This is a genomic window from Microbacterium sp. Ag1 (assembly GCF_001005635.1).
GTDB lineage: Bacteria > Actinomycetota > Actinomycetes > Actinomycetales > Microbacteriaceae > Microbacterium > Microbacterium oxydans.
Genome location: NZ_LBCR01000031.1, coordinates 56,364 through 111,345 on the forward strand (window position 1 = coordinate 56,364; position 54,982 = coordinate 111,345).

Consider the following 54,982-nt stretch of genomic DNA (forward strand, 5'->3'; position numbering starts at 1 on the left):
CGCCTCCCCACGATCTCCTCGCCGAGCAGAGCGCCCTGGGCGGAATGCTCCTGTCGAAGGACGCGGTCGCGGATGTCATCGAGACCCTCAAGGGCGCCGACTTCTACATCCCGAAGCACGAGCTGATCTTCGAAGCGATCCTGTCGCTGTATTCGCACGGCGAGCCCACCGACGTCGTCGCCGTCACCGATGAGCTCATCAAGACCGGCGAGCTCGGTCGCGCCGGCGGCGCCGACTACCTGCACACGCTGACGTCGATCGTCCCCACGGCCGCGAACGCCGGCTACTACGCCGGTATCGTCTCGGAGCGCGCCATCCTGCGCCGCCTCGTCGACGCCGGCACCCGCATCGTGCAGCTCGGCTACGCCGGTGAGGGCGATGCGACCGACATCGTCAACAACGCGCAGGCCGAGATCTACTCGATCACCGGATCCGAGACAGCTGAAGACTACGTGCCGCTGCAGATCGCCGTCGATGCCGCGCTCGAAGAGATCGAGGCTGCCAGCGGTCGCGACGGGTCGATGACCGGGGTGCCGACCGGCTTCAAGGAGCTCGACGAGCTCACCAACGGCCTGCACGGTGGTCAGATGATCGTCGTCGCCGCTCGACCCGCCATGGGTAAGTCCACGCTCGCGCTCGACTTCGCGCGGGCGGCGTCCATCGGTCACAACCTCCCCTCCGTCTTCTTCTCGCTCGAGATGGGCAAGAGCGAGATCGCCATGCGTCTGCTCAGCGCCGAAGGTGCCATCCCCTTGCAGAACATGCGAAAGGGAAACCTCGACCCGCGCGACTGGACCACGGTCGCCGCGACGCGAGGGCGCATCAACGACGCTCCGCTCTACATCGACGACAGCCCCAACATGACGCTCGTCGAGATCCGCGCGAAGTGCCGTCGCCTGAAGCAGCGCGAGGGTCTGCGCATGGTCATCATCGACTATCTGCAGCTCATGACCTCGGGCAAGCGCGTCGAGTCGCGTCAGCAGGAGGTCTCGGAGTTCTCGCGAAGCCTCAAGCTCATCGCCAAGGAGCTGCAGGTTCCGGTCATCGCCCTGTCGCAACTGAACCGTGGTCCGGAGCAGCGCACCGACAAGAAGCCCGCCATCAGCGACCTGCGAGAGTCCGGCTCGATCGAGCAGGACGCCGACATGGTCATCCTGCTGCACCGCGACTCGGTCTACGACAAGGACGTGCGTCCCGGTGAGGCCGACCTGATCGTCGCCAAGCACCGTAACGGTCCGACCGCGACGATCACGGTCGCGTTCCAGGGGCACTACTCGCGCTTCGCCGACATGGCTCCCGGCGGCGACTTCAACTGACCCGGGGATTCCGGCGCTGATCGCGTTCCACCTCTGAAGGTTGCCGACCGAAACGCATACGCTCACGCAACATCGGATGCGGTGGGGTGGACATATGAACCCCTCTGCTCGCCCTCGTGCATCCTCCGGTCCCCGGCTGCTCGTCGCGGGTCTCGCGGCGCTGGCGGTCGTCGCCGTCACACTGACACCGCGCCGATTCGCGGGTCCTGCCCGCGCGCTCTTCATGGACTTCGTCCACGTCTTCGCCGCGCCGCTGGTCGAACCGATGAGCTATCTCCAGCTGGAGAGCACTCTCAATGCTCTGCTCTTCGTGCCGCTCGGAGCCGCAGTGGCGCTCGCGCTCAGCAGGCGCCTCTGGATACTCGCGCCCGTGTTGGTGTTCGGTGCATCGTTCGCGATCGAACACGTACAGGCCTCGATACCCGGTCGCGTTCCCGACGTGCAGGACATCGTCTGGAACACGGTGGGCGGCGTCGTGGGAGCAGTCGTGGTGGGGATCGTCCGAACAGTTCTCCGGCCGATCCGCCGATCTCGCGCTGGCGACGGAAAGTAGTCGTTGATGCTGCTCCGGTAGCGGTCGGCCCGGTCCTGGCCCGCACGAACACCGAGTCGGCGCCGAGCCCGCGTTCGAGCGGAATCGGCAGGATCGAGTCGATCGTCGGCGGTTCTCGGCCTGGTCGGACATACGCCGGTCGCTCAGGATGGACTCTCCGAGATCGACGGGAGAGCATCACGGTGACTGTCTATTGGGTGAACACGTTCACGAGCATTCGAGATCACGAAACGCTTGCGCGGTACGTCGAGCGCGCAGGTCCCGCGATGCGGGCCGGGGGCGGAAGGTTCCTCGCGCGGGGTGCGCCTCTCGCAGTGCTGGAAGGCGAGTCGGCGTTGCGCACGACGATCATCGAGTTCCCGGATCTCGAGGCTGCGGTGGCGGCGTACCATTCCGAGGCCTATCAGGAGGCGCTGCGCATCCTCGGTGATGCCGCGACGAGGGAGATCCGGGTGATCGCGGCGGTGCCGGCGGCGGACTGAGCCCGGCGACAGTGCGCCTCCGCACCCGAGAGGATGCGGAGGCGCACTGCGGAGCGCCGGGCTCAGCCCACCGGTTCCGTCGTGAAGGTCACCGCGAAATCCGGAATCTCCTTCGGGAGGAAGGATGCGGAGCCGACCTCGACGGGAGTGGTGTCTTCGATGGACACGTTCCCGGGACCGGGGGGAACCCGGAGCAGGAACTTCTCGATCCGGAGGATGGAGCCGGTCGGGGGATTGACCGTCAGGCGGAAGCGGGCGTCGTCGGTCTCGTACACCAGGATCTTGTCGGCGGAGGCGTCGTTCTCAACTGCCATCCCGTCTGCCAGGGCGAGTGCCTCCAGGAACGTCGCGCGATACTCCGGGGAGGCGGAGAGGATGGGCACTGAATGTCCGAGTTCGTTGAGCATATGCTCCGCGGCGGGGATGTCGAGCCGTTCCTCGATGCTCGCGTACAGTCCGTTCGACTCCGGTTCGCCGTCCATGGGCATCCTCGCCACTTCTGCTTTGGCAGCGATCAGTTGATCCTCCATGCCGGTCGTCCATGCGGCGAGGAAGGCCGCGGGGTCCGACGGGAAGTCGGTGGTCGACACCGGGAGTTCCCCGATGGGAGGGGCGTCGACGTCGACATCGCGCACCGTGAGGGGCTCCGCGCCGATGGGGAAGGATGACCCGTAGTACGAAGTCCAGGCGCGGTGGACGGCCGTGGCGTCGCCGTAAGTCTCGGTGGCGTGCAACTCGGTGTGCGACGTCTGCGACGAGCTTCCGTCCGCCGCATGGAGATACGTCACAGCCGATTCGGTGACGACGGCACCCGTGGCATCCGTCCTGAAGCTGCCGAACGGAGGGGACTGCTCATTCCGACCACCGACGAGGCGCAGGTGTCTGGTCGCCATGGTCACCTGGACCGGCTGCGCGGCAGCCGATCGGATGGAGGCCGCGGTCTCGTTGAGATAGGTCGATGCCGAGGCAGCCGGCGGTTGGCCGACGACTCCCGGCGGGATGAGTACGGAGGCGGCGACGGCGACCGCGGCGACCGCCGTGCCCGCGAGGGAGATCCCGATGATCCGTCCGAGTGGGCGGCGACGTCGCGACTGCGCGATCGCCTGGTGGAGGGCGCGGCGAGGTGCCTGCGGCGATGTGGGGTAGGTGGGCTTCATCTCCCGCACCGTGTCAAGGATGTCCATGGATGGTCTCTTTCTCGGCAAGTCGGATGTGGGTGGTCGCCGCGCGCGGCCGGTGGGGTGGAGCCGCCGGCGGCGGAGGAGCGGCGAGCTTCGCCCTGATGCGGCTGAGGCGTGAACGCACGGTACCGACCGGGATCGCGAGCGCCGCGGCGATCTGCTCGTATGTGAGATCGCCCCAGGCGTGCAGGAAGAGCACCTCGCGGTCACGGGCCGTCAGCGCGGCGATGCGGGGGTAGAGGCGCTCGATCTCGCCTGCTGCATCGAGCTGCGAGGAGGAGCGGTCGTGATCGTCGGCAGCCACCTGGTCGTGCTGACCGACGGACGCCTGCAGCGCGCGCCAGTGTTGCGCCTGGGCCCTTCGGTGCTGTCCGAGGACATTCGTCGCGATGCCCATCAGCCAGGGCAGCGCGGAACTCCGCGTCAAGTCGTAGCGCCTCCGCTTGCGGAACGCGATCAGGAACGTCTCGCTCACGATGTCATCGCTCGCAGCCGGTCCGACGCGGCGGGCGACGTAGGCCGAGACGGCGCCGATATGTCGCTCGAAGATCTCGGAGAACCGTTCCGCGGTCTCGAGCGATTCGCGGATGATGTCGTTGTCGTTGCTCACACTAGGTATTCGTTCGGCACGGAGATCCGGTTCCATCGGGCGGCCTGCGTCGGCGACGAAAGTGCATCAGGTGTCGCTCTCCGCCCGCTCTCCTCCCGGTGATCGCGGCAGGACCCGGGTGGTCGCTCCCGAAGCGGCGACCACGACCGCGAGTGCCGCGAGACCCCAGGGAAGCGTCCCCGCCACCGCGACGGCTCCGACCAGCAGCGGCCCACCGGCATCGCCGAGCTCGCGGCCGAGTTCGGCCGTGCCCATCGTGCGCCCCATCCGTTCGGGTGGTGTCGTCTCGGCGAGATGCGCGAAGGCGAAAGGCGTCGAGACGCCGATCCCGATGCCGAGCAGGGCGGCGGCGACGTAGAGACACGGGAGCACGGAGACGAACGCGGCGACCAGGATGCCGGCCGTGATCACCGCGAGGCCGAGTGTCATCGCGGTCCGATCGCTCAGGCGGCCGCTGTCGCGGAGCCTGCCCGCCCAGGGCTGGGTGAGTGCCGAGCTCAGCGCCAGAACCGAGGCGATCGCGATGCTCGCGAAGAGGGGAGCACCTTCACTGCTGGCGAGAGCGGGGAGGAAGCCGATCGCCGCACCGAGCGCGCCGGTGGACGCGGCGAGCACGAGCGTCGGGATGAGGAAGCCCCGCTCCGTCGTCTGACGGACCAGGTCGGCGACCGTGTACCGGGGTCGAGGTAGCGGCTCGAGTCGGGGCAGGGAGATCGCCACCCAGATCGCGGTGAGGACGGCGAGCGCGCTCAGGCACGTGAAGAGGAGGGGGAAGCCGCCCAGGAAGATCAGTGCGGCGCCGAGGAGAGGACCCAGTGTGTAGCCGAGGCCCTTCCAGGATCCGTATCTGCCGAAGTATCGCCCCTTCGCGCCCGGGGCCGCGAGCCGTGCGACCGTCGCCGAGGAAGCGGGCGAGAACGCCGAGGCTGCGGCGCCCTGCCCGAGCCGTGCGATCGCGAGGGCTGCCGTGCTCGACGACCACACCCCGACGAGCGATGCGACGCCGAAGGCCAGAAGCCCGAACACGATCACCGGCTTGGCGCCGATCCGGTCGGACAGCGAGCCGAAGACGGGTTTGAGGAACACCTCGGCGAGGTCGTAGATCGCCAGAAGCGCTCCCAGACGCAGGAGGTCGAGACCGATGTCCCCGCCGGTTGCCCCGATGCCTGCGGCGATGCTGTGGGCGCCGAACGCCGTCACGAAGCCGGCTGCATACAGCGGTGCGACCTGGCGGGTCGCCGGTGCGGCGGCGGTCGGCAGGCTCACGTGTGGACGGCCTGGTAGACGAGGTCGGCGAACCGGGCGAGATCCTGAACGCACGCGGCCAACTCGCGGTCGGCGTCCTTGGACGAGGCGGAGTCGAACACGTCGCGGGCGCGGATCGTGCGGTGCCAGCGCTGCAGTCGGTCGAGGCTCTGCTCCTCCTCTTCGAGCTCGGCCAGCGTGAACTTCTTCTTCTCGATCTCACGCGCGATCTCGGCGCGGTACTTCGCGCAGTCGGCGACGAACTCCGCCCAGTCGTCTGCTCTCGCGGCGTCGAAGAGCTTCCGAAGTGCGGCGGTGTCACCGCCGTCGGCCTGGGTGCGAAGCACGAGGATGTCGCCGTTGCCGCGCTGTGCGAGCGCCCGCGCCCGGTCGACCCCCTCGACGCACGCAGGCACATCTGGCGTGACCCAGGTGCCCTGCCCTGCGGGTACCGCACCGAACTGACGCAGCTCGCGCCAGACCGCGACGCGATGCCGCGAGGGTGATGCGGGTACCTGCACCAGGAGCACGAGCCAGCCATCCGATTTCGTCACACTCGAAACTGTAACAGGTGTTACATCCATCTGTGGGCGAGACCTCGATAGCGTGGAGTCCGATCATCGCGAGAGCGGGGAGGGCCATGGCTCAGCAGGAGACGGAGGATGCGCGCGTGCGCGACGGGTATGCGGCGCGTGCGGTCGAGTACACGGAGTTGTTCGGCGACATCGCGCAGATGGATGACGTCGACCGGGAGCGCATCGGTCGCTGGGCGGACGGCGTCGACGGACGCATCCTCGACGTGGGGTGTGGTCCTGGACACTGGACGGCGTTCCTCGTCGAGCGCGGTGCCGATGCCGAGGGCATCGACCTGGTGCCGGACTTCATCGCCGGCGCCTCGGCGCGATTCCCCCACATCTCGTATCGGACGGCGTCTCTGGCCGATACCGACATCCCGCCCGGTTCCTTGGGCGGCGTGCTGGCTTGGTACTCGCTGATCCACGCGACTCCGGATGGGCTTCCGAATCTGCTCGAGGCCGCTCGCCGCGGGACCCGTGAGGGCGGACATCTGCTGGTCGGCTTCTTCGACGGGGCGGACGGGCAGCCTTTCCCGCACGCCGTCACGACGGCGCACTACTGGTCGGTGCAGGGTATGTCGAACCAGCTCGAGCGCGCCGGCTTCTCGGTGCTCGACAGCGAGACCAGGGTGCAGGAGAGAAGGCGCCCGCACGCATCGATCAGCGCGGTCGCGATCTGATCGATGCGCACGGTGCCTGAGCGGATCAGGCGAGACCGCGGAAGAACCTGCGGATGTCGTCGGCCAGCAGCTCCGGCTCCTCCATCGCCGGGAAGTGCCCGCCCGCGGCGAACTCGCTCCAGTGGTCGATCGCACCGGCGGGATCCATCGTGCGCCGGATCAGGGGATGCGCGTCGAAGACGGCCCAGCCGGCGCGCACCCCGGAGGGCATGACGAAGTCCAGCTGGGCGTGCTCCGACTCGTAGAAGAACTGCGCGACTGAAGCACCGCTGCGGGTGAACCAGTAGAGACTCACGTTCGTCAGGAGCTGGTCGCGGTCGACGTCCGGCGCCCCGTACCCGCCGTCGATCCTGCGCTTGAACTTCTCCACGATCCACGCGAGCTGGCCGACGGGCGAGTCGGTGAGGGCCGGTCCGACCGTGTCGGGTCGATGGTTGTGCATGCCGACGTAGCCGCGTTCCGCAGCGCTCGCAGCATGTGCGGCCTCGAGCTGGGCGAGCTCTTCCTCGGACAGACCATCGGGGGCGGGGAACATGGTGCCGACCAGTCCGAGCCACACGCGGTCGCTGGCGAAGTGCGTGCCGATGACGTGCTCCGGGTGCAGCGCGGCCAGTCTGCCGATGATGCCGGTGCCGACGTCCGTGCCGTGCGCCGCGAACTGGTCGTAGCCGAAGCGCGTCATGATCTCGGTGTAGGCGTCGGCGGTTCGAGCCAGATCCCACCCGGTGCCGGAGAGCGGGTTCGAGAACCCCAGTCCGGGCAGGGACGGGATGACCACGTGGAAGTCGTCCGTCAGCAGCGGGATCAGTCGCTGGTACTCGATGAACGACGCCGGCCAGCTGTCGCTGAGAAGCAGAGGCGTGGCTGCCGGGTTCGCCGAGCGCACATGGAGCACATGGAACGTCTGACCGTCGACGACGGTCGTGAACTGCTCATGCGCGTTGAGGGCCCTCTCCTGCGCCCGCCAGTCGAATCCATCGCGCCAGTGATCCGCGAGCTCCTGCAGGTAGGGAAGCGGGATCCCCCGGCTGAAGTCGGTGCGATCGTCACGTCCGGGAGCGGGGAGCGGCCAGCGCGTGCGGGTCAGACGATCGTGCAGGTCATCGATGGCATCCTGCGGGATGTCGATGCGGAAAGGGCTGAGGGAGGTGTTCTGTGTCATGCTGCTGACGCTCTCAGGCAATGCGGAAGACCAGCTTCCGCATTTGCTGAGAGGATCAGACATGCTCGAGACCTCGGCCCGTCTGCTGGAACTGCTGTCATTGCTTCAGCTCAGACGCGACTGGACGAGTTCCGCACTCGCCGACCGACTGGGTGTGAGCACGAGGACCGTGCGCGCCGACATCGGCAAGCTCCGCTCGCTCGGTTATCCGGTGGATGCGCGCCCCGGCGTCGCGGGCGGATACCGCCTGGCCGCCGGAACCGCGATGCCTCCGTTGCTGCTCGACGACGACGAGGCGGTCGCGGTCGCCGTCGGGCTGGGGGTGGCCGCCACCTGGCGGCTCGGCGTCGAAGAGACCTCGCTCACCGCCCTCGCGAAACTCGAGCAGGTCATGCCCTCGCGACTGCGCCGTCGCGTCGACACGATCCGTGAGGCGACGAGTGTGGTTCCTGGGGCCGAACCCCCGCTCGACCTCGCGGCGCTCAGCACGGTCGCCGCGGCCGTCCGTGCCCATGAACGGCTTCGCTTCGGCTACACGAAACCCGGCGGAGACGAAGAGAAGCGGCACACCGAACCGCAGCGCCTGGTGAGCTGGGGGTCGGTCTGGTACCTGCTCGCGTGGGATCTCGATCGAGACGACTGGCGCATCTTCCGCGTCGATCGCATGGTTCCACGGGCGTCGACCGGTGTGCGCTTCCGGCCCCGCGCGATCCCGGAGGGCGACGTCGTCGATTACGTCGTCCGCAGGGTGACGAAGGCGTCCACCTCATGAAGCTGAGGCGGTACCCCCGGGCAGGCGGAACGTCGTCCTCGGGATGTCGTCCACGAAACGGTGCGCCAATGCGAAGGCCTGTTCTTCGGTGAGCCGGTGCTCGGAGACGAGTGCCGCCAGGTAGCCGGCGTCGAGTCGTCGTGACATGTCGTGCCGGGCGGGGATCGAGCAGAAAGCCCTGGTGTCGTCGACGAACCCGCTCGTCTTCGTGAACCCGGCACTGTCCGTCACCGACCGCCGGTAGCGGGCGATCGCGTCGGGGGTGTCGAGGAACCACCACGGCGCACCGGCGTAGACGGACGGATAGAAGCCCGCGAGTGGTCCGATCTCACGGCTGAACGCTGTCTCGTCGACCGTGAACAGCACCATCCGGAACGTCTCGTTCGTGCCGAAGTCGTTGAGGATCGGGGTGAGCGGCCGCGTGAAGGCGGCGACGTCCGGAAGGTCGTGTCCGCTGTCCGAGCCGAACCGTGCGAGTGTGTCGCGGTGGTGGTTGCGGATGACGCCGGGATGTAGCTGCATCACCAGCCCGTCGTCGGACGACATCTCCGCCAGTCGGTAGAGCATGTTGCGGCGGTACGCCGTCGCGTCTTCCGCCGTGACTTCGCTCCGGAGCCCCGCGGCATGGATGCGCTCCGCATCGGCACTCGTGAGCGGCTGCGATCCGGCATCGAGCACCCCGGTGTCGGTCGCTGTGCCGCCCGCTGCCCGGAACGCGGCGCGGCGGCGGCGCAGAGCCTCGAGCAGCCCGGCGTAGCTCCCGGCATCCGCACCCGCCGCCTCCGACAGATCCGCGATCGCGCTCGCCCACCCTGCGGACGACGGATCCATGTAGCGGTCGGCGCGGAACGTCGGGAGCACATGCCCGTGGAAGGAAGGATCGTCGCGCAATCGCGCGTGAGCTGCGAGATCGTCTGCGGGATCGTCGGTCGTCGCGAGCACTTCGATGCGGAAGCGATCGAACAACGCCCGCGGATGGAACGCGGCGGTGTGCAGCTGCGCGTCGATGTGTGCGTAGAGCTCGTCGGCGTTGCCCGCACTCGGCTGCTCCGTCACCCCGAACACCTCGGCCAGCGAGGTCTCGAACCAGTAGCGCACCGGGGTTCCGAGGAACACATCCCAGTTCGCGCAGAACGCCCGCCACACCTCTTGCGGATCAGCGGGCGCGGCTCCCCGGCCCAGCGCGTCGAGGGGCACGCCGACTGCGTGGAGCAGACGCAGCACGTAGTGGTCGGGCGTGATCAGCAGTGTCGCAGGGTCTGGGAAGGGCTTGTCGTCGGCGAGCAATGCAGCATCGACATGGCCGTGCGGGGAGAGGATCGGCGCGGCAGCGACGGTGTCGTACAGCCTCCTGGCGAGCTCTCGCACGCCGGGGTCGGCGGGGAGGAGTCGGTCGACGTGCGGGCTGAGTTCTCTGCTCATGATTCTCCTCCAGGGGTACGGCGCGGTGCGGAGCCGGTCGACTCCCGCACGGTCAGATGGGTCGGCAGCGCGGCGATGTGGCGGCGGGTGAGTGCGCTCGCGCCGATGCGCTCGCTCTGCAATCGATCGAGCAGCATCGATACCGACAGCCGTGCGGCCTGTTCGACCGGAGCGGTGAGGGTGGTCAGCGGCGGGTTGCAGAAGTCGGCGCCGAAGATGTCGTCGCAGCCGACGATGCTCATGTCCTCCGGAACACGCACGCCTCGTTCCTTGAGCCGGATGAGCATGCCGATCGCGAGGAGGTCGTTGAACGCCACGCACGCGGTTGCTCCGGTGTTGAGTGCCGCATCCGCCGCGGCGGCGCCCGCTTTGGTGCGCGGCTGGTACGGCCCCACCTTCGTGTACTCGATGCCGAGCCGCTCGCACGCGGCCGCCACGGCCCGCCAGCGCAGGTTGCTCGCCCAGCTCGTCGGAGGGCCCGCCACGTAGCAGATGCGTCGATGGCCCAGCGAGGCGAGGTGCTCGACGGCCTGGTCGAAGCCGAGCGGTGTGTCGATGAACACCGACGGCACTCCCGGCACCGCCCGGTTCAACGCGACGAGCGGGAGCTCGGCACTGAGCTCAGCCAGCCGCTCATCGGACAGGCGGGAGGCGGTCAGGATCGCACCGTCGTACGAGCTGCGCAGCTCTTCGAGCGTGCTCTCCTCCATCTCGGGCGACTCCTCGGTATGCACGAGGATCTGCGAGTATCCGGCGACGCGAAGAGCCTGCTGCGTGCCCCGGATGATGCCGAAGTAGAACGGGTTCGTGACGTCCGACACGAGGACGGCGACCATGCGGGTCGATGGTGTCGCCGAGGCGTTCGACGCGGTGACGGGGGTGTAACCGAGGTCCTTCGCGATGCGGATGATGCGCTCGCGGGTGTCGGGGTTCCCGCGACCGGGGACGGCGAGTGCGCGCGAGGCCGTGGAGATCGCGACGCCGGCGGCATCGGCCACGTCTGCGAGGGTCGGCCGGTGCGGAGGCGGTGTGAGGGACGACATGGGGCAACAGAATCACAGGATGGCAATTACTGGCAATGGATTGCTAACAATTGCCACGCTTGCCTACCTTGGCGGAGACGCAGTCACGTCCACTCACTGTCTCGAAGGAGAGTTCAATGAAGTCTCGACCCCTGATCGCCCTCGGGGCGATGACCGCAGCAGCGATCGCGTTGACCGCATGCTCGGGATCCGGCGCTGGTACGGATGACGGCGGCACCGGTGGCGCTGTCGATGGGACAGGCCAGACGCTCACCGTGATGATGGCCGCGAACGGCCTCTACCCCGAGCAGCAGAAGGAATGGTTCGGGAAGGTCTCCGATGCGTTCGAGGAGAAGACCGGAGCCACCGTCGAGTTCGAGACCTTCGCCAGCGCCAACGACGAGCTCACGAAGATCCAGACCTCCGTGCTCTCCGGACAGGGCCCCGACGTCTACGGTCTCGGCACCACCTTCACCCCGACCGCCTACGCGACGGGCGCCTTCGTGAAGCTCACGGATGCCGACTGGGACAAGGTCGGCGGCCGCGACCGCTTCGTGCCGTCGACCTTGGGAATCTCCGGCCCGAGCGAGAAGGATGAGATCGCTATCCCGTTCGTGAGCCGACCGTTCGTGATGGCCTACAACACCGAGCTGCTGGCGGCTGCCGGCATCGAGGAGCCGCCCACGACCTGGGACGAGCTGACGGCTGCGGCCGCGAAGATCGAATCCGGGGATGTGCACGGCCTCGCGATCGGCTACGCCGACAGCTTCGACCCCTGGAAGTTCGTCTGGGGTATGAGTGTGCAGGCGGGCAACCCGCTGATCGACGTCGACGCCAAGAAGGCGGAGATCGACGACCCGGCCGTGGCCGCCGCCTACGACACCTACTTCGGCTGGTACCAGGACGGACTCGTCGACCCGGCATCGGTCGGGTGGAAGAACGCGCAGGCCGTCGCCGCCTTCGCCGAAGGGAAGGCCGGCTTCCTGCCGATGACCTCCGCCAACTCCAAGCCCACGTTCGCTGGCTCACCTGTCGCCGACTCCTACGCCTACGCGCTCCTGCCGACCATCCCGCCGGGGGAGACCGAACTCCCGAAGGGCGGAGAGGAAGCGGCGAGCATCCTCTCCGGTGACAACCTCGTCGTCGCGCAGTATTCGCCGAACCAGGACCTCGCATTCGCGTTCATCGAGATGCTGACCAGCACCGAGTCGCAGCTCGACTACTTCGACACGTTCGGCGAACTGCCGACGGGCGTGGAGGCGGCGGCACAGGTCGAGAAGGACAACCCCGATCTGAGCGCCAACGTGCAGGCCGCCTCGCAGTCGGTGGCCACCCCGTTCACGGGCGCCTGGGGGGACACGCAGCTCGCCCTGACCAACGTGGTCGTCCAATCGCTGCCCGCCCTGCAGGGGGGATCGCTCAGCCAGAGCGCGATCGCCGCATCGATCGCCGAGGCTCAGGCGAGCGCGCAGTCGGCGCTCGACAAGTCCAAGTAGCGACGCGAGGACACGCACATGGCGATCGCCACCGACACGCGTCGGAAACGGACCGACGACACCCCGCCGAGCGAGCGGCCCCGCCCGCTGTGGATGCTGCTGCCCGGCGGGGTGCTGATGACACTGCTGATCCTGGTGCCGCTGCTGCTGGCCTTCTGGATCTCGATGCTCGACCTGGACCAGTACACGATCCGGCAGTGGCTGCAGGCGCCGTTCGTCGGATTGGGCAACTTCGTCGAGGCGTTCTCCTCCTCGCCGCTGCTGCGCGGGATCGGGCTGAGCGTCAGCTATGCGCTGATCGTGTCGGTGGCGGCGATCCCGATCGGAGTCACGGCGGCGCTGGCCACGCAGAACGCCTTCCGCGGTCGCGGGCTGGTGCGCTCCGTCTACCTGATCCCGTACATCCTCCCCGCCTTCGTGGTGGCCACGGTCTTTCGGGCGATGTTCCAGCCCGAAGGAGTGGTCGACGAGGCATTCGGCGTGTTCGGGGTCGACCCGGGGCTGTGGCTCAACGGGCCGCAGAGCTATTGGACCCTGGTCATCGCGCAGCTCTGGGTGAGCTGGCCGTTCGTGTACCTGCTGACGCTGGCCGGACTGCAGGCGGTGGATGCGGAGGTGCACGAGGCCGCGGCGCTCGATGGCGCGGGGTGGGGCATCAAGCTGCGCAAGGTCATCCTCCCGTATCTGCGCGGATCGATCCTGCTGGCATTCATCCTCACCTTCCTGCACAGCATCAACGCCTTCACGATGCCGTTCGTGCTCTTCGGGATACCGGCGCCGGTCGATGTCGAGGTGCTGCCGGTCCTCACTTACGTCACGGCGTTCCAGAGCTTCCGGTTCGGCCTCTCGGCGGCCATGGCGGTGGCCTCGCTCGCGATCGTCGCGATCCCCCTGTTCATCTACCTGCGCGCCGTGCGCCTGGACACCGGAGAGGACGCGAAGCGATGAGCGCCACCACCACGATCGCGCAGGTCAACCCGCGCCGGAGCCGCCCCGGCGGTCACAGCCAGGTGGATCGGCTGCTGCCGCGCCCGCTTCTGGCTGCCGCGAACATCGTCCTGTGCCTGCTCGTGTTCGGGCCTGTCTCGTACATGCTGTTCGCCTCGATCAATGCGGATGTCGCGGTCGCCGGCGGCGCGTACTGGCCGACCGAGCTCCGGCTCGACAACTACGTCAAGGTGTGGCGCAGCGTCGATCTCGCGGGAGGGCTGGCCAACAGCCTCCTGATCTGCGGCGCGGTCGCCGTCGTCTGCGCGGCCGTCGCGGTCTCGATGGCGTGGGTGTTGGTGCGCTTCACCTTCATCGGACGCGTCACGATCCTTCGAGGACTGCTCGGGCTGCAGTCGGTCCCCGGCACGCTCATGCTGCTTCCGGTGTTCGTGATGTTCTCGACGCTCTCATCGGTGCTGCGCATCCCCACCATCGGCACCCACTGGTCGGTGTTCGTCACTTATCTCACCTTCGCGCTGCCGTTCTCGACCTGGGTGATGGTGACGTACATCCGCGGACTGCCGCGCGAGCTCGAGGAGGCCGCGCGCATGGACGGTGCCTCGAACTTTCGGGTCCTCACGCGCATCGTGCTGCCGCTGAGCTGGCCGGGGATCGTGGTCTCCGCGATCTTCGCATTCCTGCAGGGCTGGAACGACGTGCTGTTCGCCTCGGTCATGACCAACCGCGACAGCCGCACCGCCGCGGTGGCCCTGCAGATCTTCGGCGCGACGCAGGAGACGGGAGCCGTGCCCCTGTACGGCCAGATGATGGCGGCCTCGCTCATCTGCGCGATCCCCGTCGTCGTGCTGTACCTCGTGTTCCAGCGTTATCTCGTAGGCGGTCTCACCGCAGGAGGAGTGAAATGACCCCGTGGAAGCTCTCAGGATTCGGTGACGAGATCGATCCGGATCCGTCTGTGCAGATCGCCGTGCTCCAAGCGCTCGGCGCGCGGCACATCGAGGTGCGCAGCGCGTGGGGGGTGAACGTCGTCGATCTCGACGAGTCGCAGCTCGCGCAGCTCGCGGCCGTGGTGAGCGAGCGCGGCATGGCGGTCTCGGCGATCGCGTCGCCGATCGGCAAGGTCGATGTGTCCCTGCCCGTCGAGCACGAGGTCGGTCGGCTGCAACGGGCGATCCGGGCGGCCGAGGTGCTGGAGGCCCCCTACATCCGCATCTTCTCGTTCTTCCGAGCCGAGCACCTCTCGGCGGACGACATCCGCGACGAGGTGCTCGTGCGGATGGCGGCGCTCGCCCGTACCGCCGAAGCGGCCGGGGTCACCCTCGTGCACGAGAACGAGAAGGACATCTACGGCGACATCCCCTCGCGCGTGCTCGATGTGATCGAGTCGGTCGGCTCCGACCGGCTGCGCGTCGCCTGGGACAACGCCAACTTCGTCCAGGTCGGCGTCCGGCCGTTCACCGACTGCTACGCCAAGCTGCGGCCGCACCTCGAGTATCTGCAGCTGAAGGACGCTCTCGCCGCGACGGGTGAGGTCGTCCCGGTGGGTGACGGCGACGGCGAACTTCGCGAGACCCTCACGGCCCTGCGCGACGACGGCTATGTGGGGTTCGCCTCGCTCGAACCCCACCTCACCGACGTCGACGCGCTCGGCGGCTTCTCGGGGCCTGAGGCCTTCGGTCGTGCCGGCCGAGCCCTTCGCACACTCACAGACGAGATCGGAGTCACCCTCTCATGACCGACGGAATCCTCGACGTCGCCATCGTCGGATGCGGCATCATCGGCGTCAACCACGCCAGAGCGATCGCGGCCACCCCCGGCCTGCGCATCGTCGCGGTCGTCGACGAAGTGCCGACCGCGACCGATCGTCTGGCCGACCTCATCGTCGAAGAACTGGGAGGAGAGCGCCCATCCACGCACTCCGATATCGAGTCGATCCCCGACGACATCGATGTGGTCGTCATCTGCACCCCGAGCGGTTCCCATGTCGAACTCGCCGAGCGGGCGGTCGCGCGGGGGATGCACGTTGTGCTCGAGAAGCCCCTCGACGTGTCGATGGAACGTGGTCGCCGGTTGGCCTCGATCGCACGGGACGCCGAGGCGCGCGGCATCCGGATCTCGGTGATCAGTCAGCACCGCTTCGACCCGGGCGCTGTGGCCGTCGCTGAGGCCGCCCACACCGGACGCCTGGGGCGGATCACGAGTGCGGTGGCCTCCGTGCCCTGGTGGCGCTCGCAGGAGTACTACGACTCCGGCGCCTGGCGGGGCACCTGGGAGCTCGACGGCGGAGGAGCCGTCATGAACCAGGGTGTGCACACCGTCGACCTGCTGCTGTGGTTCCTCGGCACCCCCGTCGACGTGTTCGCGCACACGGCGCTGCTCGCGCACGAGCGGGTCGAGGTCGAAGACGTGGCGGTCGTCACGGTGCGTTTCGAGTCGGGCGCGCTCGCCGTTCTGCACGCCACGACCGCCGCCTTCCCTGAGCAGCCGGTGCGGCTGGCCGTGCACGGCGCGCAGGGGACCGGCATCATCGAGAACGACCAGCTCGCGCGGTTGTGGGTGGACGGCGACACCGCCGACCGCAGCGTCGACTGGGTGCCCGAGGGGCATCGGCTCGGCGACGACCGTGACCCGCAGGCGTTCGCCGAGGGTCACGCCCGCCAGTACGCCGACATCGTCGAGAGCATCCGTGAGGGGAGAGCCTCGCGGGTCGGCGTACCCGAGGCGCTGCTGGCGCTCGCCGTGGTGCGCGGCATCTACGTGTCGGCGACCACCGGCTCTGCGGTACGCGTCGCCGACCTGATCGACGGCACCGTCGACGATGCGGACGTGCGGACGGGAGGCATCGCATGAAGTTCTCGGTGTTCACCGCGGCGACCCCCGACTGGGAGCCGGCAGAGGCGGCTCGCCGCATCGCCGCGATCGGCTATGACGGCATCGAGTGGCGCATCACCGACCAGGACGAGGCCGACCCGCCCGGATTCTGGGCCGGGAATCGCGCGACCTGGCCGCTCACCGGGCTCGAGGGGTCGGTCTCCGAGATCGCCCGCATCACCCGCGAGGCCGGGCTGGAGTTCAGCGGCATCGGCGGCTACGCGCTCGCACCCGACCACGACGATGTGCTGCGGACGCTCAGGGCCACCGCAGAACTCGGTGCGCGTCAGGTGCGCGTGCGCATCCCCTTCAACGACACCCAGGACTATCGCACGGTGTTCGCGCAGACCAGGGACGACCTGGAGTGGGCCTCCCGCGAGGCGGGGGCACTCGGCGTGAAGGTGCTCGTCGAGCTGCACCATCAGACGATCTCGGCGTCGGCGTCGGCTGCCCTCCGCCTGGTCGACGGCATCGACCCGCGCACCATCGGTGTGATCCACGACCTGGGCAACCTCGTGATCGAAGGGCAGGAGGACACTCGCGCCGGCCTGCAACTCCTGGGGGAGTACCTCGCGCACGTGCATGTGAAGAACGCCGTCTGGCAGCGCACCGGGCAGACCGGGCTCGACGGCGATGTGCGCTGGGAGTCGGCATGGGCTCCGCTTCGCGAGGGCATCGCCAGCGTGCCGGACTATTTCCGCGCCCTCGCCGAGGTCGGCTACGACGGCTGGGTGACGCTGGAGGACTTCTCGGCGGATGCTCCGCTGGAGGAGCGCCTGATCGACGACCTCGCATTCCTGCGCGCGTCTGCCGGCGTCGCCGGCATCGGATCGTGACCGGGCCTGCGCGCACGCAGCATCCCCCGCTCCGTGCCGCTCATCTGGGTCTCGGCGCCTTCCATCGGGCTCACCAGGCCTGGTACACCCAGCAGGCGAACGAGCGTGCAACCCCAGACGACGGGTGGGGCATCGCCGCTTTCACCGGGCGTGCCCCTGAGGCCGCAGAGCTGCTGTCGCGCAACGACGGCGTGTACACGGTGCTGGAGCGTTCCGCCGAGGGAGACCGGGCGACCACCGTGCAGTCGATCGTGCGGGCGGTACCCGGATCGGATGAGCGGTCCTGGCTCGACACTCTCACCGATCCTCGGGTCGCGGTTCTGACCGTGACTGTCACCGAGGCGGGGTACTCGGCCGGTTCCGGGGTTCCGCGGCGCATCGCCGACGGCCTCGTCGCGCGAGCGCGGGCCGGTGCAGGACCCATCGCGGTCGTGAGCTGCGACAACCTGCCGCAGAACGGCCGGGTGCTGAGCGACGCGGTGCGCAAGGCCGCCGGCTCCCAGGCTGCGCGAATCTCGGACATCGCGTCGTTCGTCGACACGGTGGTGGACCGGATCACCCCTGCCGTGACGCCTGCCGACATCGACGCCGTGCGGAAGCTCACCGGCCTCGACGATCCGTCCGCGGTGGTCACCGAACCGTTCGCGGAATGGATCCTCGCGGGTGAGTTCCCGGGCGGTGCTCCGGAGTGGGCGCAGGTCGGAGCCAGATTCGTCGCCGATGTCGGGCCGTACGAAGCGCGCAAGCTCTATCTGCTCAACGCCGGGCACACCTTCCTCGCCGCGGCAGGGCGGTTGCGGGGCTACGACACGATCGCAGAGGCGTTCGGCGATGCCGACCTGCGCGCCGACACCGAGGCGCTGTGGGCTGCGCAGCGCACCGCGGTCGACCTGCCGGTCGCGGAGCTCGACGGGTGGCTCGACGATCTGCGCCTCCGCTTCTCGAATCCGCGCATCGCCCATCGGCTCGACCAGATCCGTCGGGACAGTCCGATCAAGGTGGCGCTGCGCCTCGTCGCTCCCCTGCGGAGACGCCGAGAGGCCGGCGATGCCGCCGACGACGCGCAGCTGCACGCCGTGGAGAGCTGGATCCGCTCCCTCGTCGAACTCGACCCGACCGACTCCGCGACGGCCGTGATCGCCCGCACCATCTCCGCCGTGCCCGCGGCTGACCGCGCACGCACCGTCATCGACCACCTCACTCCCGAAGGGACCCTCGCATGAGTATCGACAAGGCTGAGGTCATCGTCACCAGCCCCGACCGGAACTTCGTCACCCTCAAGCTCACGACGGCCGACGGCCTCTCCGGTCTCGGTGACGCCACCCTCAATGGGCGCGAGCTCGCGGTCGTCGCGTATCTCACCGAGCACGTCGTCCCGCTGCTGATCGGTGCCGACGAGGATCGCATCGAGGACACCTGGCAGTTCCTCTACCGGAGCGCGTACTGGCGAAGGGGACCCGTCACGATGGCCGCCGTCGCCGCGGTCGACATGGCGCTGTGGGACATCAAGGGCAAGAAGGCGGGGATGCCGGTTTACCAGCTGCTGGGCGGGGCATCGCGCACCGGCCTCCTCGCCTACGGTCACGCGTCGGGCAAGGAGCTGCCGGAACTGTTCGACTCCGTGCGCGCGCACCTCGACCAGGGGTATCGGGCGATCCGGATCCAGACCGGTGTTCCCGGGCTCAAGGCCATCTACGGCATCGCTTCGCAGGCCGCGGACACCGGAGGGGGAGAAGCCCGGTACGACCATGAGCCGGCACGTCGAGGGGCGAGGCCCGTCGAAGAGGACTGGGACACCCGCGCCTACCTGAACCACCTGCCCGGCGTCTTCGAGGCGGTGCGCAACGAGTTCGGCCCCGACATCCCGCTGCTGCACGACGGCCACCACCGGATGACGCCGATCCAGGCGGCGAAGCTCGGCAAGGCTCTCGAGCCGTACGACCTGTTCTGGCTCGAGGACTGCACCCCCGCCGAGAACCAGGAGGCGCTGCGACTCGTGCGCCAGCACACGACCACGCCCCTCGCGATCGGCGAGATCTTCAACACCGTCTGGGACTTCAAGGACATCATCCGCGACCAGCTCATCGACTACGTGCGCGGGGCCGTGACCCACATGGGCGGTATCAGCCCCTTGAAGAAGACGCTCGACTACGCCGCGATGTACCAGATCAAGTCCGGCATGCACGGGCCCACGGACATCTCGCCGGTCGGCATGGCGGCGGCGATGCACCTCGGCCTCTCGATCCACAACTTCGGCATCCAGGAATACATGCAGCACGGATCCCGCACCGACCAGGTGTTCCAGCAGTCCTTCACCTGGCGGGACGGAATGCTGCACCCAGGAGACGCGCCGGGCCTGGGCGTCGAGCTCGATGCCGATGAGGCGGGCAAGTACCCGTACGAGCGGGCGTATCTGCCCTATAACCGCCTCGCGGATGGAACGGTGCACGACTGGTGACTCTCGTGACCAGCCCGATCGTCGTCATGGGGGTGTCCGGGGCGGGCAAGACGACGGTCGGCCGGGACCTCGCGCATCGGCTCGGGGTCTCGTTCATCGATGCGGACGATCTGCACGGCTCGGAGAACGTCGCCAAGATGGCGGCAGGGATCCCTCTCGATGACGATGACCGGTGGCCGTGGCTCGACCGGGTCGGGGCGGCGCTCGCCGCGGAACCGGCGGCCGTCGTCGCGTGCTCTGCCTTGAGGCGGAGATACCGCGATCGGCTGCGCGCATCGGCCCCTGACACGGTGTTCGTGCACCTCGACGCACCGAAGGAGCGGGTCACGGAGCAGGCGACTGCGCGCCGCGGTCATTTCATGCCACCCGCGCTGCTGGCGTCGCAGTTGCAGACGTTGGAGCCGCTCGGGGCGGACGAGGACGGGATCACGGTGACGGTGGATGGCACGGCCGGAGAGCTCGTGGAGCGCATCCGTCAGCATCTCGTCTGAGAACGTCCGGCACCTTCGAGCCGCGCTCAGGGGATCGGCACTGCGCGGTCCGCGCCGAGTCGCTTCATCACCATCGTCGACGTCAATCGCTGCACGCCCGGCAGGGCTCCGAGGGTGTTGTCGTAGAGCTCCTGGTACGAACCCATGTCACGCGTGAGGATGCGCAGCATGTAGTCGGGGTCGCCGAACTGGCGCTGTGCCTCGACGACCGCGGGGATGGCCACCACCGCCTCTTCGAAGGCGACGATGGTGTCCTTGTCGGTGCGTCCGATCGTGACGAACACGATGGCCTCGAACGTCAGGCCGACGGCTGCAGGGGCCACCACCGCCCGGTACCTCTCGATGGCTCCGGACTGCTCCAGCTCCTTGAGGCGACGATGGCACGCGGACAGGCTCAAGCCGACCAGCGCGGCGAGATTCGTGGCACTCATCCGCCCGTCGTCCTGCAGTAGCGAGAGGATCTCCCGGTCAAGTGCGTCCATGGTGACAATCCTTGCAGGTGAAGCCGTCGGTCGCCCGAAGAATCGAAGCACCTTTCGCGTGATTCTTCGTAGTCTCTTCCTCGAATCGAGGAGGACCGATGGACATCGCTCTGGTCATGCAGTTCTGGGTGGTCGCCGTCATGCTCGCGTTGACCCCCGGCGCGGACTGGGCGTATGCGATCTCCGCCGGCCTGCGCGCCCGCTCGATCGCCCCGTCCATCCTCGGCATGATCGCCGGGTACACGGTCGTGATCGTCGCCGTCGCCCTGGGGCTCGGCGCCCTGGTCACCGCGTATCCCGTCACTCTGACGACCCTGACCGTGATCGGCGCACTCTACCTGATCTTCCTCGGGGCGACGACGCTTGCCTTCCGCCCGGCGCCGATCGCCGAGAGCGGCGAGCCGATCGCCACGGGCGGATGGGCGCAGTTCCTGCGCGGCTCCGGCGTGAGCGGCATCAACCCGAAGGGCCTCCTGCTCCTGCTCGCCCTGCTGCCGCAGTTCACGAGCCCCGACGGATGGCCGTCGACGACGCAGATGCTCGCCCTCGGTGGCCTGCATCTGCTCAACATCGCGATCGTCTACACGACCGTCGGCCTGCTCGCTCGCCGACTGCTGCGCACGCGACCGCGCGCCAGCTCCGTCGTCACTCGGATCGCCGGCATCGCGATGACGGTCATCAGCGTCGGCATCCTGATCGAGCAGGTGATCGAGTGGCTGTGACGGCAGAGGTCTCTCACCAGGGCACAGGTCGTCACCAGCGCACAGGGCTTTTCCCCGGTGGATGCTGACCTCTCCCAGACAGCGCGGAGGTAGCGTCGAGGGGCGCCATCGACCGGCGGGACAGGAGGACCACGTGACGACGACGGGACGGACGACCACGGCCCTGCGGCTGCTGCTGCCCGCGTTCCTGCTCGGCGCGATCATCGCGATCTCGTTCCTCGAGGCGCCGCTGAAGTTCCTCGCACCCGGCGTCACGATCCCGATCGGGCTCGGCATCGGGCGACTCGTCTTCACCGCGCTGAATGTGCTCGCCGGCATCGTGCTTCTGGTGCTCACGTTCGTGAGCGTGCGAGCACGGGCGGGACGCGGGCCCCTCATGATCCTGGGCGGGATCTGGCTGGTCTTCGTCGTCGAAGTCGCACTCATCCGTCCCGTGCTGAACCGGCGCAGCGACCTCGTAATCGCGGGATCGGAGGCGCCGGGCACCAACGGGGCGCACTACGCGTACATCGCGGCCGACCTCACGATCGTCGCCCTCCTCGTGGTGCTGATCATCGTCACCGCGCGAAAAGTGCTCCCTCCACCCGGCACCGTATCCTGACCGAAGCCCGTCGCGCGTAATGGTCCCGCGCATCCACCGTCTTCTCTGCGGAGGCAGCGCACCTCCACCGGTCATCTGATCGGGACGCCGCGACGACGGACCTCAGACCTCGTCGGTCGGCGAACGGCAGTGTGTTCGACCCGTGCCCTCCTCGGCGCGGTGCAAACGCCGGCCGGCGCACGAGGGCACGGCTGGGGAGTCGTGGCCCTCGGGGCGGGGTGTCCCGTTCGTTCCCTCGCGGACCGCACACCCCGCCCACTCGCCCTCCCCGGAGGAATGGTCGCGAACGGCGGGGTGATGTTCCTCCGCTACCGGACCGCCTGAACTGCGGCCGCGGATCGGTCGGCGATCAGCGGGCCGAGGTCACGGTCGGACGCGGACGGTGCGTCCCTCGAACGACACGAGGTCGCCGTCGCGCAGCTGTCGTCCGCGGCGTCGATCGATCTCGCCGTTCACGGTCACGTACCCGTCGATGATGACCTCTTTGGCGTCGCCGCCCGAGTCGAGCAGGCCGGCGAACTTGAGGAACTGTCCGAGGCGGATCACCTCACCGCCGATGGAGATGTCGTCGATCGGGTCGGAGTTCGTCATCCTTGAATGCTAATCGGACTTGCGTGCTGATCGGCTTCGCCACCGCAGGACGCGATGGTGCCGCCGCCCCGGTGGGGAGCGGCGGCACCATCATGCCGGGCGTCTCGGGTCCGCCCGACAGGACGCGGCCCGCACCGACTCAGTCGATGTCGGTACCGACGACCGCGAAGTCGGCGTCGAACTCGATGTCGATCGATCGGCTGTCCGCAGTGAGCACCGAGGCGTCGTAGGGGCTCACGTCGTCGCCGTCGACATCGAGGTCGGTGATCATGCCCTCGGCCTCGGCGAGTGCGGCGGCGACCAGTGCGCGGATCGTCTCGTCGTCGAGGATGAGCGTCGGGCCGGTGTCGTCGCCGTCTGCCGCGTCGGTGGAGGCGACGGTCGCCGCGAGCTCCTTGTCGACGCGGACCTCGGTCTCATCTCCCGCCGCTGTGCTCAGCTGCACCTCCCAGGTGCCGTCGCGCTTCGCGTCGATCGAGGTGACGTCGCCGTCGGCTGCGCCGCGTGCGGCATCCGCGATCGCGATCAGCTCGTCGGCGGATGCGGAACCGATGCCCGTCACCGGGCCGCGACCGTTCGAGGGGGTGTCGCCGCGATCGTCGCTCCTGGGGCCGTCATCGGGACGACCGTGATCCTCGCTGTCGTCCTTGCGGGGGCCGTCCGACACCGAGGAGCGGTCGTCGTCGTCGAACTCGTCGCCGATCGCCGCGCCGATGGCGATGCCGCCGCCCGCGAGGACCACGGCTGCCGCGATGCCGCCCCCGATGAGGAGCGCGCGCTTGCGGCCGGCCTTCGGGGATGATGCCGTGGCACCGGGGGTCGGCTCGGCCGCCGGGAACGTCGGGTGCTCGCCGGCGCCTGGCGCGGGTGCCGTCCCGGCCGGGGGTGCAGGGGCCGTCGGCGCCGCTGCGGCATCGGGAGTCGGGGCCACCGGCACGGTCGGCGCGTCCGGCGTGCTCTCGGGCGTCTGGTCGGGAGAGGGTGTCTTGTCGTCCATGACTCGATGCTCTCCCGCGGGCGCTGAAGCCTCCCTGAAGCGTCCTGAAGGACTCTTCAGGAACCCGTCGCTCAGGCGCCGCGGGGGAGGGTGAGGACGAAGCGTGCGCCGCCCCATCGGGAGTCGTCGACCGTGAGAGACCCGCCGGATGAGGCGGCGATTCCGCGCGCGATCGCGAGCCCGAGGCCGCTGCCGCCCGCGTCGCGGCTGCGCGCCTCGTCGAGGCGCACGAATCGCTCGAAGATGCGCTCCCGTTCCTCGGCGGGTACCCCGGCGCCGTCGTCTTCGACCGTGACGAACACGTATCCGTCCGAGGGAGCAACGCCGATCGCGACGCGTCCGCGACTGTGGCGCACGGCGTTGTCGACGAGGTTGCGCAGCAGCTGGCCGAGCAGACGGGGGTCGCCGTTCACCCTGGCGGCGCTGATGCCGGTACCGTCGACGTCGAGCCCGGCAGCCCGGAGTCGGCGCACCTCGCCGAGCGCGATGTCGTCGAGGTCGACCGCCTCGTCGAGCGTGCTCGCACCCTCGTCGAGGCGGGCGAGAAGCAGCAGCGATTCGACGATGCCCTGCAGCCGGAGCCCCTCTTCCGAGACGACCTCCGCGAGCTCGCCGATGCTGGTCACCTCGGGGTGGGCCTGGGCGAGCTCTGCGTGCTGGCGGATGGTCGCGAGCGGCGAACGCAGCTCGTGCGAGGCATCCGATACGAATCGGCGTTGCGCGGTGGCAGATGCATCGAGCCGGTCGAGCATGCCGTTCATGGTGGTCGCGAGTGCGGCGATCTCGTCTGCTGTCTCGGGTACGGGAACGCGCTGGTGAAGGCGCTCGGCGGTGATGCCGTCCACTTCCTCACGGATGCGCTCCACCGGTCGGAGCGCGCGGCCCACGACGAGCCAGGTGGTCACGGCCACGAGCAGCAGCAGCAGCGGGACCGCGATGGCGAGCAGCGTCGCGACCGTCGCCAGGGTCTCTGCGTCGTCGTCCATCGAGACCGCGAGCACGAGCGTCTGATCGCCGTCGATGTCTTCCGAGACCACCAGGACGGTGTCGCCGTCGACGGTGGTCGTCTGCGGGTCGTCGTCGGCGGGGAGCGGCGTCGACCCCAGTTTGTCGCGAGCCTCCTCGCTCGCGGCACGTACCGAGCCGTCCGGACCGAGGATCTGCAGGATCTCGTCTTCGAGCGCGTCGATGCCCTTGCCTCCCGGCCCACCTGCACGCTCGGCGAGCTCGCTGAGCCGCTGTTCCGCAGCGCGCTCGGTGCTGCTGTGGATGCTCGCGCTCAGCACACCGTAGAACGAGAAGGCTCCGATCAGCAGGGCGACGGCGACGACGACGGTGGCGCCGAGTGTGGTCCTGCCGCGCACCGTGCGCCAGCTGCGGTTAGCCACCGTCGGCCGCCAGTCGATAGCCCGCACCGCGGATGGTCTCGATGGCCTCACGACCGAACGGCTTGTCGAGTTTGCGGCGGAGGTGCCCGACGTAGACCTCGACGATGTTGGGGTCGCCGTCGAAGTCGTCGTCCCAGACGCCGTCGATGAGGGCGCGCTTCGACAGCACCTGCCCGCGATGACGCATGAGGTACTCGAGCACGGAGAACTCCCGAGCGGTGAGGCTCACCGGGGTCTCGCCGCGCCAGACCCGGTGGGCTGCGGGGTCGAGCCGCAGATCGCCCGCCTCCAGGATCGCCGGGCGGGCGACGGCTCCACGGCGCACGAGGGCGCGGAGCCGTGCGACGAGGATCGCGAACGAGAACGGCTTGGTGACGTAGTCGTCGGCCCCGGTCTCGAGTGCCTCGACCTGGTCCCACTCGCCGTCCTTCGCGGTGAGCATCAGCACGGGCGTCCAGTTCTCCTCGGCGCGCAGTGCTTCGCAGACCTTCCATCCGCTCATGCCCGGCATCATCAGGTCGAGCACGATCGCGTCGTACCGCGTCTCGCGTGCACGCCAGAGTCCGTCGACGCCGTTGTGCGCGACATCGACGGCGAAGCCCTCGGCCTCGAGCCCCCGGCGCACGCCGTCGGCAAGGCGCACCTCGTCGTCCACCACCAGGATCCGCATGTCTCCAGTGTGGTCGGTCGACGCTGAATCGGGGCTGAAGCCGTCGAGGATCAGGTGGAGAGGTGCGCCTGGATCTCGCGGATCACCTCGCCGAGGGGGCCGGAGGAGAGGAGCCCGGGGCCGAGGGGGCCGGCGGGGTCGGTGCCCAGCGGTGGGAGGGTGCGCAGGGCTGCAGCGGCTTCGGGAGAGAGGTGTGCGAGTTGCCATCGCACCTCTGCGGCACGGACGTCGGATGCACGGGCGTCGGGGGCGTCCGGGTGTGCCCGCTCGACGGCCCGCGCGGCGTAGGCGGCTGCCCCGAGAGCATGCGCACCCATGTGCGCGACCCCTGCGGCCTGTGCCGCGGAGCGGGCGGCGGCGGTGCCGGCAGGGGTCACGGCGCTGCGAGCAGCCCTGCCCGCGACGAAGCGACGACGGATCTCGCCCGCAGCCGTGAGCTCGCCCCGCGCGAAGGCGCGCGTCCTGGCGATGGCATCGCGCGCACGGTCGTCGTCCGGGGCCTCGGTCTCGAACAGCGGCAGCACGCGCTCGGCGCAGTCGGCCGCCCACACCGCGACGATCCGACGGTCGGTCTCGGTCATGCCCTGAAGAGTCATGCCCTGCGGAGTCGACATGGGGTTCACCTCGTCCGTCGTCCGGTGCGAGCGCGCGCGGCCTCGTGCGCCTCGCGGAGAAGGGCGAGCACGGCACCCTCCGTCGCCGCTGCGGGGTTGATCACGCACACCCAGCCGGCGGTGCCGTACAACGGGTGAGGCCGGAAGACGTCGACCGCCGTCGGGTCGGTGTCGCCGCCCGTGAGAGACCCCGCCGCGATGATCGACTCCGCGATGATCGAGTCCGCGCGCTCGCGTCCGACGTGGATGTTCACCCGGAAGCGCCCTGGAGCGTCCAGCGCGGAGGACGTGTCGTCGGGATAGTCCTTCGTGATGATCGTCCCGTACGGCTGCGTGCGCTCCGGCATCCGGCCGTCGGGCGCGTGGTAGAAGTATGCGTCTCCCCATGACAGTTCGGGGAAGTCGCTGCCTGCCTCCGGGGCGACGACGAGCACGCCGTCGAACGAGCGGACCTCTTCGATGATCTCCTGCATTTCCATCCTTCAATGCTGAGGCTGATGTGCTTATGTGGGCTCAAGGGCCGGAAAGACAAGGAGGCACGTGCAGAACCCTCAAGAGCAGGTGATGACCACTGCGGCGCTCGGACGGCTGGTCGACTACTCGACGCAGCAGGTGCGCGACCTCGAGCGACTCGGTGTGCTCCCCGCCGCGGAGCGCGGTGCGAACGGGTACCGGCGGTATCGGATGCCGCATGTCCTGGCGCTGCACGCCTATCGGGCGTTGGCGACGGCGCTCGGTCCGGTGCCCGCGCGTCGACTGATGCCCTCTCTCATCGGCGGATCGGTCGAGCAGGCGGCGGAGCGGATCGACACCCTGCACGCGGATCTCGCCCTCGAACGCTCACGGGTGCGCGCGGCCCTGCGCGGACTCGAGGACGCGGTGGCGGAGGCCGACGACCCGTTCGTCGAGGACGATGCCATGGCCATCGGCGAACTCGCCCAGGCGCTCGGCGTCCGCTCCTCCGCACTGCGGCACTGGGAGCGCGAGGGGCTCGTGCGCCCCCTTCGGCGTGCAGGATCGGTCCGCTCCTACGACTCCGCTGGGATCACCGAGGCGCGGATCGCCGCCGCCCTCCGCGCGGGCGGCTACGGCATCCCGGCGGTCTCGCGGATCATCGACGAGGTGCGCGCGCACGGTGACACCGCGCAGGTGCAGCGCATCCTCGCGGAGCGATTGGGCGACCTCACGCGCCGCAGCGTCACGCTCCTCGCGGCGGCGGGCCATCTGCACGCCCTACTGACGGAACACCTCGCGGGGGCCGGATCGGACGGACCATCCTTCACGTCCGAGCGCTGATGTCAGATTAGCCAGCGGCCACGGGCTCGCGACATGATCACGCGCGTGGCTGACTGCTCCCACCTACAGACACGGAGCTTGCGGGTCGGCGAAGCTATAGCTTCCAGTTACTCAGGGAGATAGCTCATGACGAAGAAGTTCTTGACAGTATCGTCACGCGGGGCGAAGGCACTGATAGCCGAGGACGGTCACCAGATCGAAAGTGATACATTTCATTTATGATGGTGTGGATCGTGTACTTGGAAGAAACTCCTGGTTTCATCGGCGTCTTTGACGTCGAAAGCGACGCGTACGAATTCCAGGAAAAGTATGCGGCTGATAGCGGACTCTCAGTTCTGCTTACCCCCGTCTCTGTGCCTTATCGGGTCGCGGGAACAGATGGGCCTCTTTATTCGCAGTAGACGCTACGACTCCCCTACCGCGCGTCAAGCGGCTCGAGTGTCTAGCGGAAGTTTTAGTTGACTAGAAATAGGTATTCAAAGATGAGACACCGTCACCACCACAAGTTCGGTTTTATTTTCGCTGGATCATTGATCCTCGGGATCGTAGCAGCCGGCGGCAGCCCGGCTTACGCGGCATCATCAGGGAACGACGCGCCCGACCTCCCGCCACTCACAGCGGTGAGCTCGGCGGACGTTCCCGACGAGTACCTCGTCTACCCGGATGGAACACCGCTTCCTGCCGATGCGGTGGTGATGACGGACGCGGAGATGGATGCACTTGGGTCGGACACGAGCATCGGCGCTCCTGAATCGACGCCAGGTGCGACCACGAGAGCGACGGTAGTAGGAAATTGTCATTTTGCGGTGGGACAAATGTGGAAGAGATCATCCGGACAAGGATTCCCCTCCGGTTCAGTGGGCGCGAAGCCAGCAATCTCTAGTTGTTGGGGAGCCGTCACCAAGACGTACATCAGGTCCATCGTTTTCATGCATAACGGGTGGCTCTGGGTTCCCGTTACTGAAGCCTTCGAGAGTTTTGGCACGTGGAACATGGTGCAAAAAAGTGTCCAGTACAAATGCAATGGGACCGGGCAGCACACGTTCCGCGTTGTCTCGTATTTCAAAGCCTCTGGGGCCAAGGATGTCACCGCTGCGTCAGCTCAGCTCAGCTCCGGCGATTACAAGCTCCAGTGCGGCTAAAGAACTGTCTGATCTCATGACGCGGTGAGCTGAACGTCGACGCGTCGCCGCTGACCAGCAATACGAACAAGGACCACGTTCGCACGTGGTCCTTCTTCGTATTGCTGAGCGATCCAACGCTACGAACAAGCGAGATCGGCTACTCGACGCAGCAGGTGCGCGACCTCGAGCGACTCGGTGTGCTCCCCGCCGCGGAGCGCGGTGCGAACGGGTACCGGCGGTATCGGATGCCGCATGTCCTGGCGCTGCACGCCTATCGGGCGTTGGCGACGGCGCTCGGTCCGGTGCCCGCGCGTCGACTGATGCCCGCTCTCATCGGCGGATCGGTCGAGCAGGCGGCGGAGCGGATCGACACCCTGCACGCGGATCTCGCCCTCGAACGCTCACGGGTGCGCGCGGCCCTGCGCGGACTCGAGGACGCGGTGGCGGAGGCCGACGACCTGTTCGTCGAGGACGATGCCATGGCCATCGGCGAACTCGCCCAGGCGCTCGGCGTCCGCTCCTCCGCACTGCGGCACTGGGAGCGAGAAGGGCTCGTGCGCCCCCTTCGGCGTGCAGGATCGGTCCGCTCCTACGACTCCGCTGGGATCACCGAGGCGCGGATCGCCGCCGCCCTGCGTTCGGGCGGCTACGGCATCCCCGCGGTTTCGCGGATCATCGACGAGGTGCGCGCGCACGGTGACACCGCGCAGGTGCAGCGCATCCTCGCGGAGCGGTTGGCGGACCTCACGCGCCGCAGCGTCGCGCTTCTCGCGGCGGCAGGAGACGTGCACGCCCTGCTGACGGAACACCTCGCGGAGGAGGAGGGGTCGTCGCTCACGTCCGCGCCGGGATCTGCGCCAGGACCTCGGGGATCAGCGGATTCTCGTCGAGGGGGTCGGTGATGACCGCGGCGATCGCCTCGAACGGCAGTACCGGGTAGCGCGAGGCGGCGCCGATCTTCTCGTCGCTGGCCAGCACGATGGTCGCGGCGCATCGGGAGGCGATCGCCCGCTTGGTGACGGCATCGTCGAGTTCGCCCGTCGTGAGACCGTGTCGGGGGTCGACGCCCGTGACGCCGACGAAGAACACGTCGGCAGCGAGGTGCTGGATCGCCTCCATCGCGAGTCCTCCGCCGGCGACGAGAGAGTGTCGGGCGAGCTCGCCGCCGATCATGATCACGCGCGCATCCGAGTGCTCGGCGACGGCCAGGGCGACGGCAGGACTCGGGGTGATGACCGTGATGTCGGTGCCGGAGGGAAGCAGTCGCGCCATCGCGAGCGTGGTGGTGCCGGCATCCAGCACGATCGTCGATCCGGGGAGGATGGTCGTGACCGCCTGGCGGGCGACCCGCTCCTTGCTCTGGGTCGCCAGATCGTGGCGTTCGCGCACCGGGCGATCGGCCGCGGCGATGGGCAGCGCGCCGCCGTACACGCGCTGGAGCCTTCCCTCGTCGGCGAGCTCGCGGAGGTCGCGACGGATGGCGTCTTCCGATACTCCGAGTTCATCGGCCGCAGCCTTCGCCACGACCCGTCCCTCGCGGGTGAGCACGTCGAGCAGGTGGTCCTTGCGCTGAGCAGCGAGCATACGTTTCCTCACGAAGTTGCACGTTTATGCATGATTCAGACTACAGTCATCTCCATGATGAAGCCACTCCTGATCCTGATCGCCGGCCCCTACCGTTCCGGCACGAACGGCGACCCCGCCCTGATCGCTCGCAATCTCGCGCGCCTGGAGGAGGCGTCCGGTCCGATCTTCCGCCTCGGCCACGTGCCGATGATCGGGGAGTGGGTCGCATTGCCGGTCCTGCGCACCCTCGAGCCGGGCGACTCCGGCGAGGGCGATGTCATGTACGAGACCGCCCGCCGACTGCTCCTGCACTGCGACGCGGTGCTGCGGCTGCCGGGGGAGTCGTCCGGCGCCGACAAGGACGTCGAGATCGCCCACGAGCTCGGGCTGCCCGTGTACCGGTCGCTCGACGAGATTCCTGCAGCTTCGACTCCGTAGGCTGGAGGCATGACCAAGAACCTCTGGACCATCCTCGGCGTCATCCTCGCCGTCGTGATCGCGTGGTGGATCGTGAGCGCGTTGTTCTCGGTCCTCGCTTTCATCTTCAAGCTCGGGATCGTCGCGGTCGTGGCCGTGGTGGTCTTCCTCGTGCTGCGAGGGATCTTCAGCCGCAGCGACGACTGACCAGACGTCACCGCGGGTAGGTCACGCCGCTCAGCTGCTCCGAGAGGTCCCAGCTGCGCGCGGCATCCGCCGTGCTCCGCAGCGGACGGTACAGGGCCTGCTCGGCCGGAGCGCCGCCCATGTGGCCAGGACCGCGCGGGCCGTACAGGCGGCCGGGCAGAGCGGACGACGACGCTGCCGCGAACAGGGCGGGCAACGCGGCGCTCTCGGCCGTGCCGACGATCAGCCCGCGCTGGGACGCCCACCGGATCACCCTCACCTCGACGGTGTCGTCGGCGCGACCGAGTTCCGGACGGGCGGCGAGCAGGCTCGTGGGGGCGACTCCGGGGTGGGACAGGTTCGACGTGATGCCCCATCCGAGCGCCTGGCTGCGCCGGTCGAGTTCGAGGCCGAACAACCCGAGCGCGATCTTCGACTGCCGGTAAGCCCGCATCCCGTCGTACGACTGCTCCCCGTTCGGATCCTGCCAGTCGATCGTTCCGCGGGCCGCGGCCACGCTCACCTGGGAGGTCACGCGCGCCTGCCCCGCGCTGAGCACGGGAAGAAGGTGCGCGACCAGGGCGAAGTGCCCGAGATGGTTCGTCCCGTACTGCACCTCGAACCCGTCGGCCGTGGTCTGCCGGTCAGGCGGCGACATCACCCCGGCGTTGTTGATGAGCAGATGCACGGGGCTGCCGTCCCTCCGCATCGCCTCGCCGAACTCCGCCACGGAGTCGAGCGATGAGAGGTCGAGCGGCGCGGTCTGCACCTGCGCACCCGCCGCGGTGTCCCTGATGGTCGCGGCGGCGGCATCCCCCTTCCGCGGATTGCGGACGGGGAGCACGATCTCGGCTCCGGCACGGGCGAGACGCGTGGCGATGTGCAGGCCGATGCCGTCGCTCCCTCCCGTCACCACCGCACGGCGGCCGGCGAGAGAGGGGATGCGGATGTCGGGGATGCGCGGGCTCATGATGTGCTCCTTCGGGTCGTCCTCCAGCGTGCGTGCTGGGCGTCGCCGCAACCAGGACTCCCCATGCAGTGGATACCGGCACGGACGGATGCGAGGATCGGGGCGTCGGGAGGAGGGCCGGATGGTCATCGACAGGACGGCGCTCGCGGGGTTCCTGCGACTGCGGCGAGACAGTCTGCAACCGGAGGACGTGGGGTTGGCGCGGGGGGCGCGACGGCGCACCGAGGGGCTCCGTCGCGAGGAGGTGGCCGCGCTCAGCCACATGTCGGCCGACTACTACGCGCGACTCGAACGCGGCGACGGGCCGCTGCCCTCGGAGCAGATGCTCGCCGCGATCGCCCAGGGGCTGCACCTCACGATCGACGAGCGCGACCACCTGTTCCGCCTCGCCGGACATCAACCGCCCGCACGGGGCGGAGTCGGCGACCACATCGGACCGGGGATGCTGCGGATCCTCGACCGGCTGCAGGACACTCCGGCCGAGATCGTGAGCGAACTCGGAGAGACCCTGCGGCAGACGCCCCTCGGCGTAGCGCTCACCGGCGACACGGCACACCTCACCGGCATGGAGCGGAGCCTCGGTTATCGCTGGTTCCGCGAGCCATCCACGCGGGACCTGTACGACCCCGCCGAGCACGAGTTCCTGTCGCGGCTGTGGGTGTCTGGTCTGCGGGAGGTCATCGCCCGGCGGGGCCCGTCATCGCGCGCTGCCCGCATGGCCGACGCGCTGCAGGAGCACAGCGCGGAGTTCCGCGAGATCTGGGAGCGTCATGAGGTCGGCCTCCGGCCCCGCGAGACGAAGCGCTTCGTGCATCCCAGCCTCGGGCCGCTCGAGCTGACGTGTCAGAGTCTCGTCGATCCCGAGCAGTCGCAGTTCCTTCTCGTCTACACCGCGATCCCGGGGTCGGAGAGCTACGAGAAGCTCGCTCTGCTGTCGACCCTGGCTCCCCGGGTCTTCGTGTAGGGGACTTTCGAATCGCGCAGATGGTGGGAAACGGCGTCCGCAGCACCCGTTTGCGCGATTCGAAGGCGAGAGGGCTACGCCTTCGCGAAGGAGCCGACGCGGTACTTCGCTGCGCGGTGCGTGTCCTGCACGCGGTCGCCGCGGCCGTGGAGCTTGTTGCGGAGCGTGCCGGGCGCATATTCCTCGGGGTAGGCGCCACGCGCGCGCAGCACCGGGATCACGTGCTCGATGATGTCCTGCCACGTGCCGGGTGTGACCGCATAGGCGAGGTTGAAGCCGTCGATGTCGGTCTCGTCGACCCAGGACTGCAGCTCGTCGGCGATCTCCTCGCCCGAGCCGACGATCGTGGGGCCGAGGCCGCCGATCGCGTTGTGGCGCCCGAAGTCGCCGACAGTCCACTCGCGACCGAGGTCGGCCTCTTCCTTCAGGTGCTGCAGCACCGACTGGATCGCGTTCGACTCGACGTTCCCGACCGGCTCGTCCTCCGCGTACTGGGACAGGTCGACGCCCATCCACCCCGACATGAAGGTGAGTGCGCCCTCCGGGCTGGCGTAGGAGAGGTACTCGGCGTGCTTCGCGGTCGCCTCTTCGCTCGTCGCGGCGGTGATCACGGTGAGCAGCGTGTAGATGCGGGCGTCGTGGCGGTCGCGCCCCGCGGCTTCCAGGGCGTCGCGGATGCGCTTCACCGTGCCGGCGAGCACCTCCTTCGAGGGGGCGGCGACGAAGATGGCCTCGGCGTTCTCGGCGGCGAACTTCACCCCGCGCGGGCTCGCGCCGGCCTGGTAGATCACCGGTGTGCGCTGTGGTGACGGCTCGGAGATGTGGATGCCGGGAACGCTGAAGTGCTTCCCCTCATGCCCGATCGGATGCACCTTGCCGGGGTCGGTGAAGATGCCGCGCTCGCGGTCTTCGACCACGGCGTCGTCTTCCCAGGAGCCCTCCCAGAGCTTGTAGAGCACCTCGACGTACTCGTCGGCGTGGTCGTAGCGGTCGTCGTGCGCGAGCTGGTCCTCCTGGCCCATGTTGCGCGCGGCGCTGGGCAGATAGCCGGTCACGACGTTCCAGCCGACCCGGCCCTGCGTGAGGTGGTCGAGCGTGCTCAACCGGCGCGCGAACGGGTAGGGGTGCTCGAACGCGGTACCCGCTGTGATGCCGAAGCCCAGGTTCTCGGTGACCGCGGCCATCGCGCTCACCAGCAGGATCGGGTCGTTCACCGGCACCTGGGCGCCGTTGCGGATGGCGGCCTCGTTCGTGCCGCCGTACACGTCGTAGGTGCCGAGCACGTCGGCGATGAAGATGCCGTCGAAGGTCGCACTCTCCAGCAGCTTCGCCAGGTCGGTCCAGTACGAGATGGTGTTGTACTGCCGCGACCGGTCGTCGGGGTGGCGCCACAGCCCGGACGACTGGTGGGCGACGCAGTTCATGTCGAAGGCGTTGAAGCGGATCTGACGGGTCATGGGCTCCATGAAAGGCGAACCGCGCCGGGGAATCCAGGGTCGCCGACACGCGCCGACACATTCGAGGGCAGGCTCGCGGGAGAGCTCAGCGTCCGTAGACGTCCCGGCGGTGGCCGAGCGTGACGACCGCGATGACGAGCACATCGTCGTCGATCGTGTAGATGATCCGATAGTTCCCGACTCGGACTCGGAGCCCATCGCGCCGCTGCAGCGCCTTCGCGCCGGGAGGGCGCGGGTTCTCCCCGAGCAGGGCGATAGCTCCGCGAATGCGGTCGCGATCCTGATGGTCGATCTTCTTCAGGGCTCGAACCGCGGCCGGACGCAGCTCGATCCGGTAGCTCACGTCCAGCCCAGGTCGGCCTTCACCTGATCCCAGGGGAGGTCGGGACCTTCCTCCGCCATCGCCTCGTCGAACGCGGCCACGTCCTCGGCGTCCTCGAGAGCTTCCTGCATTCGCTCGTACTGCTCCGGGCTGACGATCACGGCTGCACGCTGACCGCGACGTTCGATGAACACCGCTTCCTCCTGCGAACGGGCGATGACCGTGGAGAGGTTGTTGCGGGCGTCGGCGACGCTGACAGTGGACATCCCACTATTGTACATCTGGCTCAGTGTGATGTACATGGAAAGGGCGATGCTCCACCCCGGCGGGCTCTACCCTTGACTGGTGACCGACGACACCGCGACAGCCCAGCGTCTGGTGCGGCGCTTCGCCCGCGAGACCAACCTGCTCGTGGCCGGTCGGGATTTCTCCGTCGTCGGGACGGATGGTGTGGCCGACGAGCTGCGTCGACTGCTCCCCGCGTTCGGCGCGCATCTCGGCGACGCTGGCACGGTCGGCCACGGAGTCGTCTTCGCACCGGGTGCGACGCCCGAGATCCTGCTCGACGGCAAGGCTCTCCCTGCGCGTGAGACGGCTCACGACCGTGTCGATGCGGCCGGACGTCACATGCCCGTCGCCACCGATCGCGCGCGACGCCTGCGCGAGGCCGGCACGGTGAAGGGAGTGCGGATCGGCATCGCGATGGTGCTGGAGCCGAAGACCGCCCAGCTCGCCCTGCTGCTGCGGGATGCCGGAGCGACGGTCGCCGTCTACGCCCACCCGGATGAGATCGATGTCGAGGTCGCCCAGGTGCTGCGATCCCGCGGAATCCCCGTCGACGGTGACCCGGCCCTGTCGGCAGCTGCGGAGCGCGCCGCTGCCGTGGCCTTCCTGCGCCGCGGCTTCGACCTGCTGCTCGACGACGGCTCCCACCTGATCCGTCTCGCGCACGAGGAGGGTCTCGCAGCCGCGTTGCGTGGGGCGGCGGAGGAGACCACGAGTGGACTCACGCCCCTGCGGCTCATGGAGCGCGAAGGAGTGCTCGAGATCCCGGTCATCGCGGTGAACGACGCCCAGACCAAGACCTCTTTCGACAACCGCTACGGCACCGGCCAGTCGTGCGTCTTCGCGATCGCCGACGCCCTGGACGACGCCGGCATCGACCTTCGCGACCAGCGGGCCGTGGTCGTGGGCTACGGGCCCGTAGGAGAGGGCGTCGCCGCCCACCTGCGGGCGCTGGGTGTGCAGGTCGGCGTCACCGAGACCGACCCGGTGCGCGCACTTCGCGCCGCGCACGACGGCTACCGCATCGGGCGTCTGCACGACCTCGCCCCCGGAGCGCTCGTCGTCTCGGCCACCGGTGCGCCGCACACGGTCGATGCCGAGGTGCTGCGCACGGCGGCGATCGTCGCGGTCGCCGGCGGTGTTCCGCACGAGGTCGACTTCGATGTGTCGACGTTGCAGTCGTACGCAGGAGCGGACGGGCAGAGATCGCCGTTCGTCGAGCGTGCGGGAGACGGCGCGCTCGTGATCGCGAGGGCCGGATGCGTGAACCTCGCAGCCGGCGAGGGCAACCCGATCGAGATCATGGATCTGTCGTTCGCCGTGCAGTTGTACGCCGTCGAGCACCTGCTCTCGCTCGCGCTGCCCGTCGGAGTGCATGCCCTTCCCGCCGAGGCCGACACCGCCATCGGCACGGCCGCTCTCGCCCTGCGCGGAGAGCGCATCGACCAGCGCAGCGCCGCCCAGATCGACGCGCTGCGCGAATGGCGCTCGCCGCGTTTCCGAGGAGAGTCCGCATGACCGCCGTGACCGTCTACTCCGCGGGGCTCGTCGTGCCGATCACCGCCCCACCGATCGTCGACGGTGCGGTCGCCGTGCGCGACGGACGGATCATGCACGTGGGCGAACGCGAGTGGGTGCTGCGGTCGCTCTCGGAACGCGGGATCGAGGCGGAGGAGGTGCACTGGCACGGCGTGCTCACCCCCGGTCTCGTGAACGCGCACACCCACCTGCAGTACACGGGCATGGCCTCGGTCGGGCGCGGGCAGTACGACGGCTTCGACGACTGGGTGCGCGCGTTCGATCCGGTCTACGAAGGTGGGCGCGACTGGGCGGCGGACGCGGCCGACGGTGCCGCACAGGCACTGCGTTTCGGCACGACGGCCGTTGCGGATGTCGTGACCGACAGGGCGGCAGCGACCGCATTGCACGACGCCCGCCTGCACGGCATCACCTACTGGGAGGTGATGAGCTGGACCAACGCCGACTGGGCTCGCACCGGGCGCGAGCAGGTGGAGCAGGCGCTCGACGCGCTGCCGACGCCGCCGGGGACGGGCCTCTCACCCCACGCTCCCTACTCGCTCGACATCGAGCCGCTGCTGGAGATCCCCGACATCGTGCGCGAGCGCGGCGGACGCATCCACATCCACCTCGGCGAGGCTGCTTTCGAGAGCGAGTTCGCGCACGAGCACCCGCAGGCCTGGCACACGGCAGGGCTCGCGAGCTTCCAGGAGCTGCGCAAGGCCGGATTCGGCACCAGCGCCACCGAGTTCGTCGATCAGCTCGGCGTGCTCGGACCGGACTGCCACATCGCGCACGGGGTGTACATGAGCGCCAGGGACCGTGCCATTCTCCGGGAGCGCCGCACCACCGTGGCGCTGTGCCCGCGATCGAACGCCGTCATCGGGCTCGAGGAACCCCCGATCGCCGCGTATCTGCGCGAGGGCAGCCCGATCGCCGTCGGCACCGACTCGTTGTCGTCGAGCCCCTCGCTCGATGTGCTGGCCGATGTGGCCGAGCTCGCGCGCATCGCCCGCTCGCAGGGGTACACCGACCGCGACCTGCACGCCCGCCTGCTGGGTGCGGCCACCCTCGGAGGAGCGCACGCCATGGGCATCGACGTCGGTCCCGACCGCACCGGGTACCTCGCGGTGGGGGCACTCGCCGACCTCACGTTCTTCGACGTCCCGTCCGGCCCCGATGCCGTGGTCGAACTCGTCGAGCACGGGGCGGGCCGCACGGCCGCCACCATCATCTCCGGCGAGGTCCGCTACGCCGTCGACTCCTTCCCCGAAACCGGAGCACCGGCATGACACAGCGCCCCGCGACCGCCGAACGGCTCGACCTCGCCCCGCACCCCGAGGGCGGCTGGTTCCGTCGCACCTGGACGAGCCCGCTTCCCGTCGAGACGCCGAACGGTCCGCGCCCGGCGGCCACCTGCATCCACTACCTGCTGCTGCCGTCGGAACGGAGTGAGTGGCACGTCGTGACCAGCGACGAGCTGTGGCTGTGGCACGGCCCGGGGCGGCTCGAACTGAGTCTCGGTGGCGACGGCGCGGAGCCGGGGGTGGCGACCCCGGTGGTGCTCGGACCCGACGATGCCGCGCAGGTGCTCGTGCCCGCCGGCGTCTGGCAGGCCGCGCGGCCGCTCGACGCCGACGAGGTGCTGGTGTCGTGCTTCGTGTCGCCAGGTTTCGACTTCGCCGATTGGCGACTCGCCGCATCGCCTACTCTGTAGAGGCAGACCCGCCTCGACACCTGGCGGACCCGCCCTGCCCCGCGCTCTCCTCCCTACCCTTCTTCGCCCTGGAGTCATCGTGCCCTTCGCCCTCTCCCTCCGCCGCGCAGCCGCCGTCACCGCTGCGGCCGCCGCCATCGCGCTCACTCTCTCCGCATGCACCTCGCCGTCCTCCGACTCCGGCAGCGGTGACGGGTCGGGCCTCTCGACCGTGACCGAGGGCAAGCTCACGATCGCCACCGGCGAGCCCAACTACGAGCCGTGGTTCGTCGACGACGACCCCTCCAACGGCGAGGGCTTCGAGGGCGCGGTCGCGAACGCGGTCGCCGAGCAGCTCGGGTACGCGGCCGACGACATCGTCTGGGTGCGCACCACCTTCGACGGCGCCATCGCTCCAGGTCCCAAGGACTGGGACATCAATCTGCAGCAGTTCTCCATCACCGACGACCGCAAGAAGGCCGTCGACTTCTCGTCCCCGTACTACACGACCACCCAGGCCGTCGTGGCAGTGGGCGATTCGCCCGCCGCATCCGCGACCACCATCGACGAGCTCAAGGCCACCAAGGTCGGCGTCGCCAGCGGCACCACGAGCTACACGGTCGCGAAGGCTCAGCTCGGCGAAGGCAACCTCAGCGTCTTCAACTCGGTCGACGACGTCGTGCTCGCTCTCAAGGGCGGCCAGATCGACGCCATGATCACCGACCTCCCCGGTGCCTTCTACGTCGTCGGCGCTCAGCTCGACGACGGCGTGGTCACCGGACAGTTCGCCGACGCGAACGGCGGAGACGACTTCGGCATCGTGCTGCCCAAGGGCTCCGCCCTCACGGCCGACGTCACCAAGGCGGTCGACGCCCTGCGCGAAGACGGCACGCTCGACGAGCTGCAGCAGAAGTGGCTCAGCGACGCGGTCGACGTCCCCGTCCTGAAATGACCTCGACCCCCGTCGACGCGCAGTGGCAGCCGAGCGAGCTCGAGCTGTCACGTCGCGCTCTGCGGCGCCGGGCCACCACGCGCTCGGTACTGATCGCCTTCGGCAGCAGCCTCGCGCTCGCCGTGGTGCTGATCGTCGTCGTCGTCAACACCCCCGGTTGGGCGATCGTCAGCCAGACGTTCTTCGACCCCCAGGTGGCGATCGAGAGCATCGGTCCGATCTTCCAGGGGCTGCTCGTCAACCTGCTCGTGCTCGTCATCGCCGTGGTGTGCGTCGCGATCCTCGGCACGCTCCTGGCCACCCTGCGCTCTTTGCGTGGCCCCGTGTTCTTCCCGCTGCGTGCGCTCGCTGCGGCGTACACCGACTTCTTCCGCGGCATCCCGCTGCTGATCGTGCTGTACCTGGTGGGCTTCGGCATCCCCGCGCTCGGGATCTTCCCGCGCATGCCCGCGATGTTCTGGGGCACGATCGCGCTGGTCCTCACCTACTCCGCGTACGTCGCCGAGGTGCTCAGGGCCGGCATGGAGGCGGTGCACCCCTCGCAGCGCATCGCCGCGCGCTCGCTCGGACTCACGCACGGGCAGACGCTGCGGATCGTCGTGATCCCGCAGGGCGTCCGCAAGGTCGTGCCCGCACTCATGAACGACTTCGTGTCTATGCAGAAGGACGTGGGTCTGATCTCCGTCCTCGGTGCGGTCGATGCCGTCAGGGCCGCGCAGCTGATGGTCGCCGAGACCTACAACTTCACCCCCTACGTCGTGGCCGGCCTCATGTTCATCGTGCTCAGCTGGCCGATGATCCGCCTGACCGACGTCGTCACGGCGCGTCTGAACAAGCGCGAGCAGGCCGGAGGAGTCGTATGAGCGTGCCGGTGATCGAAGCCAAGGGCGTGCGCAAGCGCTTCGGCGACCACGACGTGCTGCGTGGCATCGACCTCTCGGTCGGCACGCATGAGGTCGTCGTGCTCATCGGCGCCTCCGGCTCGGGCAAGTCGACGCTCCTCAAGACCATGAACCTCATCGAGGGGATCGACGACGGGCAGATCTTCCTCTCGGGGGAGGACATCACCGACCCGCGGGTGGATGCCGACGCCGTACGGGGGCGGATCGGGGTCGTGTTCCAGCACTTCAACCTGTTCCCGCATCTCACCGTGCTCGACAACGTTACGCTCGCCGCGGTCCGCGTGCACGGGATGCGCAAGGCCGAGGCGCGGGCTAAGGCGCGCGCGCTGCTCGAGACGCTCGGGCTCGGCGCCAAGGCCGACGAGTACCCCGACCGGCTCTCGGGCGGACAGCAGCAGCGCGTCGCGATCGTGCGGGCGATCCTCACGCAGCCCGAGGTGCTGCTGCTCGACGAGATCACCAGCGCGCTCGACCCGCAGCTGGTCGGCGAGGTGCTCGACCTGGTGCGCGAGCTGAAGGTCCAGGGCGCCACGATCGTGATGGCCACCCACGAGATGTCGTTCGCCCGCGAGGTGGCCGACCGCATCGTGTTCCTCGAGCACGGCGTGGTCGTCGAGCAGGGTCCGCCCTCGCAGGTGTTCGACGCCCCGCAGCACGCAGCCACGACGGAGTTCCTGGCCCGCGTGCGGCACTGACACCCGCCAGGACCCGCACGCGCCGACTTCATCCGCTCGACGGACAGAAGCGGTACTGAGGGTGGATGTGTGCCCTCGGGCGTTCGTGTTGAGCTTGAGGTCTCCGCTGAATCCTCGAGAGGTCTCCTTTGAGCACGCCCCACAACATCCCGTCTTTCCCTGCGCAGACGGAGAACTCTTCTGTCGCAGACTCCGGCGACCGTCCGCGACACGGGGGACCCGCCTCCACGGGTAGGCCCCGTATCGTCGGCGTGGATGTCGCGCGTGGACTCGCGCTGGTGGGGATGTTCGGCGCCCACCTGATGGTCGCGAGCGGTCCTGACTTCACTCTCTCGGATCCGTCGACGTGGCTGGACATCGTCAACGGGCGCTCCTCGATCCTGTTCGCCCTGCTGGCAGGGGTATCGCTCGCACTGATGACCGGCGGTGCGCAGAACGCGACTGCGGACGAGCTGCGGAAGATCCGGTTGCGCCTGGTCGGTCGAGGAGCGGCGATCTTCGTGATCGGGCTGCTGGTCGAGCTGTTGGGCTCCGGGATCGCCGTGATCCTCACGCTGTACGGCGTGCTGTACATCCTGGCGGCGTTCACGGTGCACCTGCGCACCAGGGTGCTGGTGATCGCGGGGGCGGCGCTCGGTATCCTCGGTCCTCCGCTGCTCGCTCTGATCGGCACGCTCTCGCCGGATCTGGGTGGTCCTGGGCTGTCGCTGGTGCTGTTCGGCACCTACCCGATCACGGTGTGGGCGGCGCTGCTCTGCGCAGGTCTCGTGATCGGCCGCCTCGATCTGACCCGCGTGAAGACGGCTGTGGTCATGCTCGTCTGCGGCGGCCTGGTGGCGATCGGCGGATACACGCTGGGTGGGCTGCTCACGCCGCCGCAGCAGGATGTCACGACGTCGAGCTCCGCCTCCGACTCGAGTTCGGTTTCGGGCTCGATGAGTATGGTCCCGGGTGACGAGGTCGACATCTCCGGGCTGACGTGCCAGACGAGCGACGGCATCGTCGCCTGCTTCACGCCGGAGAAGGCCTCGCTGTTCGCTGGCGACGGCGGTGGCGACGGCGGTGGCGACGTCGACGGCCAGTCGTACTTCGACCGGGTGGCGTCGCAGGACCCGCCGGCGAAGATGCTCGAGGCCGTCACGAGCTTCTCCGCCCACTCCGGCGGGGTGCTCGAGATCCTCGCATCCGGCGGATTCGCGGTCGCGATCCTCGGGCTGTGCCTGATCGTCACCCGCTACGCGAGGTGGGCGGTGGTACCACTGGCCGCCTATGGTGCTATGCCCCTCACCGGCTACGTCATCCAGGCGATCCTCATCCTGGCGGGTGCGGCGACCTGGCTCCCGAACCCGGTGCTTCCCTGGATCGCGTTGTCGCTGCTGATGATGGCCGGCGCACTCGTCTGGACGCGCACGGTCGGCAAGGGTCCGCTCGAACGGCTCACGGCGCGTGCGGCCGATGTCATGGCGCTGACCGTGAAGGGGAAGAGCCGGGCCTGAGGACTGCCTCGTTTCGAGGAGGGGCGACAGCGAGGCGGAGGGGCCGGGGGAGGGCGGAGCTCAGGCGAGCTCTTCCTCCTCCGGCCGTCGGGGGCTCGGATCCGGTGGCAGGATCTCGATCGGATGCGCGGCGGTGCGTTGTGCCCGCCACCAGATCACGAACCCGATCGCGGTGAAGACGCCGTAGAAGACGTACATGAAGCCGGTTGCGTAGTAGCCGGAGCTGAACAGCAGCGGCACGCCGACCACGTCGACGGCGATCCAGATCAGCCAGAACTCGGTCCAGCCCTTGGCCATGCCGTAGGTCGCGAGCAAGGATCCGACGAACGTCCAGGCATCGGCCCACACCGGCTCCCAAGATCCGAGCAGCCGGAAGAGCGGGGTCAGGGCGACCGTGCCGACGATCATCACGAGCACCATGCCGATGCGTGCGCTCGTCGGGGCCCAGCGGGGAACCACTCGCCCGCCGTCGAGATTCCGCCAGCGGATCCAGCCGTAGATGGCCACGGCGATGAACATGATCTGCCGACCGGCCTGCCCGAGCAGGTGCGGCAGCGACGGGTCGGGGCTGAGGGCCGAGCCGAGGAAGACCGTGAGCAGCAGCAGGTTGCCGATGATGCCGACCGGCCACGCCCACACCTTGCGGCGCATCCCGCCGAGGGCGCTCGCGAGGCCGAACGCGTTGCCCACGACTTCGCGCACCAGAAGCGTCTGGCCGCCCGGGAGCATCCACTGCGAGTTGAAGGCGTCGACGAACCACTGCAGCAGGTTCATCGTCAGGATCCGGTGCGGGGTTCGGTGCGGGGTTCGGTGCCGGGTTCGGCGCGATCGTCGAGCATGAGTTGCAGCATGCTCAGATCGAGCCAGCGTCCGAACTTCGCGCCGACCTGCGGCATGCGCCCGACCTCGACGAAGCCCAGTCGCTCGTGCAGGGCGATGGAGGCCGCGTTGCCGCTCTCGACCCCCGCGATCATCACGTGCATCCCGGCCACCCTGGCACGCTCGAGGAGGGCCGTCATCAGCGTGGTGCCGATGCCCCGACCATGCTGGCCGTCCCGCACGTACACCGAGTGCTCGACCGTGTGACGGTATCCGCTGTGCGGGCGCCACTGCGCGTAGGAGGCATAGCCCAGCACCCCGGTGTCGTCGACGGCCACGATGACCGGAAAGCCACGGACGGTGCGATCGGCGAGCCAGGCGGTGCGGTCGGCGAGGTCGACAGCCTCTTCGTTCCAGATCGCGGTGGTGTGCAGCACGGCATGGTTGTGGATCGCGGTGATGGTCTCGAGATCGGCAGTCTCGGCATCCCTGATTCGCACGGCTGTCATCGGCGGGCGGTCTCTCTTCTTCTGCGCTTCGGGTGCGCATCCTTCATCGGCGCTCGGGTGCGCATCGCCGACGCTAGCAGGAGGAGCGCTGTTCGGGCGTGCTGCGGCCGAATGGTTGCGGGGAACGGCGCTCCGACGCCGCTCTTGTCCCCCGAACGGCCTACAGACGCGCGTAACGATCATGTCTACTGTGTAGAACGTATTGTTTTAGTCGGCGGGTGCATCGGAGGATCTCATGTCTTTGGAACACGCGCGTCGCGCAACCTGGCGCAAGAGAGTGGCCAGCGCGCTGATCGCACTCGTCCTGTCCGGGGTGGGAGTTCTCGCCTTGGCGGGCCCTGCCGCCGCCGCGCCGGGTGATTGCCCATCCGGGTACACGTGCAGTTACTCGGGTTACAACTACACCAACGACGCATGGCAGCAGCCGTCCACGCACAAGTTCGCGAACTGCGTGGATGTCATGGCCATCGGCTGGAGGTCCTACGGCGACGTCATCTCCTCCACCTTCAACAACGGTCGTTCCCAGAACTCCTACCTCTACAAAGGGCAGAACCAGACGGGCGGGAAGGGCCTCCTCATCCTCCGGGGGCAGGGCTTCGGCAATGTGGGCAGTTATGACGACGACATTGAGTCGGGATACTTCAGCGGCACCCTGAGCAGCGTCGGTTCGGCTCTATGCCGGTGATCTGTCCGCGCATGGGTGGCCGCCTGTTCGTGACGACCGCCGTTGCGGTCACGGTTGCTGTGGGTCTGGCGGGGTGTACCGCGTCCGGCAGTGAGGCGGACGCGGGGGTGAAGAATCAAGCGGCTTGGAAGATGCCTCTTGATGAGTTCGTCGTGTATTCGCCGGACCTGGATAACTATGCGGAGCAGCTGTTGATCTCGGATTGCCTGGGGGCGCAGGGGTATGAGTGGCCAGTGCCATGGCAGGACACCGACTTCCCCCACGCGGAAGACTTCAACCGGGTGGGTCTGCGGTTGTTCAATCTGGAACTGGCAAAGAAGTGGGGTTACCATTTCGCGGGGCTGGATGATCCGGAGAGCGCTGAGCTGTGGTTGACATTCACAGAGACAGTGGATTCGTACTTTCCGAATCAGGAACTGGATGACGCGCTCGTGTCCTGCACCGACAAGATCCGCGCCAAAGACAAGGACTTCGCATCCACCGCCGACGGGTTGAACTACAACGCTGAGCTATCCGCCCAGGCCATGATCATCGTGGAGCAGGATCCGGATGTGGTCAAGGCGGTGAAGGCCTGGCGGGAGTGCTTGACCCCACGGGTGGATTACGTGGTGACTCAGGAGCAGCCTTGGGAAGGTGCACCCTCCGCTGAGCAAGAGAAGTGGGGTGCGGTGACGGGGTCGTCGTCGGCGCCTTCCACGGAGGAGCTTGCTGCTGCTGTCGCTGATGCGGAGTGTCAGGAGTCGAGTGGGTGGGCCGCGCTTTGGTATGAGCGGAATTGGGAGGAGCAGGAGAAGCTCGTCGCGGAGAACAGGGACAAGCTCGATCGGATCCGTGCGGACGCGATCGAACGGAAGAAGAAGCTGTTGACGATCGTGGCGGAGAACGCGCCAGCCGCGCCTTAGAGAGGCGGCGCGAGAGTTGGCTCAGCGAGGAGTCGTGGCCGATCAGTGAGCAATGAGAGTTCGATGGATGAAGTAGCTGTGCCGGAAACGGCGAGACGGTCCCGCTGGATCGTCGTGATCGCCGTGGTGTTGATCGCGGCGCTGATTGGGGCGGGATTCTGGTTTGCTGCGCAGTTCCAGTCTTCGGCGCAGCAGGAGGCCAATGCCAAGGCGCCCACCCCCGGGCCGGTCTTCGCGGAGGTCATGCAGGGTTCGCTGGCTGGAGAGGTTGGCTTCACTGGGCAGGCGGGGCCGTCGACGCAGACTCCGGTGACGGTGCTTCCGGTCGCGGATGCGTCGCTCACCGTCGTCACCGGACGGCCATTGGCGGCGGGTGCAACCGCTTCTTCGGGGCAGGTTCTCACCGAGGTCAATGGGCGTCCTCTCTTCGGTGTGCACTCGGCTTTCTCCTTCTACCGCGACCTGGGCGTCGGGGATCGTGGGCCGGATGTCGAGGCACTACAGGCCGCACTGGTGGCGCGGTCGTACCCTCTCAATGCTGATGGGCGGTTCGGAAGCGAGACGGCCACGGCGGTGAAGCGCTGGTATCAGGACAGCGGCTATGAAGCCCCCACTCGCAGTGCTGCTTCGGCGGACAAGACGAGCCAGGGGGAGGGCGAGAAGTCGGCGGATCCGAGCGCGAAGGTGCCGGCTGCCGAGGGGTATGTCCCGGTCGCCGAGATTCTGGCGATGCCTTCGGCGTCCGCGCAGGTCGTGCAGGGCGTTCAGGTCGGACAGCGTCTGGCGGCGGAGGGCGTGCCGGACTTCATCCTCGGGTCGGCGGATCTGGTGGTCACGATCACGGTTCCCGTCACCGATCTCGGGGATGTGGTCGCAGGAGACGCGGCTGTGATCTCGATCGGTGGCACTGAGGTCGAGGGCACCGTGGGAGACATCCGCCCCTCCGGCTCGGCCGAAGGCTCAGGGGGATCGGGCTCGGAAGGGGACGCGGAACAGGCCGCACCCGAGGTCACTTTCGCCGTGATCCCGAAAACAGCACTGCCGGGGTCGGCGGGGCGGACGCGGGTGACGGTGACGAAGCAGATCGTGGCCGAGGACGCGTTGATCGTCCCGGTTCTCGCGGTGTCGGACCGAGGGCCTGACAAGAATGTTGTGACGAAGCAGCAGGCGGACGGAACGCTGGTCGAGGTGCCGGTCGCGGTTCTGGGCACACTGCAGGGCGAGGTCGCCGTCGAGCCGCTCGACGAAGGTGCCCTGAAGGCCGGCGACCTGGTTCGAGTCGGTTGACGTGACGCTGATTCAGTTACGGGGAGTGCGTCGGACGTACTCGTCGGCAGGTCGGCCCGATGTCGATGCACTGCGCGGTATCGACCTGGAGATCGATCAGGGGGAGTTCGTTGCGATCGTCGGGCCATCGGGCGGTGGCAAGACGACGCTGATGAACATTCTGGGGCTCCTCGACGACCCGACGGCGGGTAGCTATGTTCTGGATGGCGAGGAGGCTCGTGCCGGCGACGGCCGCCGTGCCGCCGGTGTGCGGGCACGGACGATCGGATTCGTGTTCCAGGCCTTCCATCTTCTCGAGGCCAGACCAGCCGTCGACAGCGTCGAGCTGAACCTGCTCTACCGGGGCGTGCCGCGTGTCGAGCGGCGTGAGAGTGTCCTCCGCGCCATCGACTCTGTCGGGCTCGCGGAACGCGCGTTCCAGAGCACCTCGACGCTGTCGGGCGGGCAGCGTCAACGCATCGCGATCGCCCGGGCGATCGCCGGGGACGCGAAACTGATCCTTGCCGACGAGCCGACCGGAAACCTCGACTCGGTAAACGCCGCTCGTGTTCTGGACGAGCTCGAACGCATCAATCGCGACGGGGCGACGGTCGTCGTCGTCACTCATTCGGCTGAGGTCGCGGCCCGGGCGCGTCGTGTGGTCCGCATCGCCGACGGGGCGATCGTGTCCGACGAGCGACAGCCCGGCACCGGAGCGGATCCGGCACCCAAAGAGTCCGGGGATAGGTCGCTGGCTTCTGCAGTCGACGAGGGGCCCTTCCCTGTTCCGGGCGACGACGAGCAGGCGCAGCTCACCGGGCGCATCCGATTCGCCGACATACTGCGCGACGCCTGGGCGTCGGTGATGTCGAGAAAGTACCCATCGATCGGACAGGGGCTCGCCGTCGCCATTGCCGTGGCATTGACGATCACCACCCTCGGGCTTTCGGCATCGGCACGGGCCCAAGTGTCCGCCACGTTCGATGCTCACCTGAACCGCGAGGTCTCGGCGACGTGGTCGACGGGAGCCAAGCACTCGCTTCCGCCCGAGGAGGTTCCGCAGGCGATCGAGCGACTCAGCGGAGTGGATGCGGCCGCGGTCGTCATCGATCTCAATGTCAGCACGGTCTCGACGTTCGCCGAGGCACGCCAGATCCGGCCGCACGTCGCCATCGGAGACATCGTCGGCGCTGCGCGTCTCACCGTCGACGAGGCACCCTGGCATGAGGGCACCCTGGCTGCCGGCGAGGCCTACGTCGGAGATCTTCTCGCGAAGGACATGCAACTCAGCAGCATCGATGGCGCTCCCACGATCTCGGTTGATGGCGTCGCCTATGTCGTCGCCGGCATCATCACCACGTCCTCGCGCCTCCCCCTGCTCCGCGGTGAAGTGGTCGTCGGGCCCCGCGACGACATCACGGCGAAAGGGGCCGTCGATGTGACGATGTTGGCCGTGACGTCCTCCGGCGCAGCGCAGCAGGTCGCCAAGCAGTTGCCTTCGGCACTGAACCCGTACGAGCCGGACCGGATCGTCGTCGCTGCGCCGACCGATTCTGCACAGTTGAGAGGACAGGTCGAACAAGGGGTGCAGGCCACCCTCACCGCGTTCACGCTGCTCGCGCTGATCGTCGCGATCGCCGCACTCATGAACGCCACGCTCCTCGCTGTCAACGCACGCCGGGGTGAGATCGGCATGCGCAAAGCGCTCGGAGCCCGAGACCGACAGATCGGGGAACTCATCACCCTCGAATCCGCAATCGTCGGTGTCGTCGGAGGGGCCGCAGGTCTCGTGCTCGGCATGGCGGCAATCCTCGTCGTCACAGTGAGCCAACGATGGGCGCCCGTGTTCGATATCGTGCTGCTTCCCATCGCCATTGCCGTCGGCCTGATCGTCGGTGCCGGAGGAGGTGGATTGGCCTCCATCCGCGCCGCGCGTCTGCGCCCCGCCGAGAATCTCCGCAGCTGACATCCCTGCTGGACGTCGTGCGGGCGCGCTGCGGCCGAACAGTTACGAGGAGCGGCGCGCCGGTGTCGTGCTGACGGCCTCGCGCACGAGGATCGCTCGCCGCATGTCGGCCATGATCGGGTCGAAGAACCGCTCCCGGTAGCGTGCCTCGCTCACGGCGGAGAACACGAAGGGGAGGGCGGCGATCACGGCGAGCAGAGTGGCGGCCTTGAGCAGGTTGACGGTGAGCGGCAGCTTCGCCCCGAAGAACTCCAGGGGCTGCACCGCGAGCGGCTGGGCTGCGCTTCCCGGACCGAGCCAGATGCCGACGACGCCCTGGGGGATCGCGATGCCTCCGATCACGATCAGCAGCGCCGCGAGGAGCCCGGCGAAGAACAGCGCCTGCACGAGTTGCGCGACGGTCATCGCGAGCAGGATGTTGATGCGCTGCGGAGCGTGCAGGCGCCCCGGCCGCCCGGGTGCGGGACGCCCCTCCGCCGGGGTGCCGACGAGCAGGGCGGCTCGCTGCTCCGCGGTCGGCGCGTGCGCGTGGTCATCGATCTCCGACGCGCTGACGCGCAGCACGACGATGCCGGCGAGCACCGCGACGACGAGGCCGACGAGGGCGATCGATCCCCATGACAGCGCGGAGGCCATCTGCCAGACCTCGGCAGAGAAGAACGAGAAAACCACCAGCATGAGGATCACGGGCAGCGCGATCGACGCCATGTGCCCGATCGCCGACGCATTGCGCACCGCCAGGCGCGAGGCCCAGGAGATCATGGCACCGCCGCCCATGCCGGTCACCAGGATGCAGAGGGCGAGCACGAGCGCCGTGCGGAGGACCGGCCCCACGGTTGAATTCGGGTGGGTGCTGTAGTCGTAGACGATCGTGAAGGCGAGGCTGACGGCGATCAGGACGAGGGCGACCGCCGTGCCGATCCCCGCAGGGAGACGCCGCAGCAGGGCTCGGACGAGGAAGTAGGCGGCCCAGGCGAGGCCCACCGCCAGCAGGAAGATCGTGAGGGCGAGGGGGACGATCAGGAGCTCCCACCCGATCGAGTCGTCGTCGAGGGCGAAGTCGAACACGACCTCGATCCCGTCCTGGAAGAGGTAGGCGGCCACCGCGACCCAGGCGATGAGCGGTGCGACGCGACGGGGGAGGTCGGTGAACCAGCGCCGCAACGGCACGAAGGTCGGAAGCCCCTGCTCGCGGAACCAGCGGTCGGCGTCGCGCTTCGTGCTGCGGGACTTCGGCGACGGCGAGGTGGCGGACATGGCGATGAGACTACGGCACGGCGGCGCATCGACTTATCCACACCCCTCCAATATATCGAAGATATGTTCTAAACTGAGGGCATGACGAACCCACATCTGAGCCCCCTCCTCGAGGCCGTGGGGTGCCTCGAAGACGTGTGGGCGGATGCGTCGAACGCGGCCGAGCTGACCAGAGCACAGCTGCTCGAGGCGCATCGCACGATGGGGCTGGTGCAGCGTCGACTCGACGGCATCCACGCCGAGATCGCGGCGAGCATCGCGCGGGAGTCGCGCCCCGAGCTGGGAGCGGCGAGCCTGGCGAAGGAGCAGGGGTTCCGCAGCCCTGCGACCATGATCGCGGCGACGACCGGCGGATCGACGGGAGATGCGGTGCGCCTGGTGAAGGTGGGGGAGGCTACGGCTCCCCGGGCGAACCTCCTGGGCGAACCGCTGCCGCCGCGTTATCCCGCGGTGCAACAGGCGATCGGCGCGGGCGCGCTGAGCGCCGCAGCAGCAGCGTCGATCGTGACCCTGCTCGATCGGGCCCGGCTGAAGGTCGGTCTGGAGCGGATCATCGAGGCCGAGCGACTGCTCGTCGAACGCGCCGCGGAGCTGTCGCTCGACGACGTGCGCAAGCTGGTCGTGCACGCCGAGGCCTGGCTCGATCCCGACGGTGTGGCTCCGCGCGAAGACGAGGCTCGTTCACGGCGCTCGCTGACGATGTTCGAGCGCGACGGGTCGCTGCACCTGACGCTGCAGACCGATGTCGCCTCCGGCGCGCCGGTGAAAGCGGCGATCCAGGCCTACGTCACTGCGACGTTCCAGGCCAGGGCGCACGTGCTCGATCCCGAGGCGTCCGATGCCGATCGACGCACGGTCGCGATGCTGCAGGCCGATGCGTTCGTCGAGATCTGCGCACACGCGAGCGGATGCGACAACGGCGGTCTCCCCGTGTCCGGAGCGACGGTCGTCGTGCGGGTGGGGCTCGACGAGCTGACCGGCGGTACCGGGTTCGCGACGGTCGACGGCCTCGGTGGGCCCGTCAGCATCGCCGCCTGTCGTCGGATGGCGGCGGGCGGCGGCATCATCCCCGTCGTGCTCGGCGGTGGAGGCGAGATCCTCGACTGGGGTCGTGAGAAGCGGCTGTTCACCCGTGCTCAGCGCCTCGCGCTGGTGGAGCGTGACGGCGGCTGTGTGATGTGCGGGCTCGCGCCGCAGCTGACCAGGGCGCATCACCTGCGTTGGTGGCAGCGGGATGCCGGGCCGACCGACCTCGACAACGGGGTGCTGCTCTGCGAGAGCTGTCACCACCGCATCCACGACAACGACTGGGAGATCAGGATCGAGGGGGTCGGGGTCGCGGCACGGGTGTGGCTCATCCCACCGCCCAACGTCGATCCGGAACGCAGACCGAGACTCGGGGGTCGAGCGCGCTACGACATCGCAGCGTGACTGCGTGCCGCGCGGGTGTGTGCGTGGAGTGAGGCGCGGGCGCGCGGGGTGGGTGTCTTCGGTGGTCGGGGTGGGTGTCTTCGGTGGTCGGGTGCGGTCGGCGAGCTCAGCTGGCCGAGGTCGACGAGGTCTCGATGATCTTCAGCCGGGAGGTGATGGCGGCGAAGCCCGCCGACCAGGCGGCACCCAACGCCGCGGCTGTGGCGCTTGCGGCGCCGAGCTGTCCACCGGATTCACCGACGGCGGCGAAGACGAACCAGATTGCGGCCGCGCCGATGCCCCCGCTCGCGATGGCGGAGATCAGGCGTCGGGTCCGACGCAACTGTGTGGCGCGATCAGTTCTCATGCTCCGATCGAACCGGACTGAGCGGCACGTCGCATCCCCCGCACGGCGGATAGTCGCGAGACGGCCGACTCGGAATCAGACGTGCACATCGGCGGGGGAGGTCTCGCCCTCGTGGAAGCTGGGCGTCTTGCCGAAGAGCCGCGCGATGCCGAGTACGATCACGACGATCAGCAGTCCCAGTGCGAGGCCCGCGATCGCCGACACGAGCGTCTCGACCAGCCAGACCACGAATCCGCCGGCCGGCTCCAGGGCGTGCTCGATCCCGTGCAGCAGGTCGGTGGTGAAGTGCAGCCCCACCTCGCCCAGGTTCACGAGCACCAGGTGGCCGCCGACCCAGAGCATCGCGACCGTGCCGAGGATGCTGATGAAGCGGAACACCGCCGGCATCGAGCGCACGATCCTGGTGCCGGTGTGGCGCACGCGCTGCACCGGATTCTTCGCCATCTTCAGGCCGATGTCGTCGATCTTCACGAGCAGCGCGACCGCACCGTAGACGACGCCCGTCATGAGAAGAGCGATCACGGCGAGGATGGCCAGCGTCGCCCACATGTCGAGCCCCTTCTCGAGGCTCGCGAGCGAGATGAGCATGATCTCGGTGGAGAGGATCAGGTCGGTGCGCACGGCGCCCAGCACGAGCTTCCTCTCGTCGCGCGCGCCCTCGTCGGCGTGGCCGTGCTGCACGCCGAACCACTCCAGCACCTTCTCCGCGCCCTCGAAGCAGAGGTAGGCCCCACCGAGGATCAGCAGATACGGGAGCACCCACGGCGCGAACGCGGTGAGCAGCAACGCCACCGGGATGATGATCAGGAATTTGTTCGCCAGCGAGCCCAGGGCGATCTTGCCGACGACGGGCAGCTCCCTCGCCGGCGTGAGCCCCTGCACGTACTGCGGGGTCACCGCGGCATCGTCGATCACGACGCCCGCCGCCTTCGCCGACGCCTTCATCGCGGCGCTCAGGATGTCGTCGACGACGGCCAGAAGTCCAACGGACATGCGTGGGTTCCCCTCGTGAAGAGTGCAGTGCGGAGGCAACTCTATCGAGGAGGAGGGCCTCCACCGCGTCGCGCGGGGGCTCCGCCTGTGACCTCAGCCCTGAGCGTCACCCGCGGCACTCGCGAGCACGCGCTGCAGCGGCTCGTAGTGCTCGACGACAGCCCGGCGATACCGGTCGACGTCGCCGGAGCGCGCCGCTTCGAGCATGTCGCCGTGCGCCTTCGCCGTCTTGTGGATGTCATCGGGCTGCGGGATCCCCAGCTGGGGGAGCACCGCCGTGTGGACATCCCAGAAGGCGCCGACGAGCTGCCCGACCAGGCGGTTCCCGATCGTACCGAACAGGCGGGTGTGGAAGGCGCGGTCCTCCTCGAGGAAATGCTCGCCGCGCTCGGCCTTGTCGACCATGTCGGCGACCAGCGCGTCGAGCTCGGGGTCGTCATCCGCCTTGGCCGCCTCCACGATGCGTTCGGCCATCGAGAGGTCCAGCGCCAGGCGCACCTCGACGACCTCGCGCAGCGCCTGCAGCGACCCCTCCGGCGACAGCACCCCGCGGAAGACGAGGGCCTCCACCATCGGATCCAGCGACATCGGTCCGACGTACGTGCCGTGGCCGTGACGCACGTCGACGATGTCCAGGGTCGAGAGGGTGCGGATGGCCTCACGCACGGAGGATCGCGAGACGTCGAGCTCGTCGCAGAGCTCCGCCTCCGTCGGCAGCGGGTCGCCCGGGGTGAGCCCGCGCGTCAGGATGAGCTGCTTGATCTGATCCGCCGTGGTCGAGCGCCGCATGCGTGACGCCCTACTCGTGGTGGACTTCATGGGGCTCCCTCTCGTGCCTGGCAGAAACGCTCCGATCATCTCACTCTTGTGATCTGATCGAACCTGTGTTTAGAGTACATCAGACATCAGATGTCCTCAAGATGTTCCCCCCACCACCCTGGAGCACACATGAACCGACACTTCACCCGCCGTCGCGCGGGTCGATTCGCGATGGCGGTCGCCGGCACAGTCGCCGCATCCGTCGCCCTCGCGGGCTGCGGCGCCGGCACCACCGCCACCCCCGACGAGAGCGCGGCCGCGAGCGAGATCGACCCGGACGCCATCATCGAAGCGGGGATCTCGTACACGCTGAACGGCAGCTTCGACCCGATGGTCGCCTCCGGCGCCGTCACGGTCTCGGCGAACTGGCATGTCTTCGAAGGTCTCGTCGACCTCGACCCGGTCACCCAGAAGCCGGCCCCTGCGCTCGCCGCCGACCTCCCGACGAAGATCGACGACACGACCTACGAGATCGACATCCGCGAAGGCGCGACCTTCCAGAACGGCGACCCGGTCACGGCGGACGACGTCGTCTTCAGCTACGACCGCGTGCTCGACCCGGACAACAACTCGCTCTTCCTGTCGTTCGTCGACTTCATCGACACCGTCACCGCGGTCGACGAAGACACCGTGCGCATCACGACGGACTACCCCTTCTCGCTGATCAACGACCGCCTCGGCGTCGTCAAGATCGTCCCGAAGGCGGTCGTCGAGGCCGACCCCGAGGACTTCGCCGCCAACCCGGTCGGCTCCGGCCCGTACTCGCTGGTCTCCGCGGTCCCCGAGGACAAGCTCGTCTTTGAGCGCTACGACGACTACAACGGCCCGCGCCCCGCGCTCGCCGCCGGCATGAACTGGAACCTGCTCGCCGACGCCTCGGCCCGCGTCACCGCGATGTCCACCGGCACCGTGCAGGCGATCGAAGACGTGCCGTACATCGACGTCGACACCCTCGCCTCGTCGGCCGACGTCGAGAGCGTGCAGTCGTTCGGCCTGCTGTTCATGATGTTCAACACCAAGGCGGCGCCGTTCGACGACGTGCGCGTGCGGCAGGCACTGCACTACGCCCTCGACATGGACAAGATCATCGGCACGGGCATGCTCGGCAACGCCACGCCTGCGACCTCGTTCCTGCCCGAGACGTACCCGAACTACCACGAGGCCTCGACGGTCTACACCTACGACCCCGAGAAGGCGAAGGAGTTGCTGGCGGATGCCGGCGTCTCCGACCTGTCGATCACGCTGCTGACGACCGACACCGGATGGGTCAAGGAGGTCGCCCCGCTGATCAAGGAGTCGCTCGACGCGATCGGCATCGACACCACGCTCGACATCGGACAGTCCGCGTCGATGTACGAGAAGGTCGACTCCGGCGACTACACGGTGGCCGTCGCCCCCGGTGACCCCTCGGTCTTCGGCGTCGACCCCGACCTGCTCATGAACTGGTGGTACGGCGAGAACGTCTGGACCCAGACCCGCACCAACTGGGCTGACTCTCCCGAGTACGCCGAGTTGCGCACGCTCCTCGACACCGCCGTCCAGCAGGAAGGCGACGAGCAGCAGAAGACCTGGGACCAGGCGTTCGACCTGCTCTCCGATCAGGCCGTGCTCTACCCGCTGTTCCACCGCAAGCTGCCGACCGCCTGGAGCAGCCAGGAGCTCGTCGGGTTCCAGCCCGTCCCCACCACCGGACTGTCGTTCCTCGACGTCGGCGTGGCCGCGAAGTAGCACCCGCACAGAAGCAGCACCCGAACAGGGGGCGCGCTCACCCGACGAGCGCGCCCCCTGCACCTCCCTCACCCTCGGAAGGAGCGGCACGTGTCCCACACGCTCCGCCTCATCGGCCGGCGACTGCTGCAGTTGCCGCTGATGATCCTCGGCATCACGTTCCTCGTGTTCTTCGTGATGTCCTTCTCGCCCGTCGACCCGGCCCGCACGGCGCTCGGCGAGACGGC

The 54,982-nt window shown here is 68.5% G+C and carries 60 protein-coding genes (2 of these 60 only partly in view); 35 read left to right on the forward strand and 25 right to left on the reverse strand.

Features of this window, described 5'->3' with window-relative positions:
• The 3 genes from dnaB to AAY78_RS11965 all read left to right on the forward strand — a co-directional run.
• Positions 1-1,316, forward strand: partial view of a replicative DNA helicase gene (gene dnaB / locus AAY78_RS11955; protein WP_082066285.1) — the 3' portion only. Its footprint begins 58 nt before the window's first position; 1,316 of the gene's 1,374 nt are visible here — the last part of the coding sequence; its start codon lies beyond the left edge, outside the window; its stop codon occupies positions 1,314-1,316.
• A gap of 94 nt (positions 1,317-1,410) precedes the next feature.
• Positions 1,411-1,869, forward strand: coding sequence for a VanZ family protein (locus AAY78_RS11960; RefSeq protein WP_046748533.1), 459 nt, complete (start codon positions 1,411-1,413; stop codon positions 1,867-1,869).
• A gap of 182 nt (positions 1,870-2,051) precedes the next feature.
• Entirely contained in the window at positions 2,052-2,351 is a 300-nt protein-coding gene (locus tag AAY78_RS11965) for a DUF1330 domain-containing protein (protein ID WP_046748534.1), read from the forward strand.
• 62 nt (positions 2,352-2,413) lie between these two features.
• Here AAY78_RS11965 and AAY78_RS11970 read toward each other — a convergent pair whose 3' ends face one another.
• From AAY78_RS11970 to AAY78_RS11985, 4 genes are all read right to left on the reverse strand, one after another.
• Positions 2,414-3,535 carry a hypothetical protein gene (locus tag AAY78_RS11970; RefSeq protein ID WP_046748535.1) on the reverse strand — a complete coding sequence of 374 codons (1,122 nt, stop codon included), beginning with the start codon at positions 3,533-3,535 and terminating at the stop codon, positions 2,414-2,416.
• A complete protein-coding gene (locus tag AAY78_RS11975) occupies positions 3,522-4,142 on the reverse strand; it encodes an RNA polymerase sigma factor (RefSeq protein WP_052748763.1) in 621 nt (206 codons plus the stop codon). Before AAY78_RS11975 ends, AAY78_RS11970 begins: the two co-directional genes overlap by 14 nt.
• 66 nt (positions 4,143-4,208) lie before the next feature.
• Positions 4,209-5,408 (reverse strand): MFS transporter, encoded by a 1,200-nt coding sequence (locus AAY78_RS11980; RefSeq protein WP_082108665.1) that lies wholly within the window; start codon positions 5,406-5,408, stop codon positions 4,209-4,211.
• Positions 5,405-5,941, reverse strand: a complete 537-nt coding sequence (locus AAY78_RS11985; RefSeq protein ID WP_231589713.1) for a Chromate resistance protein ChrB — start codon at positions 5,939-5,941, stop codon at positions 5,405-5,407. Before AAY78_RS11985 ends, AAY78_RS11980 begins: the two co-directional genes overlap by 4 nt.
• Positions 5,942-6,027: 86 nt before the next feature.
• Here AAY78_RS11985 and AAY78_RS11990 point away from each other — a divergent pair, with 86 nt between their 5' ends.
• Positions 6,028-6,642 (forward strand): class I SAM-dependent methyltransferase, encoded by a 615-nt coding sequence (locus AAY78_RS11990; protein ID WP_046748538.1) that lies wholly within the window; start codon positions 6,028-6,030, stop codon positions 6,640-6,642.
• Between the two features lie 25 nt (positions 6,643-6,667).
• On the opposite strand, the gene AAY78_RS11995 is transcribed toward AAY78_RS11990, so the two are convergent.
• Positions 6,668-7,804 (reverse strand): epoxide hydrolase family protein, encoded by a 1,137-nt coding sequence (locus AAY78_RS11995; RefSeq protein ID WP_046748539.1) that lies wholly within the window; start codon positions 7,802-7,804, stop codon positions 6,668-6,670.
• Positions 7,805-7,865: 61 nt separating this feature from the next.
• Here AAY78_RS11995 and AAY78_RS12000 point away from each other — a divergent pair, with 61 nt between their 5' ends.
• A complete protein-coding gene (locus tag AAY78_RS12000; RefSeq protein ID WP_197077696.1) occupies positions 7,866-8,576 on the forward strand; it encodes a helix-turn-helix transcriptional regulator in 711 nt (236 codons plus the stop codon).
• Here AAY78_RS12000 and uxaC read toward each other — a convergent pair.
• Both uxaC and AAY78_RS12010 read right to left on the reverse strand, forming a co-directional pair.
• Complete coding sequence (gene uxaC, locus AAY78_RS12005; RefSeq protein WP_046748540.1) at positions 8,571-9,998, reverse strand: glucuronate isomerase; 1,428 nt, start codon at positions 9,996-9,998, stop codon at positions 8,571-8,573. The genes AAY78_RS12000 and uxaC overlap by 6 nt on opposite strands.
• Complete coding sequence (locus tag AAY78_RS12010; protein ID WP_046748541.1) at positions 9,995-11,041, reverse strand: LacI family DNA-binding transcriptional regulator; 1,047 nt, start codon at positions 11,039-11,041, stop codon at positions 9,995-9,997. The genes uxaC and AAY78_RS12010 overlap by 4 nt, the downstream gene beginning before the upstream one ends.
• Before the next feature lie 116 nt (positions 11,042-11,157).
• Between AAY78_RS12010 and AAY78_RS12015 the strand changes: the two genes are divergently transcribed.
• From AAY78_RS12015 to AAY78_RS12055, 9 genes are read left to right on the forward strand one after another with little or no spacing between them, the layout of a single operon-like run.
• Positions 11,158-12,516, forward strand: a complete 1,359-nt coding sequence (locus tag AAY78_RS12015) for an ABC transporter substrate-binding protein (protein WP_046748542.1) — start codon at positions 11,158-11,160, stop codon at positions 12,514-12,516.
• Between the two features lie 18 nt (positions 12,517-12,534).
• Complete coding sequence (locus tag AAY78_RS12020) at positions 12,535-13,464, forward strand: carbohydrate ABC transporter permease (RefSeq protein WP_046748543.1); 930 nt, start codon at positions 12,535-12,537, stop codon at positions 13,462-13,464.
• Complete coding sequence (locus AAY78_RS12025; protein WP_046748544.1) at positions 13,461-14,372, forward strand: carbohydrate ABC transporter permease; 912 nt, start codon at positions 13,461-13,463, stop codon at positions 14,370-14,372. The genes AAY78_RS12020 and AAY78_RS12025 overlap by 4 nt, the downstream gene beginning before the upstream one ends.
• Entirely contained in the window at positions 14,369-15,202 is an 834-nt protein-coding gene (locus AAY78_RS12030) for a sugar phosphate isomerase/epimerase family protein (protein ID WP_046748545.1), read from the forward strand. Before AAY78_RS12025 ends, AAY78_RS12030 begins: the two co-directional genes overlap by 4 nt.
• Positions 15,199-16,317, forward strand: a complete 1,119-nt coding sequence (locus tag AAY78_RS12035) for a Gfo/Idh/MocA family protein (RefSeq protein WP_046748546.1) — start codon at positions 15,199-15,201, stop codon at positions 16,315-16,317. Before AAY78_RS12030 ends, AAY78_RS12035 begins: the two co-directional genes overlap by 4 nt.
• Entirely contained in the window at positions 16,314-17,174 is an 861-nt protein-coding gene (locus AAY78_RS12040; protein WP_046748547.1) for a sugar phosphate isomerase/epimerase family protein, read from the forward strand. The genes AAY78_RS12035 and AAY78_RS12040 overlap by 4 nt, the downstream gene beginning before the upstream one ends.
• A complete protein-coding gene (locus tag AAY78_RS12045; RefSeq protein ID WP_046748548.1) occupies positions 17,171-18,397 on the forward strand; it encodes a mannitol dehydrogenase family protein in 1,227 nt (408 codons plus the stop codon). The genes AAY78_RS12040 and AAY78_RS12045 overlap by 4 nt, the downstream gene beginning before the upstream one ends.
• Complete coding sequence (gene manD / locus AAY78_RS12050) at positions 18,394-19,632, forward strand: D-mannonate dehydratase ManD (RefSeq protein ID WP_046748549.1); 1,239 nt, start codon at positions 18,394-18,396, stop codon at positions 19,630-19,632. Before AAY78_RS12045 ends, manD begins: the two co-directional genes overlap by 4 nt.
• Positions 19,629-20,123, forward strand: a complete 495-nt coding sequence (locus tag AAY78_RS12055) for a gluconokinase (protein ID WP_231589714.1) — start codon at positions 19,629-19,631, stop codon at positions 20,121-20,123. The genes manD and AAY78_RS12055 overlap by 4 nt, the downstream gene beginning before the upstream one ends.
• A 26-nt stretch (positions 20,124-20,149) precedes the next feature.
• Here the strand turns inward: AAY78_RS12055 and AAY78_RS12060 are convergent, their stop codons facing one another.
• Positions 20,150-20,605 (reverse strand): Lrp/AsnC family transcriptional regulator, encoded by a 456-nt coding sequence (locus AAY78_RS12060; RefSeq protein ID WP_046748550.1) that lies wholly within the window; start codon positions 20,603-20,605, stop codon positions 20,150-20,152.
• A gap of 98 nt (positions 20,606-20,703) precedes the next feature.
• On the opposite strand from AAY78_RS12060, the gene AAY78_RS12065 reads away from it, so the two are divergent.
• Positions 20,704-21,327: a LysE family translocator gene (locus AAY78_RS12065; RefSeq protein ID WP_046748551.1), complete on the forward strand. Its 624-nt coding sequence runs from the start codon at positions 20,704-20,706 to the stop codon at positions 21,325-21,327.
• Between the two features lie 133 nt (positions 21,328-21,460).
• Positions 21,461-21,928, forward strand: a complete 468-nt coding sequence (locus tag AAY78_RS12070) for a hypothetical protein (protein WP_046748552.1) — start codon at positions 21,461-21,463, stop codon at positions 21,926-21,928.
• Positions 21,929-22,291: 363 nt separating this feature from the next.
• Here the strand turns inward: AAY78_RS12070 and AAY78_RS12075 are convergent, their stop codons facing one another.
• From AAY78_RS12075 to AAY78_RS12105, 6 genes are all read right to left on the reverse strand, one after another.
• Positions 22,292-22,519 carry an RNA-binding S4 domain-containing protein gene (locus AAY78_RS12075; protein WP_017829834.1) on the reverse strand — a complete coding sequence of 76 codons (228 nt, stop codon included), beginning with the start codon at positions 22,517-22,519 and terminating at the stop codon, positions 22,292-22,294.
• A gap of 139 nt (positions 22,520-22,658) precedes the next feature.
• Positions 22,659-23,516: a hypothetical protein gene (locus tag AAY78_RS12080; protein WP_231589715.1), complete on the reverse strand. Its 858-nt coding sequence runs from the start codon at positions 23,514-23,516 to the stop codon at positions 22,659-22,661.
• Between the two features lie 71 nt (positions 23,517-23,587).
• Positions 23,588-24,904 (reverse strand): sensor histidine kinase, encoded by a 1,317-nt coding sequence (locus tag AAY78_RS12090; RefSeq protein ID WP_046748744.1) that lies wholly within the window; start codon positions 24,902-24,904, stop codon positions 23,588-23,590.
• Positions 24,897-25,574: a response regulator transcription factor gene (locus tag AAY78_RS12095; protein ID WP_046748553.1), complete on the reverse strand. Its 678-nt coding sequence runs from the start codon at positions 25,572-25,574 to the stop codon at positions 24,897-24,899. Before AAY78_RS12095 ends, AAY78_RS12090 begins: the two co-directional genes overlap by 8 nt.
• Positions 25,575-25,624: 50 nt before the next feature.
• On the reverse strand, positions 25,625-26,188 hold the full coding sequence (locus tag AAY78_RS12100) for a putative immunity protein (protein WP_046748554.1): 564 nt from the start codon (positions 26,186-26,188) through the stop codon (positions 25,625-25,627).
• A gap of 5 nt (positions 26,189-26,193) precedes the next feature.
• On the reverse strand, positions 26,194-26,667 hold the full coding sequence (locus AAY78_RS12105; protein WP_046748555.1) for a DUF6194 family protein: 474 nt from the start codon (positions 26,665-26,667) through the stop codon (positions 26,194-26,196).
• Positions 26,668-26,728: 61 nt separating this feature from the next.
• On the opposite strand from AAY78_RS12105, the gene AAY78_RS12110 reads away from it, so the two are divergent.
• Together AAY78_RS12110 and AAY78_RS12125 are read left to right on the forward strand one after the other, a co-directional pair.
• A complete protein-coding gene (locus tag AAY78_RS12110) occupies positions 26,729-27,484 on the forward strand; it encodes a MerR family transcriptional regulator (RefSeq protein WP_231589716.1) in 756 nt (251 codons plus the stop codon).
• Between the two features lie 1,297 nt (positions 27,485-28,781).
• Entirely contained in the window at positions 28,782-29,510 is a 729-nt protein-coding gene (locus AAY78_RS12125; RefSeq protein WP_231589717.1) for a MerR family transcriptional regulator, read from the forward strand.
• Here the strand turns inward: AAY78_RS12125 and AAY78_RS12130 are convergent.
• A complete protein-coding gene (locus tag AAY78_RS12130; RefSeq protein WP_046748558.1) occupies positions 29,443-30,192 on the reverse strand; it encodes a DeoR/GlpR family DNA-binding transcription regulator in 750 nt (249 codons plus the stop codon). The genes AAY78_RS12125 and AAY78_RS12130 overlap by 68 nt on opposite strands.
• A 54-nt stretch (positions 30,193-30,246) precedes the next feature.
• Here AAY78_RS12130 and AAY78_RS12135 point away from each other — a divergent pair, with 54 nt between their 5' ends.
• Together AAY78_RS12135 and AAY78_RS19940 are read left to right on the forward strand one after the other, a co-directional pair.
• Positions 30,247-30,612, forward strand: a complete 366-nt coding sequence (locus tag AAY78_RS12135; RefSeq protein ID WP_046748559.1) for an NUDIX hydrolase — start codon at positions 30,247-30,249, stop codon at positions 30,610-30,612.
• 9 nt (positions 30,613-30,621) lie between these two features.
• Positions 30,622-30,798, forward strand: coding sequence for a hypothetical protein (locus AAY78_RS19940; protein WP_046748560.1), 177 nt, complete (start codon positions 30,622-30,624; stop codon positions 30,796-30,798).
• Positions 30,799-30,805: 7 nt separating this feature from the next.
• On the opposite strand, the gene AAY78_RS12145 is transcribed toward AAY78_RS19940, so the two are convergent.
• Positions 30,806-31,747: an SDR family oxidoreductase gene (locus tag AAY78_RS12145; RefSeq protein WP_046748561.1), complete on the reverse strand. Its 942-nt coding sequence runs from the start codon at positions 31,745-31,747 to the stop codon at positions 30,806-30,808.
• A 121-nt stretch (positions 31,748-31,868) separates the two neighbouring features.
• Here AAY78_RS12145 and AAY78_RS12150 point away from each other — a divergent pair, with 121 nt between their 5' ends.
• The gene (locus AAY78_RS12150; RefSeq protein ID WP_046748562.1) at positions 31,869-32,711 is read left to right on the forward strand and encodes a helix-turn-helix transcriptional regulator; all 843 of its coding nucleotides are present in this window, start codon (positions 31,869-31,871) and stop codon (positions 32,709-32,711) included.
• A gap of 74 nt (positions 32,712-32,785) precedes the next feature.
• On the opposite strand, the gene AAY78_RS12155 is transcribed toward AAY78_RS12150, so the two are convergent.
• The 3 genes from AAY78_RS12155 to AAY78_RS12165 all read right to left on the reverse strand — a co-directional run bounded on the left by AAY78_RS12155 (position 32,786) and on the right by AAY78_RS12165 (position 34,756).
• Complete coding sequence (locus AAY78_RS12155) at positions 32,786-34,168, reverse strand: LLM class flavin-dependent oxidoreductase (protein WP_046748563.1); 1,383 nt, start codon at positions 34,166-34,168, stop codon at positions 32,786-32,788.
• An 85-nt stretch (positions 34,169-34,253) separates the two neighbouring features.
• Positions 34,254-34,511 (reverse strand): type II toxin-antitoxin system RelE family toxin, encoded by a 258-nt coding sequence (locus AAY78_RS12160; RefSeq protein ID WP_046748564.1) that lies wholly within the window; start codon positions 34,509-34,511, stop codon positions 34,254-34,256.
• Positions 34,508-34,756, reverse strand: a complete 249-nt coding sequence (locus AAY78_RS12165; protein ID WP_052748764.1) for a type II toxin-antitoxin system Phd/YefM family antitoxin — start codon at positions 34,754-34,756, stop codon at positions 34,508-34,510. Before AAY78_RS12165 ends, AAY78_RS12160 begins: the two co-directional genes overlap by 4 nt.
• A 79-nt stretch (positions 34,757-34,835) precedes the next feature.
• On the opposite strand from AAY78_RS12165, the gene AAY78_RS12170 reads away from it, so the two are divergent.
• From AAY78_RS12170 to AAY78_RS12200, 7 genes are all read left to right on the forward strand, one after another.
• The gene (locus tag AAY78_RS12170; protein ID WP_052748765.1) at positions 34,836-36,293 is read left to right on the forward strand and encodes an adenosylhomocysteinase; all 1,458 of its coding nucleotides are present in this window, start codon (positions 34,836-34,838) and stop codon (positions 36,291-36,293) included.
• Positions 36,290-37,585, forward strand: coding sequence for an amidohydrolase family protein (locus AAY78_RS12175; protein ID WP_046748565.1), 1,296 nt, complete (start codon positions 36,290-36,292; stop codon positions 37,583-37,585). The genes AAY78_RS12170 and AAY78_RS12175 overlap by 4 nt, the downstream gene beginning before the upstream one ends.
• Entirely contained in the window at positions 37,582-38,010 is a 429-nt protein-coding gene (locus AAY78_RS12180; protein WP_046748566.1) for a cupin domain-containing protein, read from the forward strand. Before AAY78_RS12175 ends, AAY78_RS12180 begins: the two co-directional genes overlap by 4 nt.
• Before the next feature lie 79 nt (positions 38,011-38,089).
• Positions 38,090-38,941, forward strand: coding sequence for an ABC transporter substrate-binding protein (locus tag AAY78_RS12185; RefSeq protein ID WP_046748567.1), 852 nt, complete (start codon positions 38,090-38,092; stop codon positions 38,939-38,941).
• Entirely contained in the window at positions 38,938-39,804 is an 867-nt protein-coding gene (locus AAY78_RS12190; protein WP_046748568.1) for an amino acid ABC transporter permease, read from the forward strand. The genes AAY78_RS12185 and AAY78_RS12190 overlap by 4 nt, the downstream gene beginning before the upstream one ends.
• Positions 39,801-40,538, forward strand: a complete 738-nt coding sequence (locus tag AAY78_RS12195) for an amino acid ABC transporter ATP-binding protein (protein ID WP_046748569.1) — start codon at positions 39,801-39,803, stop codon at positions 40,536-40,538. The genes AAY78_RS12190 and AAY78_RS12195 overlap by 4 nt, the downstream gene beginning before the upstream one ends.
• A gap of 251 nt (positions 40,539-40,789) precedes the next feature.
• Positions 40,790-42,034 (forward strand): heparan-alpha-glucosaminide N-acetyltransferase domain-containing protein, encoded by a 1,245-nt coding sequence (locus AAY78_RS12200; RefSeq protein ID WP_156172651.1) that lies wholly within the window; start codon positions 40,790-40,792, stop codon positions 42,032-42,034.
• 60 nt (positions 42,035-42,094) lie between these two features.
• Here AAY78_RS12200 and pnuC read toward each other — a convergent pair whose 3' ends face one another.
• Positions 42,095-42,808, reverse strand: coding sequence for a nicotinamide riboside transporter PnuC (gene pnuC, locus AAY78_RS12205; RefSeq protein WP_046748570.1), 714 nt, complete (start codon positions 42,806-42,808; stop codon positions 42,095-42,097).
• Positions 42,809-42,810: 2 nt separating this feature from the next.
• Positions 42,811-43,362 (reverse strand): GNAT family N-acetyltransferase, encoded by a 552-nt coding sequence (locus tag AAY78_RS12210; protein WP_046748571.1) that lies wholly within the window; start codon positions 43,360-43,362, stop codon positions 42,811-42,813.
• Positions 43,363-43,597: 235 nt separating this feature from the next.
• Here AAY78_RS12210 and AAY78_RS12215 point away from each other — a divergent pair, with 235 nt between their 5' ends.
• The 4 genes from AAY78_RS12215 to AAY78_RS12230 all read left to right on the forward strand — a co-directional run bounded on the left by AAY78_RS12215 (position 43,598) and on the right by AAY78_RS12230 (position 48,181).
• Complete coding sequence (locus tag AAY78_RS12215) at positions 43,598-44,047, forward strand: peptidase inhibitor family I36 protein (RefSeq protein WP_046748572.1); 450 nt, start codon at positions 43,598-43,600, stop codon at positions 44,045-44,047.
• Positions 44,038-44,949, forward strand: a complete 912-nt coding sequence (locus AAY78_RS12220) for a hypothetical protein (protein ID WP_046748573.1) — start codon at positions 44,038-44,040, stop codon at positions 44,947-44,949. Before AAY78_RS12215 ends, AAY78_RS12220 begins: the two co-directional genes overlap by 10 nt.
• Positions 44,950-45,012: 63 nt before the next feature.
• Entirely contained in the window at positions 45,013-46,236 is a 1,224-nt protein-coding gene (locus tag AAY78_RS12225; RefSeq protein WP_082108668.1) for a peptidoglycan-binding protein, read from the forward strand.
• A gap of 1 nt (position 46,237) precedes the next feature.
• Positions 46,238-48,181, forward strand: a complete 1,944-nt coding sequence (locus AAY78_RS12230) for an ABC transporter ATP-binding protein/permease (RefSeq protein ID WP_082108669.1) — start codon at positions 46,238-46,240, stop codon at positions 48,179-48,181.
• Positions 48,182-48,223: 42 nt separating this feature from the next.
• Here the strand turns inward: AAY78_RS12230 and AAY78_RS12235 are convergent, their stop codons facing one another.
• Positions 48,224-49,438 (reverse strand): hypothetical protein, encoded by a 1,215-nt coding sequence (locus AAY78_RS12235; protein WP_046748576.1) that lies wholly within the window; start codon positions 49,436-49,438, stop codon positions 48,224-48,226.
• An 81-nt stretch (positions 49,439-49,519) separates the two neighbouring features.
• On the opposite strand from AAY78_RS12235, the gene AAY78_RS12240 reads away from it, so the two are divergent.
• Entirely contained in the window at positions 49,520-50,869 is a 1,350-nt protein-coding gene (locus AAY78_RS12240; protein ID WP_046748577.1) for an HNH endonuclease, read from the forward strand.
• A 106-nt stretch (positions 50,870-50,975) separates the two neighbouring features.
• Here AAY78_RS12240 and AAY78_RS12245 read toward each other — a convergent pair whose 3' ends face one another.
• The 3 genes from AAY78_RS12245 to AAY78_RS12255 form a co-directional block, all read right to left on the reverse strand.
• Positions 50,976-51,215 carry a hypothetical protein gene (locus tag AAY78_RS12245; protein ID WP_046748578.1) on the reverse strand — a complete coding sequence of 80 codons (240 nt, stop codon included), beginning with the start codon at positions 51,213-51,215 and terminating at the stop codon, positions 50,976-50,978.
• 75 nt (positions 51,216-51,290) lie between these two features.
• On the reverse strand, positions 51,291-52,208 hold the full coding sequence (locus tag AAY78_RS12250) for a DUF808 domain-containing protein (RefSeq protein ID WP_046748579.1): 918 nt from the start codon (positions 52,206-52,208) through the stop codon (positions 51,291-51,293).
• 93 nt (positions 52,209-52,301) lie between these two features.
• Complete coding sequence (locus tag AAY78_RS12255) at positions 52,302-53,027, reverse strand: FadR/GntR family transcriptional regulator (protein ID WP_046748580.1); 726 nt, start codon at positions 53,025-53,027, stop codon at positions 52,302-52,304.
• A 129-nt stretch (positions 53,028-53,156) separates the two neighbouring features.
• Between AAY78_RS12255 and AAY78_RS12260 the strand changes: the two genes are divergently transcribed.
• Together AAY78_RS12260 and AAY78_RS12265 are read left to right on the forward strand one after the other, a co-directional pair.
• Positions 53,157-54,755: an ABC transporter substrate-binding protein gene (locus tag AAY78_RS12260; protein ID WP_052748768.1), complete on the forward strand. Its 1,599-nt coding sequence runs from the start codon at positions 53,157-53,159 to the stop codon at positions 54,753-54,755.
• A gap of 90 nt (positions 54,756-54,845) precedes the next feature.
• Positions 54,846-54,982 carry the start of an ABC transporter permease gene (locus AAY78_RS12265; RefSeq protein ID WP_045262486.1) on the forward strand. Its footprint extends 820 nt past the window's final position, so 137 of the gene's 957 nt are visible here — the first part of the coding sequence; its start codon is at positions 54,846-54,848; its stop codon lies beyond the right edge, outside the window.

What these genes read in the sequence shown, in the direction of transcription:
- AAY78_RS11960 (WP_046748533.1), top strand. Translation starts at nt 1,411, where the DNA reads ATGAACCCCTCTGCTCGCCCTCGTGCATCCTCCGGTCCCCGGCTGCTC.
- AAY78_RS11970 (WP_046748535.1), bottom strand. Translation starts at nt 3,535, where the DNA reads ATGGACATCCTTGACACGGTGCGGGAGATGAAGCCCACCTACCCCACA.
- AAY78_RS11990 (WP_046748538.1), top strand. Translation starts at nt 6,028, where the DNA reads ATGGCTCAGCAGGAGACGGAGGATGCGCGCGTGCGCGACGGGTATGCG.
- AAY78_RS11995 (WP_046748539.1), bottom strand. Translation starts at nt 7,804, where the DNA reads ATGACACAGAACACCTCCCTCAGCCCTTTCCGCATCGACATCCCGCAG.
- AAY78_RS12000 (WP_197077696.1), top strand. Translation starts at nt 7,866, where the DNA reads ATGCTCGAGACCTCGGCCCGTCTGCTGGAACTGCTGTCATTGCTTCAG.
- uxaC (WP_046748540.1), bottom strand. Translation starts at nt 9,998, where the DNA reads ATGAGCAGAGAACTCAGCCCGCACGTCGACCGACTCCTCCCCGCCGAC.
- AAY78_RS12010 (WP_046748541.1), bottom strand. Translation starts at nt 11,041, where the DNA reads ATGTCGTCCCTCACACCGCCTCCGCACCGGCCGACCCTCGCAGACGTG.
- AAY78_RS12015 (WP_046748542.1), top strand. Translation starts at nt 11,158, where the DNA reads ATGAAGTCTCGACCCCTGATCGCCCTCGGGGCGATGACCGCAGCAGCG.
- AAY78_RS12020 (WP_046748543.1), top strand. Translation starts at nt 12,535, where the DNA reads ATGGCGATCGCCACCGACACGCGTCGGAAACGGACCGACGACACCCCG.
- AAY78_RS12025 (WP_046748544.1), top strand. Translation starts at nt 13,461, where the DNA reads ATGAGCGCCACCACCACGATCGCGCAGGTCAACCCGCGCCGGAGCCGC.
- AAY78_RS12030 (WP_046748545.1), top strand. Translation starts at nt 14,369, where the DNA reads ATGACCCCGTGGAAGCTCTCAGGATTCGGTGACGAGATCGATCCGGAT.
- AAY78_RS12035 (WP_046748546.1), top strand. Translation starts at nt 15,199, where the DNA reads ATGACCGACGGAATCCTCGACGTCGCCATCGTCGGATGCGGCATCATC.
- AAY78_RS12040 (WP_046748547.1), top strand. Translation starts at nt 16,314, where the DNA reads ATGAAGTTCTCGGTGTTCACCGCGGCGACCCCCGACTGGGAGCCGGCA.
- manD (WP_046748549.1), top strand. Translation starts at nt 18,394, where the DNA reads ATGAGTATCGACAAGGCTGAGGTCATCGTCACCAGCCCCGACCGGAAC.
- AAY78_RS12060 (WP_046748550.1), bottom strand. Translation starts at nt 20,605, where the DNA reads ATGGACGCACTTGACCGGGAGATCCTCTCGCTACTGCAGGACGACGGG.
- AAY78_RS12065 (WP_046748551.1), top strand. Translation starts at nt 20,704, where the DNA reads ATGGACATCGCTCTGGTCATGCAGTTCTGGGTGGTCGCCGTCATGCTC.
- AAY78_RS12075 (WP_017829834.1), bottom strand. Translation starts at nt 22,519, where the DNA reads ATGACGAACTCCGACCCGATCGACGACATCTCCATCGGCGGTGAGGTG.
- AAY78_RS12080 (WP_231589715.1), bottom strand. Translation starts at nt 23,516, where the DNA reads ATGGACGACAAGACACCCTCTCCCGACCAGACGCCCGAGAGCACGCCG.
- AAY78_RS12095 (WP_046748553.1), bottom strand. Translation starts at nt 25,574, where the DNA reads ATGCGGATCCTGGTGGTGGACGACGAGGTGCGCCTTGCCGACGGCGTG.
- AAY78_RS12100 (WP_046748554.1), bottom strand. Translation starts at nt 26,188, where the DNA reads ATGTCGACTCCGCAGGGCATGACTCTTCAGGGCATGACCGAGACCGAC.
- AAY78_RS12105 (WP_046748555.1), bottom strand. Translation starts at nt 26,667, where the DNA reads ATGGAAATGCAGGAGATCATCGAAGAGGTCCGCTCGTTCGACGGCGTG.
- AAY78_RS12130 (WP_046748558.1), bottom strand. Translation starts at nt 30,192, where the DNA reads ATGCTCGCTGCTCAGCGCAAGGACCACCTGCTCGACGTGCTCACCCGC.
- AAY78_RS12135 (WP_046748559.1), top strand. Translation starts at nt 30,247, where the DNA reads ATGATGAAGCCACTCCTGATCCTGATCGCCGGCCCCTACCGTTCCGGC.
- AAY78_RS19940 (WP_046748560.1), top strand. Translation starts at nt 30,622, where the DNA reads ATGACCAAGAACCTCTGGACCATCCTCGGCGTCATCCTCGCCGTCGTG.
- AAY78_RS12145 (WP_046748561.1), bottom strand. Translation starts at nt 31,747, where the DNA reads ATGAGCCCGCGCATCCCCGACATCCGCATCCCCTCTCTCGCCGGCCGC.
- AAY78_RS12150 (WP_046748562.1), top strand. Translation starts at nt 31,869, where the DNA reads ATGGTCATCGACAGGACGGCGCTCGCGGGGTTCCTGCGACTGCGGCGA.
- AAY78_RS12155 (WP_046748563.1), bottom strand. Translation starts at nt 34,168, where the DNA reads ATGACCCGTCAGATCCGCTTCAACGCCTTCGACATGAACTGCGTCGCC.
- AAY78_RS12165 (WP_052748764.1), bottom strand. Translation starts at nt 34,756, where the DNA reads ATGTCCACTGTCAGCGTCGCCGACGCCCGCAACAACCTCTCCACGGTC.
- AAY78_RS12175 (WP_046748565.1), top strand. Translation starts at nt 36,290, where the DNA reads ATGACCGCCGTGACCGTCTACTCCGCGGGGCTCGTCGTGCCGATCACC.
- AAY78_RS12180 (WP_046748566.1), top strand. Translation starts at nt 37,582, where the DNA reads ATGACACAGCGCCCCGCGACCGCCGAACGGCTCGACCTCGCCCCGCAC.
- AAY78_RS12190 (WP_046748568.1), top strand. Translation starts at nt 38,938, where the DNA reads ATGACCTCGACCCCCGTCGACGCGCAGTGGCAGCCGAGCGAGCTCGAG.
- AAY78_RS12195 (WP_046748569.1), top strand. Translation starts at nt 39,801, where the DNA reads ATGAGCGTGCCGGTGATCGAAGCCAAGGGCGTGCGCAAGCGCTTCGGC.
- pnuC (WP_046748570.1), bottom strand. Translation starts at nt 42,808, where the DNA reads ATGAACCTGCTGCAGTGGTTCGTCGACGCCTTCAACTCGCAGTGGATG.
- AAY78_RS12210 (WP_046748571.1), bottom strand. Translation starts at nt 43,362, where the DNA reads ATGACAGCCGTGCGAATCAGGGATGCCGAGACTGCCGATCTCGAGACC.
- AAY78_RS12215 (WP_046748572.1), top strand. Translation starts at nt 43,598, where the DNA reads ATGTCTTTGGAACACGCGCGTCGCGCAACCTGGCGCAAGAGAGTGGCC.
- AAY78_RS12220 (WP_046748573.1), top strand. Translation starts at nt 44,038, where the DNA reads ATGCCGGTGATCTGTCCGCGCATGGGTGGCCGCCTGTTCGTGACGACC.
- AAY78_RS12225 (WP_082108668.1), top strand. Translation starts at nt 45,013, where the DNA reads ATGGATGAAGTAGCTGTGCCGGAAACGGCGAGACGGTCCCGCTGGATC.
- AAY78_RS12235 (WP_046748576.1), bottom strand. Translation starts at nt 49,438, where the DNA reads ATGTCCGCCACCTCGCCGTCGCCGAAGTCCCGCAGCACGAAGCGCGAC.
- AAY78_RS12240 (WP_046748577.1), top strand. Translation starts at nt 49,520, where the DNA reads ATGACGAACCCACATCTGAGCCCCCTCCTCGAGGCCGTGGGGTGCCTC.
- AAY78_RS12245 (WP_046748578.1), bottom strand. Translation starts at nt 51,215, where the DNA reads ATGAGAACTGATCGCGCCACACAGTTGCGTCGGACCCGACGCCTGATC.
- AAY78_RS12250 (WP_046748579.1), bottom strand. Translation starts at nt 52,208, where the DNA reads ATGTCCGTTGGACTTCTGGCCGTCGTCGACGACATCCTGAGCGCCGCG.
- AAY78_RS12255 (WP_046748580.1), bottom strand. Translation starts at nt 53,027, where the DNA reads ATGAAGTCCACCACGAGTAGGGCGTCACGCATGCGGCGCTCGACCACG.
- AAY78_RS12260 (WP_052748768.1), top strand. Translation starts at nt 53,157, where the DNA reads ATGAACCGACACTTCACCCGCCGTCGCGCGGGTCGATTCGCGATGGCG.